The 57671-nt window shown below is 53.3% G+C and carries 48 protein-coding genes (1 of these 48 running past the window's edge); 26 read left to right on the plus strand and 22 right to left on the minus strand.

Features of this window, described 5'->3' with window-relative positions; translation table 11 throughout:
* Positions 1 to 50: 50 nt before the first annotated feature.
* From CFLAV_RS25265 to CFLAV_RS25275, 3 genes are all read right to left on the minus strand, one after another.
* Entirely contained in the window at positions 51 to 491 is a 441-nt protein-coding gene (locus tag CFLAV_RS25265) for a MarR family winged helix-turn-helix transcriptional regulator (protein WP_202796955.1), read from the minus strand.
* A gap of 507 nt (positions 492 to 998) precedes the next feature.
* Positions 999 to 1919: a hypothetical protein gene (locus CFLAV_RS25270; protein ID WP_007417715.1), complete on the minus strand. Its 921-nt coding sequence runs from the start codon at positions 1917 to 1919 to the stop codon at positions 999 to 1001.
* Between the two features lie 48 nt (positions 1920 to 1967).
* Positions 1968 to 3020, minus strand: a complete 1053-nt coding sequence (locus tag CFLAV_RS25275; protein ID WP_007417716.1) for a hypothetical protein — start codon at positions 3018 to 3020, stop codon at positions 1968 to 1970.
* 513 nt (positions 3021 to 3533) lie between these two features.
* On the opposite strand from CFLAV_RS25275, the gene CFLAV_RS25280 reads away from it, so the two are divergent.
* The 7 genes from CFLAV_RS25280 (at position 3534) to CFLAV_RS25305 (ending at position 9752) form a co-directional block, all read left to right on the plus strand.
* Positions 3534 to 4799 carry a LamG-like jellyroll fold domain-containing protein gene (locus tag CFLAV_RS25280; protein WP_083809142.1) on the plus strand — a complete coding sequence of 422 codons (1266 nt, stop codon included), beginning with the start codon at positions 3534 to 3536 and terminating at the stop codon, positions 4797 to 4799.
* A 523-nt stretch (positions 4800 to 5322) separates the two neighbouring features.
* The gene (locus CFLAV_RS25285) at positions 5323 to 5796 is read left to right on the plus strand and encodes a metallophosphoesterase (protein WP_007417720.1); all 474 of its coding nucleotides are present in this window, start codon (positions 5323 to 5325) and stop codon (positions 5794 to 5796) included.
* Positions 5796 to 6152, plus strand: coding sequence for a metallophosphoesterase family protein (locus tag CFLAV_RS25290; RefSeq protein ID WP_007417721.1), 357 nt, complete (start codon positions 5796 to 5798; stop codon positions 6150 to 6152). Before CFLAV_RS25285 ends, CFLAV_RS25290 begins: the two co-directional genes overlap by 1 nt.
* Positions 6153 to 6210: 58 nt before the next feature.
* Complete coding sequence (locus tag CFLAV_RS25295; protein WP_007417722.1) at positions 6211 to 6831, plus strand: thioredoxin domain-containing protein; 621 nt, start codon at positions 6211 to 6213, stop codon at positions 6829 to 6831.
* A gap of 8 nt (positions 6832 to 6839) precedes the next feature.
* The gene (locus tag CFLAV_RS33140) at positions 6840 to 8837 is read left to right on the plus strand and encodes a two-component system sensor histidine kinase NtrB (RefSeq protein ID WP_007417723.1); all 1998 of its coding nucleotides are present in this window, start codon (positions 6840 to 6842) and stop codon (positions 8835 to 8837) included.
* Positions 8767 to 9147, plus strand: coding sequence for a response regulator (locus tag CFLAV_RS36225; RefSeq protein ID WP_202796956.1), 381 nt, complete (start codon positions 8767 to 8769; stop codon positions 9145 to 9147). The genes CFLAV_RS33140 and CFLAV_RS36225 overlap by 71 nt, the downstream gene beginning before the upstream one ends.
* Before the next feature lie 95 nt (positions 9148 to 9242).
* Positions 9243 to 9752, plus strand: coding sequence for a hypothetical protein (locus CFLAV_RS25305; RefSeq protein ID WP_007417724.1), 510 nt, complete (start codon positions 9243 to 9245; stop codon positions 9750 to 9752).
* Between the two features lie 55 nt (positions 9753 to 9807).
* Here CFLAV_RS25305 and CFLAV_RS25310 read toward each other — a convergent pair whose 3' ends face one another.
* Positions 9808 to 10029, minus strand: a complete 222-nt coding sequence (locus CFLAV_RS25310; RefSeq protein WP_007417725.1) for a hypothetical protein — start codon at positions 10027 to 10029, stop codon at positions 9808 to 9810.
* A gap of 186 nt (positions 10030 to 10215) precedes the next feature.
* Between CFLAV_RS25310 and CFLAV_RS25315 the strand changes: the two genes are divergently transcribed.
* From CFLAV_RS25315 to CFLAV_RS25330, 4 genes are all read left to right on the plus strand, one after another.
* On the plus strand, positions 10216 to 10626 hold the full coding sequence (locus CFLAV_RS25315) for a BlaI/MecI/CopY family transcriptional regulator (protein WP_007417726.1): 411 nt from the start codon (positions 10216 to 10218) through the stop codon (positions 10624 to 10626).
* A complete protein-coding gene (locus tag CFLAV_RS25320; protein ID WP_007417727.1) occupies positions 10623 to 11225 on the plus strand; it encodes a M56 family metallopeptidase in 603 nt (200 codons plus the stop codon). Before CFLAV_RS25315 ends, CFLAV_RS25320 begins: the two co-directional genes overlap by 4 nt.
* Entirely contained in the window at positions 11213 to 14020 is a 2808-nt protein-coding gene (locus tag CFLAV_RS25325; RefSeq protein WP_007417728.1) for a M56 family metallopeptidase, read from the plus strand. The genes CFLAV_RS25320 and CFLAV_RS25325 overlap by 13 nt, the downstream gene beginning before the upstream one ends.
* 176 nt (positions 14021 to 14196) lie before the next feature.
* Complete coding sequence (locus CFLAV_RS25330; protein ID WP_007417729.1) at positions 14197 to 14433, plus strand: hypothetical protein; 237 nt, start codon at positions 14197 to 14199, stop codon at positions 14431 to 14433.
* A 77-nt stretch (positions 14434 to 14510) separates the two neighbouring features.
* Here CFLAV_RS25330 and CFLAV_RS33150 read toward each other — a convergent pair whose 3' ends face one another.
* From CFLAV_RS33150 to CFLAV_RS35760, 4 genes are read right to left on the minus strand one after another with little or no spacing between them, the layout of a single operon-like run.
* The gene (locus tag CFLAV_RS33150; RefSeq protein ID WP_007417730.1) at positions 14511 to 15365 is read right to left on the minus strand and encodes an alpha/beta fold hydrolase; all 855 of its coding nucleotides are present in this window, start codon (positions 15363 to 15365) and stop codon (positions 14511 to 14513) included.
* 13 nt (positions 15366 to 15378) lie between these two features.
* Positions 15379 to 17037, minus strand: a complete 1659-nt coding sequence (locus tag CFLAV_RS25340) for a hypothetical protein (protein ID WP_007417731.1) — start codon at positions 17035 to 17037, stop codon at positions 15379 to 15381.
* Complete coding sequence (locus CFLAV_RS25345) at positions 17034 to 17954, minus strand: ABC transporter ATP-binding protein (RefSeq protein ID WP_007417732.1); 921 nt, start codon at positions 17952 to 17954, stop codon at positions 17034 to 17036. Before CFLAV_RS25345 ends, CFLAV_RS25340 begins: the two co-directional genes overlap by 4 nt.
* A 47-nt stretch (positions 17955 to 18001) precedes the next feature.
* Positions 18002 to 18157, minus strand: coding sequence for a hypothetical protein (locus CFLAV_RS35760; protein ID WP_007417733.1), 156 nt, complete (start codon positions 18155 to 18157; stop codon positions 18002 to 18004).
* A gap of 95 nt (positions 18158 to 18252) precedes the next feature.
* Between CFLAV_RS35760 and CFLAV_RS25350 the strand changes: the two genes are divergently transcribed.
* Positions 18253 to 19134, plus strand: coding sequence for a carbon-nitrogen hydrolase family protein (locus tag CFLAV_RS25350; RefSeq protein WP_007417734.1), 882 nt, complete (start codon positions 18253 to 18255; stop codon positions 19132 to 19134).
* A 1-nt stretch (position 19135) separates the two neighbouring features.
* Here the strand turns inward: CFLAV_RS25350 and CFLAV_RS25355 are convergent, their stop codons facing one another.
* Positions 19136 to 21331 (minus strand): hypothetical protein, encoded by a 2196-nt coding sequence (locus tag CFLAV_RS25355; protein ID WP_237712462.1) that lies wholly within the window; start codon positions 21329 to 21331, stop codon positions 19136 to 19138.
* Between the two features lie 172 nt (positions 21332 to 21503).
* Positions 21504 to 23705 carry a hypothetical protein gene (locus tag CFLAV_RS25360; RefSeq protein WP_237712463.1) on the minus strand — a complete coding sequence of 734 codons (2202 nt, stop codon included), beginning with the start codon at positions 23703 to 23705 and terminating at the stop codon, positions 21504 to 21506.
* 226 nt (positions 23706 to 23931) lie between these two features.
* Between CFLAV_RS25360 and CFLAV_RS33155 the strand changes: the two genes are divergently transcribed.
* Both CFLAV_RS33155 and CFLAV_RS33160 read left to right on the plus strand, forming a co-directional pair.
* Entirely contained in the window at positions 23932 to 25689 is a 1758-nt protein-coding gene (locus CFLAV_RS33155) for a PQQ-dependent sugar dehydrogenase (RefSeq protein ID WP_007417737.1), read from the plus strand.
* Between the two features lie 270 nt (positions 25690 to 25959).
* On the plus strand, positions 25960 to 29529 hold the full coding sequence (locus tag CFLAV_RS33160; RefSeq protein ID WP_007417738.1) for a DUF7133 domain-containing protein: 3570 nt from the start codon (positions 25960 to 25962) through the stop codon (positions 29527 to 29529).
* Positions 29530 to 29555: 26 nt separating this feature from the next.
* On the opposite strand, the gene CFLAV_RS25375 is transcribed toward CFLAV_RS33160, so the two are convergent.
* The 3 genes from CFLAV_RS25375 to CFLAV_RS25385 form a co-directional block, all read right to left on the minus strand.
* Positions 29556 to 30878, minus strand: a complete 1323-nt coding sequence (locus CFLAV_RS25375; protein ID WP_007417739.1) for a HEAT repeat domain-containing protein — start codon at positions 30876 to 30878, stop codon at positions 29556 to 29558.
* A complete protein-coding gene (locus tag CFLAV_RS25380) occupies positions 30875 to 32050 on the minus strand; it encodes a HEAT repeat domain-containing protein (protein WP_007417740.1) in 1176 nt (391 codons plus the stop codon). Before CFLAV_RS25380 ends, CFLAV_RS25375 begins: the two co-directional genes overlap by 4 nt.
* A 196-nt stretch (positions 32051 to 32246) precedes the next feature.
* Positions 32247 to 33389, minus strand: a complete 1143-nt coding sequence (locus CFLAV_RS25385) for a hypothetical protein (protein ID WP_007417741.1) — start codon at positions 33387 to 33389, stop codon at positions 32247 to 32249.
* Between the two features lie 301 nt (positions 33390 to 33690).
* Between CFLAV_RS25385 and CFLAV_RS25390 the strand changes: the two genes are divergently transcribed.
* Genes CFLAV_RS25390 through CFLAV_RS25395 form a run of 3 tightly spaced genes read left to right on the plus strand, consistent with a single transcriptional unit; the run spans position 33691 to position 36473 of the window.
* Positions 33691 to 34800, plus strand: coding sequence for a Gfo/Idh/MocA family protein (locus tag CFLAV_RS25390; RefSeq protein WP_007417742.1), 1110 nt, complete (start codon positions 33691 to 33693; stop codon positions 34798 to 34800).
* Between the two features lie 25 nt (positions 34801 to 34825).
* Positions 34826 to 35215, plus strand: a complete 390-nt coding sequence (locus tag CFLAV_RS36230; RefSeq protein ID WP_202796957.1) for a hypothetical protein — start codon at positions 34826 to 34828, stop codon at positions 35213 to 35215.
* Positions 35208 to 36473 carry an MFS transporter gene (locus CFLAV_RS25395; RefSeq protein WP_237712464.1) on the plus strand — a complete coding sequence of 422 codons (1266 nt, stop codon included), beginning with the start codon at positions 35208 to 35210 and terminating at the stop codon, positions 36471 to 36473. Before CFLAV_RS36230 ends, CFLAV_RS25395 begins: the two co-directional genes overlap by 8 nt.
* A 77-nt stretch (positions 36474 to 36550) precedes the next feature.
* On the opposite strand, the gene CFLAV_RS25400 is transcribed toward CFLAV_RS25395, so the two are convergent.
* The gene (locus tag CFLAV_RS25400; protein ID WP_007417745.1) at positions 36551 to 37027 is read right to left on the minus strand and encodes a hypothetical protein; all 477 of its coding nucleotides are present in this window, start codon (positions 37025 to 37027) and stop codon (positions 36551 to 36553) included.
* 94 nt (positions 37028 to 37121) lie between these two features.
* Here CFLAV_RS25400 and CFLAV_RS25405 point away from each other — a divergent pair, with 94 nt between their 5' ends.
* Positions 37122 to 38756: a glycosyltransferase family 39 protein gene (locus CFLAV_RS25405; protein ID WP_040550166.1), complete on the plus strand. Its 1635-nt coding sequence runs from the start codon at positions 37122 to 37124 to the stop codon at positions 38754 to 38756.
* A gap of 44 nt (positions 38757 to 38800) precedes the next feature.
* On the opposite strand, the gene CFLAV_RS25410 is transcribed toward CFLAV_RS25405, so the two are convergent.
* The 4 genes from CFLAV_RS25410 to CFLAV_RS25425 form a co-directional block, all read right to left on the minus strand.
* On the minus strand, positions 38801 to 42475 hold the full coding sequence (locus CFLAV_RS25410; protein ID WP_007417747.1) for a DNA polymerase III subunit alpha: 3675 nt from the start codon (positions 42473 to 42475) through the stop codon (positions 38801 to 38803).
* A 146-nt stretch (positions 42476 to 42621) separates the two neighbouring features.
* Positions 42622 to 43188 carry a GrpB family protein gene (locus tag CFLAV_RS25415; RefSeq protein WP_007417748.1) on the minus strand — a complete coding sequence of 189 codons (567 nt, stop codon included), beginning with the start codon at positions 43186 to 43188 and terminating at the stop codon, positions 42622 to 42624.
* A gap of 22 nt (positions 43189 to 43210) precedes the next feature.
* On the minus strand, positions 43211 to 44152 hold the full coding sequence (locus CFLAV_RS25420; protein ID WP_007417749.1) for an SDR family oxidoreductase: 942 nt from the start codon (positions 44150 to 44152) through the stop codon (positions 43211 to 43213).
* Positions 44149 to 45258, minus strand: a complete 1110-nt coding sequence (locus CFLAV_RS25425; RefSeq protein ID WP_007417750.1) for a DegT/DnrJ/EryC1/StrS family aminotransferase — start codon at positions 45256 to 45258, stop codon at positions 44149 to 44151. The genes CFLAV_RS25420 and CFLAV_RS25425 overlap by 4 nt, the downstream gene beginning before the upstream one ends.
* Before the next feature lie 198 nt (positions 45259 to 45456).
* On the opposite strand from CFLAV_RS25425, the gene CFLAV_RS25430 reads away from it, so the two are divergent.
* The 4 genes from CFLAV_RS25430 to CFLAV_RS25445 all read left to right on the plus strand — a co-directional run bounded on the left by CFLAV_RS25430 (position 45457) and on the right by CFLAV_RS25445 (position 50736).
* Positions 45457 to 47328 carry an ABC transporter ATP-binding protein gene (locus tag CFLAV_RS25430; protein ID WP_007417751.1) on the plus strand — a complete coding sequence of 624 codons (1872 nt, stop codon included), beginning with the start codon at positions 45457 to 45459 and terminating at the stop codon, positions 47326 to 47328.
* A 2-nt stretch (positions 47329 to 47330) separates the two neighbouring features.
* Positions 47331 to 48146 (plus strand): glycosyltransferase family 2 protein, encoded by an 816-nt coding sequence (locus CFLAV_RS25435; protein ID WP_007417752.1) that lies wholly within the window; start codon positions 47331 to 47333, stop codon positions 48144 to 48146.
* Between the two features lie 10 nt (positions 48147 to 48156).
* Entirely contained in the window at positions 48157 to 49233 is a 1077-nt protein-coding gene (locus tag CFLAV_RS25440; RefSeq protein ID WP_007417753.1) for a glycosyltransferase family 9 protein, read from the plus strand.
* 339 nt (positions 49234 to 49572) lie between these two features.
* On the plus strand, positions 49573 to 50736 hold the full coding sequence (locus CFLAV_RS25445) for a glycosyltransferase family 2 protein (RefSeq protein ID WP_007417754.1): 1164 nt from the start codon (positions 49573 to 49575) through the stop codon (positions 50734 to 50736).
* A gap of 32 nt (positions 50737 to 50768) precedes the next feature.
* Here CFLAV_RS25445 and CFLAV_RS33165 read toward each other — a convergent pair whose 3' ends face one another.
* Positions 50769 to 51863 carry a sulfotransferase domain-containing protein gene (locus CFLAV_RS33165; RefSeq protein ID WP_007417755.1) on the minus strand — a complete coding sequence of 365 codons (1095 nt, stop codon included), beginning with the start codon at positions 51861 to 51863 and terminating at the stop codon, positions 50769 to 50771.
* A 213-nt stretch (positions 51864 to 52076) separates the two neighbouring features.
* Between CFLAV_RS33165 and CFLAV_RS25455 the strand changes: the two genes are divergently transcribed.
* The 4 genes from CFLAV_RS25455 (at position 52077) to CFLAV_RS25470 (ending at position 56059) form a co-directional block, all read left to right on the plus strand.
* The gene (locus CFLAV_RS25455; protein WP_007417756.1) at positions 52077 to 52844 is read left to right on the plus strand and encodes a glycosyltransferase family 2 protein; all 768 of its coding nucleotides are present in this window, start codon (positions 52077 to 52079) and stop codon (positions 52842 to 52844) included.
* Positions 52845 to 53027: 183 nt separating this feature from the next.
* Positions 53028 to 53342, plus strand: a complete 315-nt coding sequence (locus CFLAV_RS33170; protein WP_007417757.1) for an isoamylase early set domain-containing protein — start codon at positions 53028 to 53030, stop codon at positions 53340 to 53342.
* 84 nt (positions 53343 to 53426) lie between these two features.
* Complete coding sequence (locus CFLAV_RS25465) at positions 53427 to 54881, plus strand: MBOAT family O-acyltransferase (protein WP_007417758.1); 1455 nt, start codon at positions 53427 to 53429, stop codon at positions 54879 to 54881.
* Positions 54882 to 54886: 5 nt separating this feature from the next.
* On the plus strand, positions 54887 to 56059 hold the full coding sequence (locus tag CFLAV_RS25470) for an alginate O-acetyltransferase AlgX-related protein (RefSeq protein ID WP_007417759.1): 1173 nt from the start codon (positions 54887 to 54889) through the stop codon (positions 56057 to 56059).
* A gap of 17 nt (positions 56060 to 56076) precedes the next feature.
* On the opposite strand, the gene tadA is transcribed toward CFLAV_RS25470, so the two are convergent.
* The 3 genes from tadA to CFLAV_RS25485 all read right to left on the minus strand — a co-directional run.
* Positions 56077 to 56583, minus strand: a complete 507-nt coding sequence (gene tadA, locus CFLAV_RS25475; RefSeq protein WP_007417760.1) for a tRNA adenosine(34) deaminase TadA — start codon at positions 56581 to 56583, stop codon at positions 56077 to 56079.
* A 20-nt stretch (positions 56584 to 56603) separates the two neighbouring features.
* Entirely contained in the window at positions 56604 to 57110 is a 507-nt protein-coding gene (locus tag CFLAV_RS33175; RefSeq protein ID WP_007417761.1) for an NUDIX hydrolase, read from the minus strand.
* Between the two features lie 164 nt (positions 57111 to 57274).
* Positions 57275 to 57671: the 3' portion of a prepilin-type N-terminal cleavage/methylation domain-containing protein gene (locus tag CFLAV_RS25485; RefSeq protein WP_007417762.1), read on the minus strand. 383 nt of this gene lie beyond the right edge of the window; 397 of the gene's 780 nt are visible here — the last part of the coding sequence; its start codon lies beyond the right edge, outside the window; its stop codon occupies positions 57275 to 57277.

The following is a 57671-nucleotide window of genomic DNA, read 5'->3' on the forward strand; positions in this document are numbered from 1 at the left end:
TGTGGCAATGCTTTCCCTCCGTGCTTCGTCCGCCCCGGCGGCAAACCTCATCACACCAGCGCCCCAAACGCCGGAAACCCGTTCAACGACCCCGCCAGCAGCTCATTCAACTTCTGCGCCTTCCCCGGAGCCACCACTTCCTCGCTCAATACCTCTGCCGATTCCAGCGACTCCGCCAGCAACCGCTTCCCGCCCGCCGCCAGCGCCACATAACTCACCCGCGCGTCATGCACATTCGCCTCCCGCTTCACCAGCCCGATCTTCTCCATCGGCGCCAGCATCCGCGTCACCCCCGACGCCGTAATCCCCAGGCACTCCGCCAGGTCAATCCGGCGCATCCTCCCATTCGCACTCTGGCTCAGCGCGAGCAAAATCACAAAATCATTAAACCCCAACCCATGCCCCAGCCGCCCATCAAACCGCCGGGCCATGATCGCATTCACCCTCGCCAACCGCACAAACAACTGCAACGACGCACTCATTTCTTTCATAAGCTGCACTATACTTGATATATCAAGCATTAGTCAACAACCAATCCACAACAAACAACAGAGCTAGCACGCAAGCTCATCGTACAATTCCGTAGCAGCTCGACGTAAGTCGGCTCACTCTAAGCCCCCTGAGCATAACCCATCCCACCATCGCATTCGCGCCCGCGACCCACGATCCAACACCCCGCGCCAGCCTTCGTCTAATGGTGGAATGAGATTGCTTTTGCGCGAAGCGCACGTTTCTTGCTGGGCAACTAACTCGCAAGGCTTGGGAAGCCAGTCTGTCGAATTCTAGCAAGGCCCAAGATTCCGTTCCTCTCTACTGCCTTCACTCGCGTAAGCGACCACGACATAACCCGCCGTGCCAGCAATCAATTTCAGGTAGGGACCATTGCCCGTCTGGAAAGACCTGCGCCGCTTCCCCGACCTCCCTTGCGCTTTAAAGAAATTCATCGTGCTCGCCGCATAGGCGACCATCCACCCAATCCCACCATGATGCTCACTACATCATGCTCGCCCAAGCTCTTCGAGCGGCTCAATGGCGAACGTGATCAACCGCCGGCCAATGTCGTTCAGTTGAGCCGCCGTGGTGTTGCGCCGGGAGAGCAATCCGTTGGCGCACAGAAAGGTTGCTTCCTGCAAGTCTTCCCCGCTCGAGAGAAGTTTGCGCATTCCATCGCCGGAAGTAGCCGCAAGTTCACGCCACCGGTGCGGGAAGCACTGCGGCAAAGCTGCCCGCCACCGTTCCGACCATTCCTCTTCAATGGCGTCGTCGAGAGTCAACGCCGCGATAGCCAGAACCCGGCCAAGATCCTTGTTCCGACGCTTGTGCGGGCGGCCAAGATATTCCGTCCCTTCGATGGCATCACCATTGAAGGGACGATGTTCGAGGAGATTCGCCAACGCCATCATTTCCGGCCGGGCGCAACGAATGCCGAACTTGGAAGCCGGCGCGTCGAAGGTTGCAATGCGGGTGAATTGAAAACTGGGCAGGGCGTAAGTGTCGCCGGACTTGAGCGGCAGCGGAGTCCAGACGCGCGTAGTCTGATTTTCCGAAGCGGGTTCGGTGAGCAGTTCGATGAACCATTCGCCACCGCCGGGCGGATAAAGTCGGACAGCGGGAAGTTTGTCTTCGGTGTCAGTCGCTTCGCCAGGTTTCGTGATCTTGCCGGTGAAATAAGGTTGCCAGCCAGCCGCCAGAAGCTTCTCGGCGACCGCCCGGCCCTTCTCGACCGCCGAAAGATGCGGTGAAAGAACACAATCAATGTCCTTCGTGCGAACACCGAATGATTCATCACCTTGGAAGAGCCAGTAGCCTGCCGCCAGACTACCGATGATGATAATGTTTGCATGCACGTCGCCCGGGATTGCGGCCGCAACCTTTTGCAGCACTTTTCTTGGCGAGACTTCTTTGATTTCGGGTTTCATGATTATTGTGACGTCGCGTCAACCCTCATCAAGCAGCTTCCCTGCCAATTACCGCGCCTGCGCCTTGGCCTCGAGATGATTTAGAAACTGGACGGCCTGCGCTTCCAAACGGGCTTCATGCAGGTCCAAAAGACATTCCACCGGATCAGTCCAGGCCAGTCCGCCGCTACGCGGGGAAAACTGAGCATCAGCCTGGCGCACGGCATGAACCACGAGATTGGCTGGCGCTCGCGGGTCATCAATGCGCTTCAGAGCTGGATCGAGTTTCTCAATGAAATCAAGATTCATCCGCTTTCCCGGACTGTGCAGCGAGAGGTCAAGTCGCGGTGTGCCAACGAGGTCGAGTCCGGGATAATAATGTTTCGCACCGAGCACGCCGCCGATGGCGATCCCGGGCGGATTGAGTTTTTCCAACCGTCGGACATGCGATTCGGCTGAGCGCGGTTGGCCCGATTGATCTGCGAAACGCACAGTGGAACGGGCGCGGTCAGAGGTAGCCAACAGGCGGGCAAATTCTTCCTTCGGAAACCAGCGCAGAACCACGCGACGATCGGAGCGACGCTCCAACAAGCTCCCCAGAGGAGATAGCGCCCGGGCAACCGCCGGGTAAGAGCAACCTGCCGTGCGCGCCAGCCATTCCGATGTGACCGGTTCGCCCGAAGTGAGCCAGCGATGGAGCAGGAGCTTGAGAATGACAAAAGAATAGTCGGTACGGGCCGTGTTCGCTTTGCCCCGCTTGGTTTCGATAACCCCGGCAAGTATCGGTTGCATTTTTCCGTCTGGATCGTGCGGAATGCCGCTGATACGTCCTCCCGTGTGCAGGCAGATGGTGAGACGGTGCAAAACATCTTTGCGCAAAACTGTGGCGGCCCGTTTCCATTCGTCCCACAGCCGCTCCCTGGTGATGGGTGAGTCCGCCAGAACGACGTAGCCGCGCGCAACCGGATCTTCGCCGACCGCATAAGCCACTTCCATCAGGCTCGTGCGAACCGTGCGCAAGGCATCCACACCAAACTTCACTTCGATAAGTGCGTTGCCAACCCGGGCATCCACCTCGCGGTGACGCTGCGGACCTTTGTTTTGATTCAGATTGCCTCTCATCTTCACGACTTAACTTGCAGGATACATATTACACCTGCAAGTAAATATTAAACCTGCAAGTTAGCATGATGAGCATAATTCCATTTCTGGTGGCATTTCAGCATGATTTTCAAGTTTTCCTAGACGATTTGTGAGCCTTTCAACCAGGTTTAGGAGCGCTGGCATTTTCCCACAATCAAATCCCATTCATTATGCCAATCGCGCACGCGGCCCAAGATCCACCACAAACAGGTCTGCGCGCGATTGGTTGAATAGCTTCAATGCTGCTTCATCATTCACGACAACAATCTGGCAAGCTGGTGGACTTAATGGACCGTGAGAATTACATGGTTTGAAAATGAAATCTGAAAATTTCATAACCTTTTTGCTTCAGCCAGTCGAACACGGAACGTGGATGATTTTGCCTCCGAGGTTAAGCCGTCTGATCCGAAATTGTTGACAGGTGTAATTCTGATGCCCATTGTAAGCCGTCTCCAAAAGGGAGGCGACCAGCAATCAAATTAATTTAGGAAAATGAGCAGAGCTTCTTCCATCAGAAAGATGATGCAGCGCATATTTGCGGTGGCATTTTTCACCATTGTTTTTACAATGACTGCAAAATCGACAAATGCTTCCCAACCGGCGAATCTGCCGGGCCTGATCAGCAGGTGGTCGGGTGAAAATAACGCACTTGATGATGTCGGTGGCCATGATGGTACTTTGCAGGGTGGCGTCAGCTATACTCAGGGCAAGGTGGGAGACGCTTTTCTAATCGATGGCGAAACTGGCAAGATTATTGTGCCTGACAGTCCGGCTTTCGAACTCACAGACTCGCTGACCATCTCCTGCTGGCTGTTCATTAACAGAAATAACGGTGGAGTTATTTTTTTCCGCGGGGACGCCCGTCCCGGTTTGGATCCTTATGCCTTGGGCACTGACGGAAACGGTTCCATTGCTTTTCATATCGGTTCGGCAACGGATAACGAAGACCTTTTCGCCCCGATTACTTCCGGTGAGTGGAATTTTGTCACAGCCGTTCTCGACGGCACAACCGGCTTGATGAAAATCTATATCAATGCCTCGCTGGTGGCACAAACTACCACCACAGTTCGCCCGCTCGGGCCTCTGGACCCCGCATTGACACCCGGCATCGGAATCGGAAATGTGGCGGATTTTAACCTCTTCACCTTCGACGGTGCAATCGATGAAATGAGCCTCTACAATCGGGCACTCACACAAGCTGAAATCAAGTTCTTATTTGGGGCAAATTCCAGACTGACAATCATCACACAACCTCAAAGCCAGGAGGCCAAGCCCGGTTCAGCGGTGGTTTTCTCAGTCGGTGCTGTGGGCATGGCTCCCCTCAAATACCAGTGGCGCTTTAACGGCATCAACATTCCCGGAGCGATAAAGAGTTCCCTGGTAATTCAACACGCGCAGAAATTCAATGCGGGCTCCTATTCGGTGGTGGTTTCAGATGCCACCGGCAAAATAACGAGCAATAATGCCACCCTCGCTGTGGTCCCCGCAGCACCCCCTGTCATCATCATTCCCCCCACCGATCATTTTCTGTTTCCGGGGGCTACAGCCGTCTTTTCAGTGGTCGCTCGCGGATCAACACCCATGACTTACCAATGGCTCTTTAATGGCAGAATTATTCCGGGAGCCAATTCTTCCACACTGGTTTTGCCCAGGCTGACCAGGGCCAACGCAGGCCTTTATTCAGTGGTGGTGATGAATAGTCAAGGTATGGCAATCAGCCGCCAGGCCCATCTGAACATTCTCGCGTCTCAAAGATAATTGAGCCGATACACCTTTAGCAGACAAGCCGTTGGGCACTCTCCCGTCAGCCAAGAGCATGCCTCGATGGCCGCCAACGTGATTCCACCGCTACAGGTTGGGAAGACCATAACCCCCATGACTGGCACATCGGCTCCATTATCCATGTGCTCCACGGCAGGTTTGCTTTGCCACTGAACCCCGCATCAAATGGCAGTTCGGCTCCTACAGAGAAGTGATGTTCTCCAACCACTCAACCGTCATTCGTACACCTAACGCATACTATTCCATCGAAGTGCCAGGCCCCGTTCCGCTCGCCCTCCTTTTCTCCCTCGGCTCAGCAGCCCTTTGGACTATCCTCCGCGCCCGCCATCGAGTGCCAAAATTTCTAGCCGGAAAGTTCCCACTCCTTTCTTTCGACTTACCATTCTTCAAATAGGTTCAGCATTTCAGTATACACTTTCTGAAATTGAAACAACTCCCCAAAACGCTATGCTCCAAAATGGCCCGACTTTAAGTTGGTTGAACCGACCACCCATCATTGATGACTCTGCCGCGCCAAATTCGTCTGCTTACCGTCACCGACCTGCATCGTTCTGCCTATCGATGCAACGCCCTGGTTCAAGCGATTCGACAACATGAACCCGATATCGTCGCTTTCGTCGACGATTTCCTGGGCAGCGACAAACATGGGCTGGACTTGCATACCATCAACGAAACAGCCCGAATCATCAGTGAACTTCCAGCCAGACATCTGCTGTTCACGCGCGGCAATCATGAGGATTCTCAAGGGCAGGAATTCGTCTTTGCCTGGCCCATGAAAAAACGCTCACTCATTGCATTGCATGGCACCGCGATCACCCTTGGCCCGCTGGTCATTGTCGGCTTCCATGTTCTCTCGGCTGGGACCTCCCCTAGTGCGAAACACTGCCAAAACAGGGAAACGAACTTACCTACGACCATGCTCTCTCAGGGCGCCAACCGTTGCCTGCCACCGATGTCTGGCTCCCGAGATTGATGTGCGACCTCGGTCCTCCCAGCCGCACCATCTGGCTGATGCATGAGCCACCACTATCGCACCCGCTCGCCACTTCCATCGCTCAAAACCGGGACTGGTATTTGGCGCTGCAACGCTTCTCTCCCCTGCTGACCCTCTCCGGCCATGACCATAACACCCCCATACAAAACAATATTTGGCATGTGCATACTGGACAGACCACCTGTGTGAACGTCGGTCAAGGAACCAGCGACCTCCACTACTGCCTGATCGACTTTCAATTTCAAAGCGACCAACCCTCTTTACCTGCTGCCATCACCCTTCACGCCTTTCCTCAAAACCAATCGCATCAAATTACCTTACGCCTTGGCACCTGACTTCCGGAACCAGCTTCAGCTTACTACCACTGGCATGAGCCTTGCTAATTAACCTCCGATGGGTGCAAGAGTTTTTCCCATAAGAATTGCCTTTGGCGTACTCTGGCTGCTCGCAGTCGGAGCCGGCTTCGTCGTGATGTTGAATTACCAGAACGCCAGCGGCCGCGTCGGCACCACGCCAAATCATTGGCCGGCGGGGACCCGGCTGACACTGGACCGCACCCACAATACTTTGATTATGTTCGCTCATCCCCAATGCCCATGCACCAGGGCGAGCCTCGAAGAACTGAACCGCCTCCTGGCCCGGTCCCGGGGCAGCGTCTCCGCGCAGGTGGTCTTCTTCAAGCCCGGCAAATTTACCGATGACTGGACACGAGCTGGTTTGTGGCGGAGCGCGGCGGCCATTCCCGGCGTGACGGTGCATGAGGATCTCGACGGCGCGCAAGCGCATCTGTTTGGGGCTGAAACGTCCGGTTATGTCCTCCTTTATGACACCCATGGGCAATTGCTGTTCCGTGGAGGGATCACCGGCGCCCGTGGCCATGCCGGCGATAACGCCGGTGAAAATGCCGTGGTTTCGTTATCGGCCGGACAAAATGTAACTTTGAAGCAAACACCAGTCTACGGATGCTCGTTGCTGGGTGGATGTGAAACTTTACCTCAAGGAACTGCCAGGTGAATCCGCCAATGTCCAACATAACCTCGCTCGCCGACACACTCCCCGCGCGCATTGCCGAGCTGTTCAAAGAACAACAGCAAAGCATCGTCAAGCACACGGACCTCATCTTTGCCCGATTGATGATGTGCCAATGGATTTTCGGCGTGGCACTGGCCCTTTGGATTTCGCCCCGCACCTGGACGGGCACCGTCAGTCAGACACATTTGCATGTATGGGCCGCCGTGCTTTTGGGCGGAGCGATCACCAGCGTGCCGGTCCTGCTTGGCCTGACACAACCGGGAAAAACCATGACCCGCCATGCCATCGGCGTCGGGCAAATGTTAATGTCAGCCTTGTTGATTCATTTGACAGGCGGACGGATCGAAACCCACTTTCACGTGTTCGGCTCACTCGCCATTCTTGCATTCTACCGCGATTGGAAGGTATTGATCTCAGCCTCGGCAGTTGTCTATCTGGATCACGTTCTGCGAGGAATCTTCTGGCCCCAATCCGTCTACGGCGTGCTCTCGGCTCCGATATGGCGCTCGCTGGAACACGCAGGTTGGGTGGTATTTGAAGTGACATTTTTGATCATTTCCATCCGCAAGAGTTTAAGCGAAATGCTCCTCGTCGCGGAGCGGCAGGCCAGATTGGAGTCTCTGAAGGAAGGCATTGAGCAGACTGTGGCTGAGCGCACTGCGGATCTGACGCGTGAAAATACCGAGCGCCGCCAGGCCGAGGATCAACTCCGGAGAAGCCAGGCCCAACTGGCGCAGGCACAGCAGATCGCACACATGGGAAGCTGGGAATGGGACCTTGTGGAAAACAAAGTGACCTTCTCCGAGGAAACACAACGATTATACGGACGGAAACCGGAGGAATCCGGTTCTTCCATGGAAAGCTGTATGAAACAGGTGCATCCCGATGACCTGCCCCGGGTCAACAAGATCATGGCGGAAGCGTTGCGGAACCGCCAATCGTTTGTTTGTGATCACCGGGTGGTTCTGCCCGGCGGCACGGAACGGATCATGCAAGGACGTGGAGAACTCCTCCTGAACAGTCAGGGCGAACCCATCCGGATGTTCGGCATCGTGCAGGACATCACAGAAGCAAAACGCGCGGCGGAAGCGCTTCACCGCAGCGAGGAACAACTGCGTCAATCACAAAAAATGGAAGCCGTCGGCCGGTTGGCTGGTGGGGTGGCGCACGATTTTAATAATTTGCTCACGGTGATCGGCGGCTACTGCGCACTGTCTCTGCGACAAATAGACGAAGCGCATCCCCTGCAAAAAAGCATCGCTGAAATTCAAAAAGCCTCCGAACGCGCCGCTTCCCTGACCAGCCAGTTATTGGCCTTTAGTCGAAAGCAGGTGCTCCAGCCGCGCGTCCTGCAACTCAATGAAGTGGTTCGCGGCATGGAAAAAATGTTGCGGCGTCTGATTGGCGAGGACATTGAACTCTCCACCGCCTTTGATTTATTGTTGGGACACGTGAAAGCCGATCCCGGCCAGATCGAGCAGGTCATCATGAATCTCGCTGTCAATGCGCGTGATGCCATGCCTCGCGGCGGCAAGCTCACCATCAGCACCGCAAATATCACCATCGATCAAAAGACCCACTTTCGGAATCGCACCTTGGATGTCGGCGACTATGTCCAGATCGCCCTCAGTGACAACGGCGTAGGCATGACCGAGGAAGTCAAGTCGCACCTGTTTGAACCGTTCTTTACCACCAAAGGGTTGGGCAAAGGCACGGGTCTCGGTCTGGCGACCTGCTACGGCATCATTTGCCAGAGCAATGGCGACATCCGCGTGTACAGCGAGCCGAATTCCGGCACCACGTTCAAGATTTATCTGCCGCGCACCGACGCGAAATTGGAGCCCACGGCAAACCCGGAATCAGGGCGTCTGCCGAGCGGGTACGGAATCCATACTCGTGGTGGAGGACGATGCGGCAGTGCGCAAACTCGCGGTCATCATACTGCGCGAGCGCGGTTACCAGGTGCAGGAATCCAACAACGCCTTTGAAGCCCTCGAGTTGATCAGAAGGAATTTGCGCTTCGACCTGGTGATCACCGACGTCATCATGCCCCAAATGAGCGGCAAAGACCTCCACGATCAAATCAAAAATCAACTTCCTCAAACCAGGGTACTGCTTATGTCAGGTTACACCGATGACGCGCTTGCCCACCACGGTGTCCTGGATGAGGGAATATGCTTCCTGGAAAAACCATTTTCACCATCGCGACTCGCGCGAAAAGTCCGCGAGGTTCTTGACGCTCCAGTGCAGCACCCATTCCACCCAAATGGTGACAAGCCTGAACCATTGAACGTTTGAGACACATTGCCTCAGCTATTGCCAGCTTCCGCCTAACGCCCATTCAGCTTCACACCACTTTTCGACACCCTGAATCCGCAACGAACAAACAACCAATGAACGAGGCGCGCCCAAAACAGTATCTCTGGAAACAATCCCTCGGCGCAATTCTCTGGGGACTCTGCTTCGTCCTCGCTCCATTTGAAATTCCTGTTTACGGAGCCATCCTCTGGCTGCCCGCTCTTATCTGGCTCGAACGCCTGCGCACAAAACGCTACGGCTTCTGGCCCGGTGCCCTTTGCCGTTTTGCCGTGGTGCTCAGCATCGTTGTCATCGCCGCAAAAGCACCGCTCAAAAGGGAAGACCACCACGTTGGCCCGCTGCCCAACAAGCAGGTCACATTTGCCGAACTCGTCGCGGCTCAAATCATCTACCCGCCATTCGGCTCCAACCACTACTCTCTAAAGATCACCCTCCCTTCCACCAATCCCACAGTTCGCGAAGTCATGCACGCCATCACGCAACAAACCGGCATGCGCGCTTCCATCTTTCATTGCGCCAGCGGTGCCACCATTCTCCACGGCAGTGGCGGCGGCTCCATCCGCGTCTCGGAGCCTCTGAAATAGGCAGGCGCTTCGCACCACACCTCGAAATCAACCAGCCGCCAGCCCATTTCGACAGTTATTCCGGCCTTACCGGGATAAACTTTCCGGTCGTTTCATCCTCAATTTCAAAACGGTATTCGTACGATGCGGTCAAAGCCCGGCAGAATCGTTGGTGCTCATCCGTTTGAATATCAGTGACTTTGAAAGGAACCTTGCTGCGCGCAAAGTCCACACAATCGCCTTTCCACAACGGCGTCAGGGTGGAGGTGGTTTCCATATAATTCTCTTTAGTCTGCATGCTTCAGAATTCCATATATTACAGCGCCACTTACTCTTCCGCCATGGGGAATGATGGAAGCCATTTATTATCGTAATCCCTCTGCTCCACCTCCAACCCGCGACTTCTGAATTGCACAACCAAAACATTTTATTTGACTCTACTATACTCATAGTAGTATCTACTATATCAATAGTAGGTGTTCCTATGATCAAACGCGAACCGTCCAAACTCGAAATGCAGGTCCTCTCTGTCCTCTGGCAGTGCGGCCCCTCCACCGTGCGCGATGTCCTCGATGCCATGTCCGATGGCAAGACCCGCGCTTACACCACCATTCTCACCGTCATGCAGGTGATGGAGAAAAAAGGTCTCGTCTCCCATACCGCCCAGGGCAACACCCACATCTACGCCGCCGCCATCTCCCGCGAACAGGTTGCCGGTCCGCTCCTGAAGGAACTCGTGCGGCATCTCTTCGGCGGCAGCCGCGTCTCCGCCCTGCAACATCTCCTGCAGGAAAACGAAGTCAGCCCGGGCGAAATGGACGAAATCAAGCAACTCATCGCCACCCACGAAAAAGAGCAGTCCTCCAACCAGCCCAAAAGGAAGAAGCGTTCATGAATTCACTGCTGCAGATTCTTGCCTCACCCGCCTGGATTTATCTGGTCAAGGCACTCCTGCACACTTTATGGATCGGCGCACTATTAGCTCTACCGTTGGCACTATTGTTGCGCCGCAGTTCCAATCCTTTTCTGCGCTACCGGCTCTGCCTGATCGCACTGCTCGGAATTTTATTTGGTGGCCTTATTTCCTGGTCCGTGCTCAATCCAAAGACTTCCACGGTCATGACCTCCGCCGCCCTCACTCCCGCACTCAAATCTCAAACTCAACCCGCCGCCCCCAGTCTGATCCCCGCGCCTGCAGCAACCGCCTCCGCTCCCTCACTGTCGGCCACCAGCCCATATCACCCACCCATCAACTGGATTCCCTGGCTCGCCCTGCTCTGGCTCACCGGCGCCTCATTCATGCTCCTTCGCGCCGCGGTCCAGGTCGCCTGCGCTGAATCCTTCCGCCGCCGCACTCAACCACTGGCTGATCCTGCGATCCTTGCGCTGGTCGAACAGGCTCGCAAGCAACTCAACATCCTTCGCCGCATTGGCATCGTTGCCTCGGAACAACTCACTTCCCCGGCAGTTAGGGCATCCTCGTGCCCACTTTGATTTTCCCTCTCTCGCTTCTGACGACGCTCCCACAAACCAACTCCAGCTCATCATCCTCACGAACTGGCCACGTTCGCCGCGACGATTATCTCGCCAATCTCTGCCAGTTGCTCATCGAAGCCATTCTTTTTTTCAATCCCGCCGTCTGGTGGATCAGCCGTCAAATGCGAATCGAACGAGAAGCGTGCTGCGACGCCCTGGCCATCAATCTCGTGCCCGACCGCGCCGCCTATGCCCATGCCTTGGCTCACGTCGCGGAACAGCGCCTCCTTACGCCTAAAACGGCTCTGGCCTTTGCCGCTGACCAAAACCCTTCGAGCCTCAAGGACCGCATTCAACGCCTCCTCATTCCCGGCTACCGTCCTTCAATGCGTTTAACTTGGACTGCGCTATTTGGTTCCCTCCTACTCGGCAGCGCCCTGTTGATTCTTTCCGCCCTTGGCACTCAATGGACCGTTCACGCCGCTGCCAAATTGCTTTCTCCCCAGGAACGCATCGCGCGCATCGAAAAAAGCATGCAGGACCTCGGCCAGACGTTCCAGGATTCCATCCGTGACGAGTTAAAAATTCCATTTCAGGCCACTGTTAAAACCGCCGATGGATCACCTCTCCCCGCTGAACGCTCCGCGAATTTTACACTTATTAACCGGTCACAGAAGTCCAGTTCCATTATTTATATTGCCCCGAATGGCCTCTGCACCAATTCCCTCCCACGCGGCACTCTCTTCTTCTCCGCCTGCGCTGAAGGGTATGCACCCGGGCGTATAGGACCGATCAACACCCGCTCCAGCAATCGCGTGGAAGGATTGGAACTGGTCCTCGACCGAGGTTTTCCAATAACGATCCATCTGACCGATGCCGACTCTCGCAACCCGATCCCTGACGCCGACATCGCCGCCGCTTTCTATCTCCCTTCCAGAGCCGACGGGAATATCAGCAATCCCATTCACATCAAAACAGACTCTCGAGGCAACGCCGTGCTCGAACATTGCGGCACGCTGCTTCTGGTGGCTCGTGTGCAAAAGGAAGGTTATGAAACAGTCGAAAAAGAAGTCGACACCTTGACCCCCAATCAGGTTTTGGAAATCTCCACGCGCCCCGCACTCGCGATTGCGGGCACCGTCCTTGAAAAATCCACGAGCAAACCTCTCGCTGGTGCCTCCATTTATGTGCTGCACAGCGACAATGCTCTTTCCGTCCACAGCGTCACCCCCTGGGAACCGAGTTCCCCGTTGGCCACCACGGATGCTGAAGGCAAATTCCAACTCGCTCAACTCCCGCGTCAGGGCCGCTACGAACTTCTGATCCAGGCCGACGGTTACCGCCAGGCCGTTATTTCCAAAGTGACCGCCGGCCAAACCAATCTCCAGGTCTCGCTGACTCCCCCCACGGTGCTGCACGGCAAAGTCACCGGCGATTTGTCCGCTCTTTCCAAATCCCGCAGCAAACCTGACTTGCACTATAGCGTCGTTTATACCATCAATGGCCTGAACCTAGGCTCCTATGGAGATTCCGTCCCCCTCGATATCAAAGACGGCGTCGGTTATTTCGAACTCACCAATTACTCCGCTGGCGATTTGGACTTCAGTAGCAGTTTCGGGGGCTACAACGAGAACGCCCGCGCTGAATTTTATCCTCGCGACAGCTCAAACACCGATGTCTCCATCGTTTTGGAAACCCCTGCCACCCCGCCCAAAACGCGCAAGGTGATCGTTCGATTCCAAAGCCAGCAAAACATTTCCCCCAAGGGCACTGTCTTCTTGGACCTTCCGTTGCGCACACCGAACAGCTCCGCACGAAAAGAAATCGAAATCCAAAACGGTGAAGTCCAATTTGACAGCCCGGTGGGACATGAGTTCTACCTCCAGCCCGGTCACATGGTTGGATATTGGTTCGATCGTTTTTGGAACATTCATGTTGATGACCTCCCCGGTCCGCTTGTCACCAATGTCAACGTTATCCCTGCTGGAGCCATGTACGCCCAAACACGCAACCCGGACAACTCGCTTGCCAGCGATGTGATGTTTTCGGTCAAGGAAGTGAAGCCCTCCCCGCTCAGGTCTTCAGGGTTACCTGCCATTCCTCTACCGGACGGTTTCTCAAGTGGCCCTCGCAAATTCGTGGCCACACCACTTCCTCTGGGAGGCACCTATCAAATCCTGACCTGGCGCAAAAATAATTTTGCCGTCAGCGAACACATCCTTCTCACCGAGGAAAACCCGGATTACCACATAGACCTCCAATTGAAAAATGGCGTACCCCTCCCTGGCCAAATATTATCCAATTCTGGCGAACCAGTTGCCGGCGCGTCCGTTGTGACCTACTTTCACTGCGAAGGCTCCGGCTTCGGTGGAGGACCCATCTTCACCGACGAAAATGGCCGCTTCACTGCTGAAGACTGCAGTCCCACCCAGGGCGAATATTCCCTCGAGGTACACAGCCCCGGATTTATGGCAGAACAAGTGAAGGTCGATTTCAACAAACTCCCAATCATTATCACGCTTCAGCCTGGCCTGAAACTCTCCGGCCGCGTCATCGAGATCGGCTCAAAACGTCCTCTCATCCATGCCCGGGTCCACGCCTTTGCTAAGGAGGCAAAATACCCTCAGCTAACCACCCTCACCGACGAGCAAGGCAACTTCACCTTCGACGAAATGAGTTCCGTCTCTTACAACATTTGGGTTGAGGGCGGCAGCTCTTATAATTGGGTTGAGGGCGGCAGCTCTCGGTCCGGCTTCCCCTTCCTCAAACCCGGCCAGGCTGCACCCGCAACCATCGAGGTTAATGTTCGGTAAGGCAGCAGCGTCCAACTCGGTTCAGCAACTCCATAACCGATCAAACGTCTCGAGAATTGCAGAGGAACCAAGGCCTTCACCAAACGCAACACGCTGCACGTAACAACCTTTGCCACAAAGCCACCCTTGCATCCCTCTCACATCTGGCTTAGTACAGAAATAGGAGAGTAGATCTTATGGCAAAAAAATTTAGACTCGCATCGTCACGGGAGGCGGAACAACGCAAGATCACCCAGGCCATCAAAATGATGCTTAGGGGCGAAAGCTCAGCCCACGGACGCCGCACGAATCCAAAGGCTGTGCGGCACAACGAACTCGAAACCGATTTCATCCCCGTCGTGGAAAGCATCAAGCAACCCCACAAATTCCGTCGCGGCCGCCATCATCCTCCGCCATCATTCAAAAAGGCCTAAGCCCTTGTTTGCACAGTTTGCTGAGCGAGGGAATTTGGTTTCAGAACTTCTCTGCAACCAATTGCCTTTCCCAGCCACTATGGTTGTTGTCGTGTCACTGTCGGTTCACGACGACTCCTGCTTTGTTCAACGATCTGCCGAATGCTGTTGATGACCAGCTTTGGTTCTTCAAACGGGATGCCATGTTCGCTTTTCTTCGTTATAATGTGTTGCCCATGGGGCAACTTTCCAATCCACTCCGTATGGAACTTCAGCCATGCCTGATGGACTGTTGTGTATTCCTGCTTTTCTTTTTCGGTCATTAAACTGTAAAAAACCGGTATCCGCATTCCGGTGATCAGGACAACCGGAATACCTGCCGGCACCCGGCTCTCGTGCGCCTGAACCAGACTGGTCCGGAAATCTTTCCATGCTTCATCGTGCCCTTCGGCATGGTTGGGATCGCGGGCCTGCATCCAAGCCATGAACTCTTCCTGGGTTGGGTCTGCCAATACCATGCCCACGACCTCTTCGGGATACATGTCGGCAAAAACACGATTGAGCGGACCGCCGAAGGAATGTCCCACGAGAATGTAAGGCGGCGGCACATGTGCGTTCCGAAGCGCGGTATGGAGTTCGCGGGCGACTTGTCGGGCATCGCGCGGCTTGGGACCCGGTGCGGACCAGCCAATGCCCGCGCGGTCATAGGAAACCGTCGTCGTGAGCTTGCTCACCGCTGGTTGAACCCGTTCCCAGGCTTCGAGCGACCCACCGGCTGCGGTGCTTCCGCCGGCTTCAAATACCACTGCGGGACTGCCATGGCCCGAGATGAACATGCGCAGCTGATGTCCCCCAACGTCCACGTTTTTAAACGCGAAGCTCCCCGGATCCAGCGCCAGACAAATTGCGATGACGCTGAGAACCATCGCCGGAATCGTCAGGGTTTTATTCATAAGCGGGTGAAGGTTACAGATGCCGGTTTTTCGCGAGCGCCCCGGGCGCAAGCCCCAGGCGCGCCAGTGGAAAAACCAAAAATGCGGCGAGCAGGAAAAGATGTGCGAGACGATGAACATCAAATGATGGGCGTGCCAGAATCGCCAGGGTGAGGAAACAGAGCGTAGCGCCAAACCAGATGAACAGGTATTGCCGTGTGTGGCCGGGAGAAACTTTGTTCCAGGAAAAGACCGCGAACCAGAGCTTGCCAACCACCATGAAAACGAGGAGCCAATTGATCGCGCGAAGCACCACGGCTATCACCAGGTCGGGACGACTTTCAATTTCTCGATCTAGCGCATCCGACCAGATGGCAGAGGCCAGAAGCACCAGCGCCAGTACGATCACCTGCAACGCGGCGGAGCCGAAATAGTAAGCACGGTTTCCTAACAGCCCCACCCATAACCCTGACACCAGGCATCTCCAGGTGAGAACCATGATGCCGACGAAAGATAAAACCGCGATCATTTGCCAGGAATGCGGGTAGGACATACGGAACTTGGCCAGGCCTGGCGTCAGGCGCGTGGTGTCCGCCCAGTACGAAAGCCAGAACCAAAGAAACGCGAGGACAAGCAGCCAGGTAATCGCGACACTGAGAGCAGCCACTTTCATTTTGGCGGCGACAAATTCGCTGGCGGGTAGAGGCCGAATCGCCAAAAATTGCGGGAACGAAAAATTCGTGGACCAGAACTCACATTTGATGAAGCCTTTGCCAATAACGAATGCCAGAATGAAGGGCATGTTGAAAAGTTGGTGCAGTATGTCGTTCGTATCTCGAGGATCGTGGCGATTGAGCCAGGCGACGGGGGCGAAAATTGCGACGATTACAAAACCGGTGCAGACTGGCAGCAACCAACCGGCACGCCGCCATTCGAACCAAAACTGGGCCGCAGCCGGGGAAGCGAAATCCTTTCTGCGTCTCGGCAAGGTGTCCGCGATGCGATTCAAAAGTATTTTGATCCAACTCCGTCGGTGCCCGCCACCGCACCTTTGCCTGGCCACCGTGGCCCAGGCGATCATGAATGCGACGACTGCCATCCCAACCACGAGCGCGCTTAAACGTCTTTCCAAAAACCACGGGGAAGGATTGTCCCTGGCGAAAAAAGGCAGACAAGCAACCACGATGCTGCTCACGCCTCCGAAACTGAGAGCAACAATTCGCATGATCCGGAACCCCGCCAGGCTCCAAAGTGCCGTTTGATAAAAAACCACGTACGCACCGAGTATGACCGCAAGCCATTCTGGCATGAGAATTTGCTGGTGAGTCCAAACGAGTTTTATCCAGGCGAGGTAAACCACCTCCACCGATGCCACGCCGAGGAGCATGGGCAGCGCCACCAATTGCCAGGTTCGGACGGGCAGCGCAAATAGACGATAGGGAAATCCGTTCCAATCCTTTGTCGAATTGAATTCGGTATAATTGAAAATCCCCATCAGGAACAGAAAGGACATCACCATCAGCAATCCAAAGAAAGGAGAAAACTGCGCCCGGCTTGATTCGGTCAGACCCAGCCTATCCAGAATCAGCAGATTGATGAGCGCGCACGCGGAAACGCATCCAATGGCGACCCATGCGGAGCGACGACTCCGTTGCCAAATTTCCCACACCAGGGCTGCAATGGGTGAATTCATGGTTGGGTCGGGTTCACTGCCCCGGCATGGGCCACGAATATTTCGTTGAGCGATGCTGCCTGTTCGTCAACGATCCGCGCGCCAAGTTTTGCGGCGAGAGCCGGCAATGCCTGGCGCGCGCCGTTGCACATCACACTCCATTCCTTCCCCTTGCCACTCACGTTCAACGCGCCGGCGATGACTGGCGCGGTCTCCTGGGCGTTTTCAAAATGAAGGGTGAACCGGCGATGCTGCGCTTTGATTTCGTCGAGCGAACCGAACAGCACCAGCTTTCCCTGATGCAGCATGGCGATGTGGTCGGACACGCGCTCGATTTCCTCAAGCAAATGGGACGAAAAGAACACCGTCCGCCCTTCATCGGCAACCGTGCGGATAACCGCCTCTAAAATATCGCGGCGCACCAGGGGATCCAGGCCGGAACTTGGCTCGTCCAGGAGCAACAGGTCCGGGCGATGCGCCTGGGCCGCAAGCAAACCGGCCTTGGCCATCTGACCTTTGGAAAGCGTGCTCAACCGCTGCGCCGGGTTCAAGCCGAACTGGCGCAGCAGGTTTTGGGCATAAGCCTCGTCCCACTGGGGATAGAATGCCTTCGTATAACGCAACAACTCCTCGACGCGCATCCAGCCGGGAAGATCCGGTTGCTCAGAAAGGTAGCCAATGTGGCCAAGAACGCCGACCGGGTCAGTCACCGGGTCGCGATCAAAAACCCGCACCGTGCCGGCCTCCGCCCGCAGCAAGCCGAGAATATGTTTGATGAGCGTGGTTTTGCCGGCACCGTTTTCACCTACGAGTCCAAAGACGCCGCCCTTCGGAACATAGAGTGACACATTGTCCAGGGCGGTTTTGGCGCCAAAATGACGGGACAAGTCGGTGATGGCCACCACGGACTCAGCGGACGATGGCGAGGGGAATTTCATTTTTGTGATTGGAATTGCATGGTTTCGTAGCGCGCGCGACAGCAAAATCACCTTGTGGAGAGCCCCATGAAGTGCGAGGCTTCAGCAAAGAGGGAATCCTCGCCCCCTGCCAGCCACCCCGGGGCGATCAGATGCTTTACAAGATTGCTAATCTGAATATAGATGAGCACGCCGTCATTGGATGTGATGTGAATTTGCGCCATGTTCTTTGTCGGTAAATTGCAACGTGTGTATTAGTGTATTAATACACTTTTAAACCAATGTCAATTCTGTTTTTGAAGCAACATCATGGCATCACATGCACCTCAATATTGCCGTCGTCCAATTTGAAATTGAGCAGTTCGCTCCTGAAAAGAACCTGGCGAAAGCGGAACGCTTCATCCAGGAGGCCTGCACACAGGGCGCTCAGGTCATCGTCTTCCCCGAAGACTTTCTTACAGGTCCGTTGCCGGGCCGCATCGACTTGGCCGACTTCGATCAACGTTACGTCAAACGCTTTCAAGAACTGGCCGTAAAATTTGGCATCGATATCGTCCCCGGCTCCATCATCGAGGTGGATGATAATGGTCTCTATAACACAACTTATTACATCGATCGTTCAGGCAAAATCCTGGGCCAATACCGGAAGATCAACCTCTGGCTCACCGAGCGTCGCTACTTGCAACCGGGACGTCAGGCGATTGTTTGCTCCACCCGTTTCGGCAAAATTGGCCTCGCCATCTGCTGGGATCTGGCCTTTCCCGAATTATTCCGCGCCATGATCATGCAAGGTGCGCAGATTGTATTTTGTCCCAGCTACTGGTCCTACGAGGATGCCGGCGTCGGCCAGCGGCACAATCCTGATTCCGAAGCCCTGTTCGTCGATGCGCTCTGCACTACGCGCGCCTTTGAGCAAAATATTATTCTGGCATTCGCGAACACTGCCGCATCCCTCGGCGCCAGCGCAGTTCAAACCACGCCCCTTGGCCATTCCCAAATTACCGTCCCATTCAAAGGCCCGCTGCAACGCTGCGATCACAACCGCGAAATGCTTTTTGTTCAAACCGTGGATACCGCCATCCTCACCGACGCCGAAACCGCCTACGAAATCCGTTGCGATCTGAAAAAGGGACTTCCGCTCACACCAGCTTCGATGGAAACCTTTTCGCCCTCAATCACTCACCCACAATCTCCAGCCTGATTTACAATCCAAGCTTCTCTCGATAAGGCCAAACCCAATCGTCGGCTTCCAAATCCACTGCACCGTCCTTCTTCGACCCGGCAACACCGCCATCATCCTTCTCATTCCAACCAATAGAGTAGAGCTTGAATTGGCCTTTCTCCGCTCGATATTTCAATGGCTGTCCGCCAACGATATCATGGGGCAACTTTTCCATGAATTTCGGCACGAGCGATTCCAGGTTTTCTGGGTATTGCCCATGAACAAAATGGTAACGTTCCAACGCACATACGACCAGCGCCTCATTTACGAGCGTTTGATTTCGGGCGAGCACTTGAATGCCTATTTTAAAATTTGGGATTACCTGGGCCGCCAAAATTGTTTCCGGCCAACGCTTGCCCATGGAACTTTCAATTTTTCTGAATGAGCTTTCAGCCGCTCGGGGCAGCACGAGGTGATTGGTTAAATCCAGCCCATCCAGCATCGATAGGTTCATCCTCCCCATGTTGACCATGTTCTGATATACCCAACCACGCGGCGCGAAACTCAGAAACACGAACATGGGATCTTTGAGTTTGTCCCTAAAGGTGGTAGAGCTGCTGGGGAAAGGCCTGTACACCTTGTCATACTGTTCGGGTGAGGTGTGTTCCAAAGTATAACAAGAAGCCACCCGCGCAGTCTCGAATCCAGCCGCCAAATAGGGCAGCAAATCGATTTCCCCAAGCTGTTGCTGCAAGACGGCCAGTTGCGGTTCTTGCCACGCCTGCAAACGCAACCCGTCCGCAACCACCCCCACGTAGATTCCCCGCACGGCCACATTGATCATCGCCGCCGCCAGTGTCATCGCCTTGTTCATGGGCCGGCCTTCCAGCATACGACAGAGATCATTCATCATCGTCAGTTCCTCCAACGCCTTCTCTGGTTGTCCCAATAACAAGTAACACTGCGCCCTTTGTGCCAGTGTTTGCGGCACCACTCTTACCGCAACAAAATTTGGAATCGGCATGGCATTTGGAATCTCATAAGAGCCCACCATTTGAGCGTAAGGCCGCTTCAATCCTTCCCTCATCGTTGCAAATTCAGGCTCAAACTGATCGCTCCACGCCAGATAGTCGGCCGCGCCCACGTGCGTCGGAGGATTCAACGATACCCTGAACACGTTGCTCCCGATCAATTTCGCCTGCGGTCTGCTAAGAAATCTTGAACCGTACATGCGCTGGTTGCCGGGAAAGAATCCTGCGATTTCATCACTCCTTGGGACCTCCTCCGCCTTCACCACGATCCGCACCGGCTTGGGACCCTGCACTGCCCGTGAATAAATCGTGTATCCTTGAGGTGCCACCAAACTCGGACCGGATGGAGCGTTGGTATCAGCCTCAACCCAATCCTGGAAAACTTTTTTTAACCTTTCACGGACCTCCGGCTCGGCAGAAGGGGCCAAATCCTTTTTCGTGATGCGTGCCACGCCCGTTTTGGAGTCCTCAACCAATCGAAGATTGTAATTTTTCAGCAACTCCTGCAACGCCTGATGCCCGGTGACGTTCGTCCATCTTAAGGAAACGGGCGCATCGAGGAACAAGCTCCCATCAGCATTCCGTTCGTAAACTACTTTGGAGTCCAGCAGGTATTTTACTCCGGCTGCATGTGCAATATTTGTGATCGCGTCCGATAATCGAACCTCGTTCATGACAATGAGTGGAATAATGGAATTCGACGATCCAGCCACACTTGCCACGTTGGTCTCCGCCATCGCCAGCACTGGCGGATTATAACTCAACACCAAGTCAGCCTCTCCAGCAGCAACCACGGCATTCGGCGGCACAATGGTGATTTCGGCCATCGCATTGCTCCCTCCACCCTGATATAAGCCGGAGAGACCTGCTGTCATGCCCATCGGCACGCCAATGGTTCCACCACTTTTCACAAACCAGGGACTCATGTTTGGCGCGCCAAAAACGTTTTCGTCCACCGGAACCGGCGAAGGAATAAAAGTGGCCCAATCGAGTGCCTTGCCCTGCGCTCTCATTTCACTTTTATAATTGTCCCAAGCTTGCTTTCCCCGCCAATCTTCTTCGCAATAAAAAAGGGCGACCAACACAATTAATCCAGCCAGCACGGCCATACCCCACTGCGCCAGCGACCAATGCCACATCCACCGCATCAGCCGTCTTATTCGAGACGGTTCATTCGTCTGCACTGGAGATTCAGATTTGCTCATAATTGGGACACCGCCTGGGTCAAAAACTCACTCTGCCTGCGTTTCTACAGCTTACTCCAGGATCAGGAGCAGCAACTATGCCCTTACATTTTCGACTCTTGAGGTTGGAATGCCTCAAGACTAAGCCCCCGTGAACCAGAAATAAAATCTGTCCGTTCTGACTTGGAAGCGTCTAATAAGCCAATTTCCCACGGTAAGCCCAGACCCAATCCCCATTTTCCAAATCCGTATTGCCTTCTTTGTTCAACGCAACAGCACCCCCATCATCCTTTTCATTCCAACCAATGGAATAGAGCGCGAACCGGCCTTTCTCCATGCGATACTTGAGCGGCGCTCCACCGACAATATCATGCGGAATCACCTGAAGAAATTGCGGCACCAGCGCCTCCAGTGTCTCTGGATAACATCCATGCAGGAGATAGTAACGCTCCAACGCGCAAACAATCTGCGCTTCGTTCACCAGCGTTTGATTTCGAGCAGCCACGTGAAAGGCTCTGCCATAGCTCGGAACTATCTGAGCCGCCATCAATGTTTGAGGTGATGGCCGGCTCCTGGCCAGCTCCCATTCATTGAATAAGGCATCTGTCTGTCCCGCCAGAACCAGACGGTTTGTCAGATCTATTTTTTCGATGGCTTTGCCGTCCATTTTCCCAATGTTGATCATGTTCTGATATCTCCAGCCACGCGGTATAAAGGTTAGAAATAAAAAGACAGGATCCTTGAACCTATCCTGCCAGCTAGTGGCGCTTGCGGGTGAAGGAAATTTATACATCCTGTCAAATTCTTCAGGTGTGAGGTTTTCCAGCGTCTGACAATCAACCACCCGCCAGGTCTCAAGCCCTCCCTTCAGGCAGGACAACAAATCAACGTCATTAAGTTGTTCTTGAAGCACGACTAGTTGCGGCTCACGCCACGATTGCAGCCGCAATCCGTCGGCGACGACGCTCACGTAAATTCCCCTCACGGCCACATTGATCATCGCCGCCACCAGTGTCACCGCCGTGTTCTTTGGCCGGCCTTCCAACATGCGGCAAAGATCGTGCATCATCGTCAGTTCATGCAATGCCTTGTCTGGCTCCCCCTGCAACAAATAGCACTGCGCCCGTTGCGACAAGGTGTGGGCCAACACTCGCACCGTCACAAAGTTCAGCATCGGCATCGCATTCGGGTCTTCATAGGAACCAGACATCCTGGCATAAGGCCGCTTGAACCCTTCTCGAATGATCTCGAACTCAGGCTCAAACTGATCGCTCCATGCCAGGTAATCAGCCGCGGTCACATGATTCCCCGGACTCATCCATACCTTGAATGTGTTACTCCCCGTCGACTTCACCCGCGGATTGCTCTGGAAGTTCGCGCCTGAAGCACGCAGATTACCTGGAAAGAACGCCACTATCTCGTCGGTGGGGGGAACTTTTTCGGCTTTAATAATAATGCGCACTGGCTTGCCATGTCTCACCGGGTTCTTATGCAACGTGAACATGAGGGCTGCGGTCAAACTCGGCCCGGTAGCAGCATTGGTATCTGTTTCAATTGCCGCCAAGGCGATTTTCTTCAACCGTTCACGCACATCCAGCCCCACGGCAGGTTTCATGTCTTTGCTGAAGATTCGAGCTCTAAGCGTTTTGGGGTCTTCGACCAATTGAAGATTGTAATTCGCCAAAACAGCCTCCAGCGCCACGCTCCCGGTGAGGTTCGTCCATCTCAATGAAACTTTCGAGTCCAACAGCCAACTCCCATCTGCGTTGCGTTCAGCCTCCGCTTTGGGATCAAGCGTGTAGTTTATTTTCGCCTCTTTGGCGAGATTCTTTATCGCATCAGATAATGGAACCTCATCCATGACGATCAATGGAATGATTTGGTTCGTGGTCTGCGCCACATTCGGAGCATTCGTTCCAGACAAGGCAAAAGCCAAAAGCGGTGGGTGATAGGCCAGCACCAAATCCGCCTCCCCGCTCGCAATTTCCGAATCGGGTGCCAAGACCGTTATCTCCGCCATCGTGTTGCCATACTCATCCTGGTTGAAATTGGACATTCCGCTCAGACTCAACGGCATGCTCGCGCTCCCATTCCTCTTGACGAACCACTCGCTCATGTTCGGGGCCGCGAAAACATTTTCATCCACTGGCACTGGTGGTGGAACATGAGCCGCCCAATCGAGCACCTTCCCCTGCACTGCCATCTCACGCTTGTACCGTTCCCACGCCCATTTTCCCCGCCCATTTTCCTCACAGTAAAGAAGAGCCACCAACGCGATGAAACCGACCAAAAGCACCACGCCCCATTGCAAGGTCGACCGCGTGCCCATCCAGCGAAGCAACCGCTTCATCCGTGATGGCCCATCCGACTTCATTGGAGTTTCAGTTTTGTTCATAATTGGGACACCACCCGAGTAAAAAGCGCACTCTGCCTGCGTTTCTACAGCTTACTCCAGGATCGAGAGCAGCAACTATGCCCTTACATCCCCGCTCAATTCATAAAGTTGCTGACTTTCACCCACTGTGGCCACTTCAGGCTTCCCCAGCAATGTTGACAGCCCATGAATACCATTCCTAAGCTTCACGTCACATAGCCATTGATCAATCTTTACGCACCGCAATATGAGTTCCGATTTTCCGCATCCCAGTTCTCAACTCAGCCACAAAGGAATTTTTTTTCCAAACTGGAGAAGTCTTTCCACTCACGTTTTCGCTCTTCTTTTTCTCGGCCAGGTGACCGGCCATGCTGACCCCAACGCTGCTCCAGCGAAGGATAAGGAGGAATATCGCCGCTTTGCCCTCGATCATCACGGGAATCCCCAACTCGGCAGGAAACTTTTTGCAGATACTCGGGTCGCTTGCACCAAATGTCACACCATTGATGGATCGAGCAGCAATGTCGGGCCGGACCTGGCTTCGGTGGGCAACAAATTCTCCCGCACTGAATTGATGCAAGCCGTGCTGGAACCGTCCTCCACCATCGCCGTGGGATACACGACCACCATCGTCGAAACCAAATCCGGCGAAGAATTTCAAGGGGTCGTCAGGGAAGACGGAAGTGCCTGGATGGATCTCATGGGACCGGAGAAAAAAGTTTCGCGCATCGACAAGCGGGACATCCAGGGCCAACGCACCAGCAACGTCTCTCTCATGCCTGAAGGCCTGCAATCTTCAATGTCATTGGAGGAATTTACCGATTTAATCGACTATCTTTCCTCATTGAAACTGGTTTCCCAAGATATGGCTGCCAGCGGAGCCCCAAGTTCCATTCCTGCCATCAAACAACCCATCGGCATCATCCCTTTTCAATCGGAACAGCACAAGTTTGATCACCCCTGCTGGTTCGGACAAGTTCCGGGACTGAAAAATGGATTCTTAATCCTTGAGCACAAAAAAGGTCGCATCTGGCTGCTTGAGAAGAATGGCACCACCGAAACCAAAACTCTCTTCGCCGATCTGCATGAGGAAATCCGCCCGGGCGAAGCCACGGGCTTGCTCGGCCTCGCCTTTCATCCGGGTTTCCGCCACAACCGTAAATACTATCTCCAACACCAAATCCAGGAAAACGGCCGCATCTCATCCGTCGTCATCGAGCGACAGGCCGATGCCAGTTTTAAAAAGGATTCCGGTCAGGCGTCTCGCCGTCTCATAAAAATTCCCTGCTCAACCGATGTCCATTCCGGCGGCGGCATTGAATTCGGTCCTGATGGTTTCCTCTATATCGGCATGGGCGATACCGGTCCGCAAGGCGACCCGCAAGGTCATGCCCAGGACCTCGGTCAACTCCTCGGAAAAATGTTGCGCCTCGATGTGGATCATTGCACCGGCGACAAGCTCTACGCCATTCCACGCGATAATCCGTTTCTTAAGCAGGAAGGCGCACAGCCGGAAATTTGGGCCTATGGCTTCCGTGAACCGTGGCGGTTCACCTTCGATTCCAAGACTGGCGATTTGTGGCTTGGCGACGTGGGCCAGGATCGCGTGGAGGAAGTAGACCTCGTCCATTGCGGCGGAAATTACGGCTGGAATGTTTACGAAGGCACTCAGAAATTCTCCACCCACTATGGCAAGGAGGGAGCCAGCTACCAGCAACCGGTATTTTGTTACCAACGCAACTATGGCGCCTCCGTCACGGGCGGCTATGTGTATCGCGGGAACAGGCGTTCCTCATTTTACGGTGTTTACATTTTTGGCGACTTCAACTCCCACCGCATTTGGGGATTGACCCAGGAAAAAGGCGAGCTGAAGGAAATCCGCCAGCTTGGCATGTCACCTCAAGGCATTGCCTCCTTCGGTCGCGATGCCAAAGGAGAGCTCTTTATCGTCGGCTACGAGGGAAACATCTACAAACTGGATCTGGAGCAAGGCGATTTTCGTTAAAAATTGAGGTGAATATTTCTTAAATTGTTTATGCGCAGTAACTTGAGCGCTTTTATCTCTCCGCGTCGCTTATTAATATTTGCTTAATTAGTTATTTTTTATTAAACGATAACCGCTTATCCCTTAATAAGATTTCTGTAATTAAACTTAGTTTAATTACCAAGGATACTCACCATTCAGGAAGCGCAACCTGTTCTGTCAATCATCCTTGCATTGAAGAACTTTTCCTTTCTCCCGTCTGAGTATTCAGTCATAAATTGTCATCTAAGCATGAACTTAAAATCGCTAACGGCGTTACGCCTGGCTTGTGTTGTTTCGCTGGGTCTTCTTCCCTCCACCACTCTCCTGGCCCAGGGCAACGGCGCTTTGGATGACATCATCCGCAAGACCGATCCGCTGACGCCTGAGCTGGAACAGAAGTCGTTTCATCTGCCGCCCGGCTTTGAAATCCAGCTCGTCGCCTCCGAACCGGCCATTGGCAAGCCCATGAACATGGCCTTCGATGCCCAGGGCCGCCTCTGGATTACTCAATCGCGCGAATATCCTTTCCCCGCCCCAACCAATGCTTTCGGCCGCGACGCCATCAAAGTCATTTCCGGCTTCCAACCAAACGGCTGGGCGACAAATGTCAGCACTTTCGCCACTAACCTGAACATACCCATCGGCCTCTATCCCTATAAGGATGGCGTAATCGCGTTCAGCATTCCTTACGTTTATTCCCTGCAGGACACCAATCACGACGGCCATGCTGATACGCGCGACATCATCATGGGCACCTATGGCTTTGATCGAGACACCCACGGCCTGACCAGCGCTTTCCGGCGCGGCTACGATGGCTGGATTTACGCCGACCACGGCTACCACAACACCACCACCCTTACGGCCAAGGATGGCAGCACCATCACGATGAATTCCGGCAATTGTTATCGCTTCAAGCCGGATGGCTCTCACGTGGAGCAACATAGCTGGGGCCAGGTGAACCCTTTTGGCCTGATGTTCGATCCTCTCGGCGATCTTTGGTCCGCCGATTGTCATAGCAAACCAGTGTATATACTCCTGCGCGGCGCTTATTATCCCAGCTTCGGCAAGCCGAACGATGGTCTCGGTTTCGGTCCCGAAGTTGTTCCATACTTCCACGGCTCGACCGCCATCGCCGGCATGGTCTATTATGCCACCACCAATTTTCCCGCCGAATATCAAGCCACCACTTTCATCGGCAACGTCATGACCTCCCGGATCAATCGCGATTCCTATACTGCGCATGGCTCGAGCCGCCCGGGCAAGCCAGAGCCCGATTTCATGACTTGCGATGACCCCTGGTTCCGTCCGGTTGACCTTCAACTCGGGCCTGACGGTGCGATTTACGTCGCCGATTTTTACAACCGCATTATCGGTCATTATGAAGTGCCACTCGACCACCCGGGTCGTGACCGCGAACGCGGCCGAATTTGGCGCATTGTGTATACCGGCAAGGGTGTTTCATCAAACGAGTCCGCCAACATCAAACCCACCTCACCTGAGCAGTTAAATCTCGTCAAAGCCTCCACGAAGGAACTCATCGCCGCCATTGGCCACCCCAACATCACTACGCGCATGCTGGCGATGAATCAACTCGTCGATCGTATCGGCCAGCCAGCCGTCAAGCCGGTCGCCAGAATGATGCGCGACAAAAAGGCCAATTCCTTCCAAAAAATCCATGGCCTTTGGGTTTTGCAACGTCTCGGTGGACTGGATGAAAAAATCCTCACTGCTGCCGCCAAAGATTCAGATCGCGGTGTGCGCACTCACACCATGCACGTTTTGTCCGAAGTGACTTCTCTTACCGCGGAACAGCGCCAATTGCTGCTCGCCGGGTTGCACGACACAGATGGTTTTGTTCAACGCGCCGCTGCCGATGCCTTCGGCCGCCATCCGCAATTTGAAAATATCCGGCCCTTGCTGGATGAACTTACCCGCATTCCTGCGGATGACGACCAGCTCCGCCATGCCACTCGCATGGCGCTCCGCAACCAGCTCCGCGACACCAAAAGCTACACTCAACTCTCCGCCGGCAGCCTGAGCGAAGCGGATGCACGTGCCATTGCCGACGTTTCAATCGCAGTGCAGTCACCGGATTCCGCAAAGTTCCTCATAGGCTTCATTGCGAAGTATTCCGAACCTCGCGAAACCCTGGTCGCGCACGTGAAACATATTGTTCTTTATCTGCCGCAGGACGAACTCCCTGCTCTCGCAAAGGTTGCCCAGGCCTCCTTTGGTGATGATTTGGATTTGCAGCTCACCATCTTCAAATCCATTCAGGAAGGCACGGCACAACGGGGCGGCACCTTGCCCGAAAACATTCGCGAATGGGCCTCGACCCTTGCTTCCAAACTTGCCGATTCCGTCGAGAAGGGCAGTTCCGGCTGGACCAGCACCCCTATCGAAGGCATGGGACCAACCCCTTCCCCCTGGTGCGTGCAATTACGCAAATCCAATGACGGCGACGAAAGCTCGCCCTTTCTGAGCAGTCTGCCACCCAATGGCGAACAATTGACCGGAATACTCCGTTCCAAACCATTTACCATCCCCGCCCAATTGACGTTCTTCATGGTTGGTCACGATGGCCGCACTGGCAAACCGGTACAAAAGAAAAATTTCATCCGCCTGCGCTCGGCTGAAACCGGAGAACTTTTGAAGGAAGCATCTCCTCCGCATAACGACACGGCGCGCAAATATAATTGGGATCTCAGCAGTTTCTCCGGCAAACAGGGCTACTTGGAATTGGTGGATGGGAACAACGGCGATAGTTTTGCCTGGCTCGCCGCCGGCCGTTTCACACCCGCCATTGTGCAAATGCCGGAGCTCGACCCGCGCCAGATTGCCGAACGCCAGCGCACCACGGCCCAAGTGGCACGCAATCTCAAGGTGACTGCACTCGCACCACAACTCACCCAATGGCTTGCCGCCAAAACCACCGATGTTGACGCGCGCGAACTCTGCGCCCGCGCCCTTCTCTCATTTGATCCAATCAGCTCCGTCACATTGATCAGCGGTGTCCTTAACGATGCCGGAGAACTCATGGCTCTACGCGAAAAAATGGCTGAAGTTCTCGCTCAACAAAATTCCCCGGCCGCCCGCACTGGCTTGATCACTGCCTTGCACACCGCTCCTGAGCGCCTGCAAATTCGCCTCGCCATGGCTCTGGCCAGTTCGCCGGAAGGGGCGGAAGCCCTGTTGCAACTGGTGTCCGATAAAAAAGTCTCCGCCCGCCTCGTGATGGAGCGCAAAGTAAAGGAACGCTTGGCCGCCACCAAGGTTCCTAATCTGAACGATCGCCTGGCCCAGCTCACCAAGGGCCTTGCGCCGATCAACGATCAAATTCAAAAAATTATCGATCAACGCCATGCCGCGTTTAATCCCGCCAAAGCCACCGCGGCAAAAGGCGCCGAGGTCTTTGCCAAAAACTGCATGGTCTGCCATTCCATCGATGGCAAGGGCGCCTTGGTCGGCCCGCAATTGGATGGTGTGGGCGGTCGCGGTCTGGAGCGTTTGATGGAAGATGTGCTTGACCCGAATCGCAACGTCGACCCTTCATTCCGCTACAGCACCATCAATTTAAAGGACGGCGAAGTCATCAGCGGTCTGCAACGTCGTGAAGAAGGCGAGGTAATCATCTTTGCCGACGCCACCGGCAAGGAAGTTTCGGTGGCCAAGAAGGATATTCAAAGCCGCACGGAATCCGAATCCTCCCTCATGCCCGACAGCTTTTCGGAAGTCATACCGGTGGAAGATTTCAACAACCTCATGGCCTTCCTGCTCGCGCACGGATCATCGAAGCAGGTCTCGAAAGCCGGTCATTAATAAGAATGCAGGTGCGGTGTCCGGGTCTATTTACCGGGCATCGCGCTGACCGAATTGGTCGGGACATCGATGCGTTTGAGCGCTTCCTTCGCCGGCTCGCGCAAATGCGCCTCGTGAGTGGCCAGCACTTCACGCAGTAAAGGCACCGCTTCCTTCGCCGCCGGACCAATCTCTCCCAGCCTCTGAATTGCGAAGTCTTCGAACATGGATCGCTTTTTTATCAACTCCATCATCGCCTGCAATCCCGCCCGATTACCCGGGTCGGCCCACAGCACCTGCGATGCCGCGTTCGCGACCAGGTTTTCGTTGGTGGTCTGCAATGCTTTTTCCAATCGAGGCACATAAAATTCCTTGGCCGCTCCCAAGGTTTTCAAACCAATTGCCGCACGCGTTGAGACGTCCGTCTGAGCATCACTGATAACCGAAACCAGCGCGGGCAACACGGCTGAAGAATTGGTTCCAATTTCAATTAAAGCCTGTACCGCAACCGACCGATGTTTGGAATTGGAATTGTTTGTGAGCGCGCTTAGCAAAAAGTTGAGCTCCTCGGTCTTGTCGGGATCGATTGTGCAGATTGCCTGGGCCAGGACGCATTTCGTTTCCCAGTTGGTTGTGGCGAGAAATGCAGGCTGCAGCAGTGGCAACGCGGCCGCTGCATTGGTGCGAATACTCCCTAACGCTGTCGCAAAACGTAAATACCCGCTGCTTCCGGAAGGCTGTTCGCCAAGGAGTTCTATTAGCGTTGGAACAGCCGCTTTTGACTTTGCTCCCTGGAAACGTAACGACTGCAAGGCGAGTGTCTGCCCCCACGTATCACCCTTCCTGAATTCTTCAATCAGATGAGGCACCCCTCGTTCAGCCCCTTCACCCAAACCGCCCAATAGAAAAATTGCCTGGCGATGTTTGTATGTATCCTTTTCACTCAGCCGCTTCTCTATTTCAGGCAACAGCGCTTCTGCAGGCGGCTTCATGTCGCAAATCGCCTGCGCAGCCTCTTCCGCAATGGTTTGGCTGTTGACGTAGAAAGGCAAATCCCATGATTGCGGCAAAACACCAAGAGCGCCGTAAAAAAACTTTCGCAGCTTGGTGTCTGGCTTTACCTCAAAAGACTGCTTTAAAAGATAAGGCAGCGCATTAGTTCCCAGTGCTTTTAACGCCTCCTTCGCTTCCTCATGATCCCCCTCATCCCACCGCGTCCGCGAACTGGATTGATAGTAGCGCCGAAACCATTGGCTCACCGTCCGCCCGGCATACTTCGCCTCGCGCGCACGCTCCCATCGTTGCCAGATAAAAAGGATAACCAGGAGTACAACGACTCCGATCAAAACTGTCCGCCATTGTCTGGTCATGGAATCTCAGTTGATTCGATTTTCTTCAATGCTCCCTCTGCCGCTTCCCGCACATTGCTATATTCATCCTTGAGCGCTTCCTTTAGAGCAGGAACAGCCTCCTTTGCCGCCGGACCAATTTGCCCCAATGCAATCGCCGCCTTTCCCCTGACCCGGTTATTTTTCTCTGCCTTCAAAATTTCCAGCAGCGCCGGGACTGCTGGTTTCGATTGATCTCCATAGGCTCCAAGGAATCCGGCTGCGCTCCATCTCACGCTCTCAACTGGATTTTTCAATTCCTCAATCCGAAATGGAACAATCGCATAGGCCTGATGGTCAATCTTCCATAAGGCATCCGCCGACATGTAGCGGACCTGCCGGTCGGCCTCGGTCCTTTCCTCAACCCGTTCTTTCAGCCGGGCGATCGCCGCGCCAGCCTTGCTGCCTGTAAGCCCCAACGACTCGGCGCTACACTTCCGCGCGAGACTGTTAGTGCCACCCAGCTCCTCTATCAAACGAGGAATCACCTTCTCATTCTGTTCGGCAAGTTTCACCAGTGCCTGGATGGCTACAGGGGCCATTTCGCTCTCCTGCAAAGCCGCGACCAAAATGTTCAAGACTTCGGGATTATTCCTGCCTGCCACTCCCAGCAGCCCCAATATTTTCACTCGGACTAATTCGTCTGAATAATAAATAAAGAAGCGCTGCCCACTGACTGCCGGGCCGCGGGGAATGGTGCCAGTTGTGGTCTTCCTTTCGCGCAATTTTGAATAAAAGGGAATCAGTTCTCCAACAACATTGGTTGCGCTTGGCCCTAACTGGGCCAGCAAAAGAGCGGCATCTCCGCGCCTCCCGTTCCAATCAGTCTCCGCCGGCACAATCCGCTTCACCCAACTGGGCCAGTTTAAACGGTGGGTGGCATACCATCTCTCCCATGAATCCGCCCGCTTCAACCGTCTTACGAGGAAAGGGGCCGCCGCAGATCCCATGCTTCGAAAAGCCTCCCGTGGATCACCAGGCGGAGTGCTCTTCTGAACAGGTAAATATCCCTGGGAGTGGACGTTGAACCAAAAGTCTACATCTTTTCCTCCGTAGCTCGGAATAGGTTGCGGCGACCAAAATATAAAAAGCAAAACCAACGCGCCGCTTAACAACGCGAGGCCAAACCACAACCTGTTTTTTTTGGTCTTCACACCTTGTGGAGAAGGCGGGACCAACAGTCACATGACTCAAGGGAACCCAGCCTTTTCTCTTAGGCCAAGGCTACTGCGCTCGATTTGGTTGAGTCAACCCGCAAAAACCTGAGTCAATCCCGCACCGGCTTCAAAATGGGCGTGGCATGGCAATTGCTTCACCCGCGTCACACACCAGCAGGTCCGGTTGCCCCACTCATTTCCCGAATGAAATCTCGATTTCGTAAGTATCACTCCCATTGGGATTATCCACGAAACGCACCCATAAAGCTTCTTTCTCAGCCCACATCGTGGCCAGGTCCCGGCCTTTTCGGTTCACAATTTTGGCTGTCGAAAAGTCCACAGATTTCGGTAAGAAAGTATTCGTCCCCTCATTTTTTATCACCTCATCCTGCTGGGGAAACCATGAAACATTGTTCAGCATGACCCTGCCCGGCAGCAGACGCCCTCCATGCTGCAAGGTTGCGCCGCCCGAATTGATAATAAAGCAATCACTGCCGTCGATTTCCGCCGTGATTTTTAAAGTCGCCGGAATCGATGCGATTGCTTTGGCGGGTTTTGGATTGGACACATGGAAATGCACTTTAAACTCATATTCATCCGCTCCGTTTTGGATATCATCGATATAAACAATCAAAGCATTCTCCGCCCGTTCCAATGCCACGACCCCGCGCCCGTGGATTTCCTCCAAATCCACCGAGTCCAGGGAGAATGTTTCGGGTAAAAATTTTGATGCCCCGGCTGAGGTCAGATAGTTTTTCTCCCGGGGATTCCATTGTGCTCCATTTACTTCGACCGCTCCCTGCGGCCAGTCCCAATGAACATGCTCCCAAAGCGCCCCGTCTCTCGTGATCGTAATCTTATCCGAGCCATCAATCGTTCCTTTAAAATGGAATACCGCTTCGGGAATTTCCGTTGTCGATGGTTTGCTGGTGTTTGTTAATTTCGCCGGACTGGTGCCCAAAGGTGGGATGGTAACATACCGCAATTCACTGGAGAGCACGCTGGCGGTCGCAGACTGAGGAGTGGACTTCAAGCGGAAGAATTGCATCCCGTCTGGCTTCGGCAATGTGAAAGCCACATCGCCCCCACCGGAAGGGACCTCCAAAATCGCCTTCTCCTCCCATTGCGTCTCAAGGCTGGGCCGCATTTCCAGTATCACCTGACCCAGTCCGGGTGGAACGGACGCCGCCAATATCACATTCGTGCCCTCGCTCCGGATGGAAGTGATGACCAATTGAGTATTCCGCGGCACCTCGGCAGCCATTGCCAGGAAGGCAACAACCCCAATGCTCAAGATCCCACCAAGAGGCCCCACACGTAACCTATTTAATCTCATAAGAATCTTCCTGCCACATTCATTCAAAGTGAGCTTGCTGCGGCCTCATTTGTTCAAGGAATGAGAATGGTTTTGGCTGCTGGCAATTCATACACCCTGGGGTTATTTTATGCAATACAAGCCTTCCTTTTCACCAACTGTCACCAGTTCATGCCACGTTCAAAACAGGCTTAAAATAAGGCTTTTTGCTTAATTTGGAATTGACATCAAGCCCTTAAAAAGCTGTCATCTACCCTATCGCCGTCGCCTTTACCACCCCTGAAGGGGAATCAGTGCCTCGGCATAACTTTTTTGAAAGCTAATGAGTGATAAAAAAATCAACGTGGCCATCGTCGGCCTCGGTTTCGGAGCGGAGTTCATTCCCATTTATCAACGCCACCCCAACGCCAACATGTACGCCATCTGCCAGCGTACGCAGGAAAAACTGGATCAGGTTGGCAATCAGTACGGGATCGAAAAGCGTTACACCAGTTTCGAAGATTTGCTCAAGGACCCGAATGTCGATATGGTCCACATCAATTCTCCGATCCACATGCATGCCCCTCAGAGCATCGCAGCTTTGAAGGCGGGCAAGCATGTCGCCTGCACCGTTCCGGCAGCCACCAGCATCGAGGAATGCAAGCAGATCGTCAAAGCCGCCCAAAAGGCGAAGAAGAATTACATGATGATGGAAACCGTCGTCTATTCGCGCGAATTCCTGTTCGTCCGCGAATTGCGCGACACCGGCAGGCTTGGCCGCATCCAGTTCATGCGCGGTTCCCATCTCCAAAACATGCAAGGCTGGCCCGGTTACTGGGAAGGTTTGCCCCCGATGCACTACGCCACACATTGCATCAGTCCGTGTCTCGCTATCGTTAAAGGAGAGGCAGATTACGTCTCTTGCATCGGTTCTGGCCGGATTTCTGAGAATTTAATCGCCAAATACGGATCCCCGTTCTCCTTTGAATCCGCTCATTTCAAGATCCGCAACCAGGATGTCGGCTTCGAAGTCACCCGCTACCTGTTTGATGCCGCCCGTCAGTACACCGAGAGCTTTGACGTCTATGGCTCGGACACCTCCTTTGAATGGCAATTGATCGAAGGCGAAGAACCTGTTCTCCATCTCGGCGGTGAAAAAGTGGAAAAGGTGAAGGTGCCTGATTACGCGCACCTCTTGCCGGAACCGATCCGCCGCTTTACGACCAAAGGAGTTTATGACGATGAACACGCTCACCTTTCCTTCATCCAAGGTGGCGGCCACGGAGGCTCGCATCCGCACTTGGCCAATGAATTTCTCATGAGCATCGTTGAAGGCAGGGCATCTTTCCCCGATGTCTATCAGTCCGTGAACTGGACCTGTGCAGGAATTTGCGCGCATGAATCGGCCATGCGCGGGGGTGAAATCGTAAAGTTGCCGGACTTCCGCAGTTAAAAGAACACAAACAGAACTAACGTATATGGATAAAGCAAACGGCATCGCGCCCAACGCAAAACGTCTTCTCTTTGCCGGGTTTATGGCCATTTTGGCTGCTGGCATTGGGTTTGGCATTCGCGGGGGCATCTTCGGCGATTGGGTGAAGGCATTTAATTTCACCGGATTGCAAATCGGCCTGATCGGAGGAGCAGGCTTCACCGGATTCTGCTTCGGCATCATTATCGGAGGCATCATCGTCGATAAAATCGGTTATGGAAAACTCGTGGCTGCAGCCTTCGCGTTCCATGTCGTCTCCGCGCTCGTGACCCTTCGGTGCCAGCAACGGCATGGCCCCCCAAACGGCGTTCGTCTATCTCTGGACAGGCACGTTTTTATTCGCGATCGCGAACGGCACATTGGAAGCCGTGGCTAATCCACTTGTTGCCACCTTGTTTCCAAATAATCGAACCCATTATCTCAACATTCTGCATGCCTCCTGGCCGGCGGGCATGGTGCTTGGCGGCTTCGTCCACACTGCGCTTGGCAGTCAAAGCTGGAAGTTGCAGTTAGGCTGCTTCCTGATTCCTGCAGCCATCTATGGAGTTCTTTTCCTCGGTCAGAAGTTTCCAAAATCGGAAGCCTCGGCCAAGGGTCTTAAATTGGGCGAAATGCTCCGTGATGTCGGCATTTTGGGTGCCGCCGTGGTCGGTTTGTTTATTTTCCTCTTCTTCAAAGATGGTCTTGGACCGCTTCTGGCTGGTTTCACCGGCAACGAAACTTTCTTCGGCGGCCAAACCTGGTTCTATATTTCAGCTGCGGTTGGCGGCGCAATCCTCCTAATGTTCGGTGGAGCGAGTCGCTGGACATTGGGTGCTCCATTATTGTTTGTGCTCTTCATCACACATGTTCTGGTTGGCGCGGTCGAGTTGGGAACAGATGGCTGGATTCAAAATATTGAAGACGCGATTCTCGCTCCGGGCGATGGCACCAAACTGTTCATCTTCACCTCAGCGCTCATGTTCGGCCTCCGATTCTGTGGACATTTTATCGAGCACAAGCTCGGTCTAAAACCAGTTGGTATTTTGGTTGTTTGCGCCATCCTTGCCTGCATTGGCTTGAACATGGTCAGCAATGTCACCAGCTTCGCTGGAGCCCTGCTGGCTCTCACAGTCTATGCTCTCGGCAAGACTTTCTTCTGGCCTACGATGCTCGCAGTCACTTCAGATCGATTCCCGCGTTGCGGCGCAGTCGCGATTTCGATCATGGGTGGCTTGGGCATGATGTCAGCAGGTTTGGTGGGTTCTCCAGGGCTCGGTTATGCCAAGGACCGTTTCTCCGGTGAAACGCTGCAACATGCAAATCCTGCCATTTATGCCGAATACAAGGCTCCCACCCCCAGCAAGTGGCTTATCTTTAGTGAAGTTCACGGCATTGATGGCCAAAAGTTGGAAGCAGTTAATGCTATACCGGCTGACAAACGTACCCCCGATCAACAGACGGTGGTGAGCGCCTACATCTCGGGTAACCGGGAAACCTTGAAGGTGGACTCTATTATACCCGCGACCATGGCAGGCATTTATCTGCTGCTGCTGATCTATTTCAAAACCCAAGGCGGTTATAAGGTCGTTCACATTGCCAGTGAAGGGGACTCCGCGAAAGATGCTCCACGTAAGGAACCTCAAACTGCATAAGCAGCCGGATCACTGATTCTGATGGGCGGCCAGCAATGGCCGCCCTTTTTTATTTCCCTGAAATATCAGTGCTCAACTCAGGATTGATAAAACCGTTGCGATTCCGTCTGGAATATCTTGTTGCCACTGAGTGCCGCTGCTATCGAGACACCCTGGTTTAGGCAAATTTGAATCGCACGATCATCGTAGAATCGGATCAATCTGAAATCCTTCTGATTCGTAACCTCCATGTGCCCCAAACCATGCTTCACCGCCCAGGCTTGGATGATTGGAATATTGGCAGCTTCACACGCACGCGCTGAAAATATCTTCACCGTCACGCCTGCTGCCTTCAGGCTATGGATCATCTCAATCATGGCCATCACCGGTTCGCCAATAGGATAAGGCGGCTCGAAATGTCCCGGATTATCGGTGCGTGACAACGTGCCATCCAGGTCCACGCCCACCCAGTCTTCGTTCGGCACAAAGGTTGGCTGGTCATTAACATCAAATTCCACCCAGACTCCCTGGCGGCCGTTGGGTCCTGGTCCGCTCTTAATTTTTAAAGGTCCCATAATTGTTTGCGCAAGAAATTCATTCCACTGGTTTGGCGTGCAAAGGGATTTCGTTATTGACGCATCTCTGGAGAGAACTGAATCATAATCCGCGTTGATTGACACTGTAAAAACGAAATCCGTGAAGGTGCCTGCCTCGCGTTCTTTATCACCCTTGTGGATCTATGGACTGTTGATTCTGATATTGCTGGTTACAGCAGCCATTCGTTTCCGCTTGCGCGAACTGCCCTTGGAACGGGATGAAGGGGAATACGCCTACGCCGGGCAACTCATGCTCCAGGGCATTCCACCCTATCAACTCGCCTACAACATGAAGTTTCCGGGAACCTACGCTGCCTATGCTCTGCTTATGGCCCTGTTCGGGCAGACCCCAACCGGGATCCATCTCGGACTTTTGATTGTTAATGCTGGAGCCATTTTGCTGGTTTATTTTTTAACCGCACGGCTATCGGATAAAAGAGCGGGACTCATTGCAGCAGCCCTTTATGCCTATCTTTCACTCAGCGCGGAAGTCCTGGGTCCAGTGGCTCACGCGACTCATTTTGTCATTCTCCCTGCACTGGGAGGTTTGCTGCTGCTCCTGCATGGCATTAATCGCCGATCCAGTCTGAGCCTCTTTGCGAGCGGAGTGCTACTGGGGTTTTCCGTGCTCATGAAACAACACGGTGCATTTTTTATTTTGTTTGCGGGAAGTTACTTGATCTATCGCAACGCACGTCCACTCAAATTGAGGCAGCTTGGCGTGCAGGCAACAATGCTTGCTCTGGGAATAGCCACTCCACTGGCACTTACGGTGCTTCTGCTTTGGAAAGCGGGCGTTCTGGACAAATTCTGGTTTTGGACGATCAAATATGCGCGCGAGTATGCGACTGAATACCCCGGGAATTTGGAGGTGTTTAAGAACCTGGCGGGCAGCACTCCTCACGTGCTATACCCACTGGCATGGGCTGCAGTGCTGGGTCTGGTGATTCTTTGGCGCAAAGCGGATCGCACGGTGGCGATATTCTCCACCGGATTTTTTGTTTGTTCTGTCCTCACGATTTTTCCAAATTTCAATTTCCGCCCCCATTACTATGTTCTTTTATTACCGGCAGTCGCCATGCTGACCGGGGTATTGGTCATCTCCGCCCGGGAATATCTCCTGCGCGCGCAGAGCAGAATTCCCGCTGCCCTGCCAGTCGCTCTGCTTTTAATTTTCCTCGCCGGACGCCTTTTCCATGAACGCGCGCTCTTCTTTCAATCCTCACCTGCTCAAGCCTGCCGATTGCTTTATCCACGCAGCGCCTTTCCGGAATCCGTACAGATCGCCCAGTATTTGAAAGCCCATTCCCCCGACAATGCGCGCATTGCAGTCCTGGGTTCGGAACCGCAAATTTATTTCTATTCACAGCGACACTCCGCCACGGGATACATCTATACCTACGCCCTGATGGAACTACAGCCCTATGCTTTGCAAATGCAGCGGGAACTGATCAGTGAAATCGAAACCACCCAACCGGATTATATAGTGTCCGTGGAGGACGGAGATTCCTGGATCGTGCGCCAGACCTCCGAGCCGCTCATCTTCAACTGGTCAGCAAAGTATTTGCAAACCCATTACAATAAAGTCGGCCTCCTTGAGATTCTTCCGGATGGCCAATCCAGTTTGCGTTGGGGTGATGACATCAAAACCAGCCGGAAGGTCATGGATGTTTACCTGAACATATTTAAGCGAAAAGATTCGAACTAACCGCGCCCTCGTGTCCGACACAAAACATCAGCCAAGCTAAGAAATTATTCGTCGCCGTTATCCGAACCGCCCTTCTTCTCCCAGCGACGCTGAGTGCGTTCAGGCAGGGAAGTATCCACTTTTACAAAATAGGTTTGATCGCCGAATTGCTCAGCAGCCGCTTTTTCGAGTTTCAACGAAGGCGTCACAGAATACTTCTCATGCGTCTCGATATAAACGTATTCGCCGGTTGCCTGACGGAAACGCAAAAATAACGGGCATCGTCCCGGATGCGCCGTGGCCAGTTCGAAGAGTGATTGAATCTTATTCTCATCCAGATGGGCGGCATCGAGGCGGAAAAATACCTGCTTGGTGTATTTCCTTGGCGCATCTTCCAGCAACATGATTTCCTGTGGAAAAATTTTCGGCTTATCTTCTCCCGCACTCACTTCGCCGATCACGAGCAGCGCATTGTTCACCACAAACAGGTGTCGATACTTGTCGTAATTCTCGTTCATGCAAAGGAGTTGAACCGTGCCGTCCAAATCCTCCAGCGTCACCATGGCATAAGGCTTGTTGCTCTTTTTGGAAACCCCTTGCTGCACCACCGACACCAAACCACCGATGCGGGTCAGTGCCCGATTCTCCAACTTGGGCAGTTCGGCGATCTTCGTCAGCGCATACTTTTCGAGTAGTGGAACATAGGGATTGATCGGATGACCGGTGACATAGAATCCAAGCAGTTCCTTCTCCGCCTGCAACAACTCGTGCTCGGGCCATTCAGGCAGCTTGGCGACCACTTCCGGCTTGTCCTCCCGGTTTTCTTCCAGCATGTCGAACATGGAACTCTGCCCACGTTGACGATCTTGAATGATGCCTGCGGCACGGGTCAACGCCTTGTCGATATGCGCGTACATGGTCGACCGGGTTTCCTTAAATGCATCGCACGCACCGGACTTGATTAGCGCTTCCAGCACCTTGCGATTGACGGTGCGAATATCCACGCGCTGGCACATATCTCCCAGCGAAGTAAATTCCCCACCCGCTTTGCGCGCATCCAGAATGCTTTGCACCGCAATTTCACCAACGCCTTTGATCGCCGCCAAACCGAACCGAATCACCTCGCCATTCCGCGCCGGCGCGAACGCCACCTGGCTTTCGTTGACATCGGGCGGCAGCACTTCAATACCCATCGAACGCGCTTCCGCGATGAACTCAGTCAACTTGCTCGTGTCCGCCATGTCGTTCGTCATCATGGCGCTGAGGAATTCCACCGGGTAATTCGCCTTCAGATAAGCGGTCTGATAGGCCACGATGGCATAAGCAGCGGCGTGCGATTTGTTGAAACCGTAACCGGCAAATTTTTCAAGCAAATCGAAGATCTGGTTTGCCTTGGCCGCCGGAATTTTATTAATGCTGGCGGCACCTTTCACGAAGGTCTCGCGCTGCTTCTGCATTTCCTCGACCTTTTTCTTGCCCATCGCGCGACGCAGCAAATCGGCGCCGCCGAGCGTGTAACCGGCGAGATACTGAGCCGCCTGCATCACCTGCTCCTGGTAAACCATGATCCCGTACGTCTCACTGCAAATTTTTTCGAGCAGCGGATGCTCATATTCAATCTTCACCTCGCCATGACGGCGCTTGATGAATTCCGGAATCAGGTCCATCGGACCGGGGCGATAAAGCGCCACCAACGCCGTGATGTGCTCGACCGAACCAATCTGGAACTTGCGACACAAATCGCGCATGCCACCAGATTCCAACTGGAACACACCCAACGTCCGCGCGTTGTTCAGCAGGTCGTAAGTCTTCTTGTCATCGAGCGGCAGGTTGTCGATGGGAACATCAACGCCCTTGGTCGCTTTGATCATCTCGCAGGTATTGCGAATGACCGTCAGCGTCTTCAACCCGAGAAAGTCCATCTTCAGCAGGCCGAGTTCGCCCACTGGATTCATCGCGTACTGCGTGACCAATGTACCCTCTTCGTCCTGCTTCAGCGGCAGCAGGTTCACCAATGGCTGGTCGCCGATGACCACGCCGGCCGCATGCACGGAAGAATTGCGCGTGATGTCTTCCAGGGCAAAAGCCGTATCAATCAATTCGCGCGTCACCTCTTCAGTATCGTAAGCGGCCTTGAGATCCGGCGATTGCTTCAACGCCTTGTGCAAGTCCATCTTCAGTTCGTTGGGAATCATCTTGGCGAGACGATCGCAATCGCCATAGCCAAGTCCCATCACACGACCCACGTCACGCAGCACCGACTTCGCGCCCATCGTGCCGAACGTCACGATTTGCGCCACGGACGAATTACCATACTTCTTACGCACGTACTCGATCACGTCCGCACGGCGGTCATCAGCAAAATCGATGTCGATGTCAGGCGGATTAACACGTTCAGGATTGAGGAATCGTTCGAAGAGCAGTGCATAGCGGATCGGATCGACGTTCGCGATTTCCAACAAATAGGTGACGAGCGAACCGGCAGCGGAACCACGAGCCACGCAGGAAATACCTTGTTCACGTCCGTACCGCACGAAATCACCGACAATCAAAAAGTAACTGATGAACCCGGTCTTCTCGATGACCTTCAATTCCATCTGCAAACGATCAATCACTGCCTTCACCGCTTCCTTGACCGCAGGATCTTCCAGATTGGTTATGGGTTCGTCCACATGATGGCCGTTTCCATTACCTTGAACTTTAGCGTCAGGACTTTGGACTTTATAGGTCGGCAGGCGACGCGCATCGTCAATGCCTTCCACGATGAATTCCTGGCCTTCCGCCCGCACATGCATTGTGTAACGGCGATGCAAACCTTCAGCCAGCAGCTTGCGTAAATATCCCTCGCGAGTATAAGCCTCGGGTGGATCGAACACGGGATAATGCAACTTGCCAAATTCAACTTCCAGGTTGCACTTCTCAGCCACTTCGAGCGTGTTTTGCACTGCCTCGGGGATCTCGGCAAAACGCGCCTTCATTTCCTCGGCGGAGCGCAGATAGAACTGCTCCTCCACATATTTCATGCGCTTGGTGTCAGCCAACTGGGTTTGCGTGCCGATACAAATCAAACAGTCGTGCGCATGCGAATGCCCTTTTTCGATGTAATGAACATCGTTGGAAGCGACGAGCTTCAGCCCAAATTCCTTGGCCCATGGAATCAGATGTTTATTGACCTTCGCCTGTTCGGGGATGCCGTGGTTTTGCAGTTCGAGATAAAAGTTTTCCGCCCCAAGTGTTTGCTTGAACCAATCAATGCCATCACGCGCCTTCTGAAGATTGTCCTTCATGATGGCTTCCGGAATTTCACTCGCCAAACAACCGGACAACGCAATCAAGCCTTCCTTGTTCGCGGCGAGGATTTCCTTATCAATACGCGGCTTGTAGTAATAACCTTCGAGATGCGCGGCGGTGACCAACTTGATCAGGTTCTTGTAACCGATCTCATCCTTCGCCAGCAGAACCAGGTGGTTATAAACATCGCGACCACCGTTGGCGCTTTTCTTTTCAGTGCGACTATGGGGAGCGACATAAACTTCGCAACCGATGATCGGCTTGATGCCCTTGTCACGCGCGGCTTTGTAGAAATCGATGGCACCAAAGAGAACCCCGTGATCGGTGATGGCCAGGGAAGGAAATTTCAACTCATGCGCCTTGTCCATCAACCGGTCAAGCCGGCAGGCACCATCGAGCAGCGAATACTCGGTGTGCAGATGTAAATGGACAAAGTCAGCGTGCGACATGTGCTTAGTTTAATGTCCGTGGTCAGTGTCGCGCAAGACTTGGCGGGGAAAAGATATTCGCATTTTAAACGGCTGATTGTGAGTAACTAATCGAGTGATTTAAGAAGAGTGATAAAGTCACTGCAAAGTTGGCCGCAGCAGGATACTTATTTCCTGGCAGGAGCCTTATTAACAGCCCGGATTACATCAAGTTCTTCGGTTTGAAAGCCATCATCTGGAAGCAAACTTAAAATGAAAGATGTTTTGCCTTCCACGTAGTCGTCTATCGAATCGGCAAACTTAAGGGCGAGACTCTTTTTGGGTTCTCCGTATTGAGAACGGGCCTTTGCATCCTGTCGCAAACGATCACGCAGCAGGAGATGGTTCTTGAGGGCGGTACAACCTTGCAAACACACATATAAATTATGTTTGATGGCGCCCTCGGGAGCACGGAAGGCGTCCCGTCCCTCAATTCCCAGGGAGCCACGATGCTCATAGCCTAGCTTCCGAAGTCGCTCGATAACTGGAGCCAGTTGTTGATGGGATGAAATGACGATGTCGATATCAATGATAGGCTTCGCAGGTAACCCCACCACCGACGTGCTCCCGACATGCTCAATGGACAACGCGACATCAGAGACCGCACCCCAAATTCTCCTCTTTAATTCCTCAAAATGATTGGCCCATTCCGGATTGTAGTCCTCAACAATAATTTTCTGGGATGCATTGGACATAAATCAGAGTCAGCAGTGAAAATCATTGCTGGCGATAAAACTCCAGCGTCCGTTTCAGCCCTGCCTGCCAGTTCACTTTTGGCTCGTATCCAAGCGCCTGCTTTGCCGCTGAAATATCGGCTTGCGAGTGCTTCACATCGCCTAAACGGGCGGGCTCAAATCGCGGTTTCAAGGACTGGCCAGTGAGTTGGTTCAGTTCGCGAAATAGTTGCAAAAGGGAGATGCTCTGACCAGCCGCGATATTGAAAACCTTGCCGATAACCTTGTCGGACGGAGCCTCGGCGGCAGCGAGATTGGCCTGAATCACGTTTTCGATATAGGTGAAATCGCGGGATTGCAATCCGTCACCATAGATGGTTGGTGGCTGGCCTTGCAGCATGGAGGTACAAAACTTCGCTATCACGCCGGAATACGGGGAATCGAATGCTTGTCGCGGCCCAAATACGTTAAAGTAGCGGAGACTCACCGTCGGCAGGTCATACAACTGGTGGAAAAGCTGGCAGTATTTTTCGGCAGCAAATTTCTGCAGGGCGTAAGGCGAGAGCGGGGCTGGCGGCATGGATTCATGCTTCGACGTCAGCGGGCTATCTCCGTAAATCGAGGAGGAAGAGGCAAACAGGAAACGTTTTACTCCTGCAGCCCGCGCCAAAATAAGCAGCCGCAACGTGCCATCGACATTGTGTTGGTGGGTTTCCAGCGGCTTGGCTACGGAAATTGGAACCGAAGTCATCGCCGCTTCATGAAAAACCCATTCGCAGCCCTGAATAAGATCTTTTACGAGCAGTTCGTCAGCGACATCGCCTTGGATACATTCCAGATCATCGCTGCTGCGCTTCCAATCCAGATTCGAAGTTTTGCCCGAGGATAGATTATCGAGCACCACCACCCTGGCACCGCGACGGCAGAGGGCTTCGGCTAAATGCGAGCCGATGAACCCTGCCCCGCCGGTAACCAAAACTTTCATTGGTTGAAGAATTGTTTGATGGTGGAAGCGACGCGTTGGATTTGCTCGTCGGTCAGCTCCGGATAAATCGGCAACACCAGGCACTCGCGCGCGGCTTGCTCGGCAATCGGGAAATCACCCGGTTTGTAGCCAAGCGAAGCGTAGCATTTCTGCAAATGAAGCGGGAGCGGATAATGCAGGGCGGACCCAATCTTATGCGCTTCCAAGTGCTTCTTGAGATCGTCGCGGCTCGGGTGGCGCACTGTGTAGAGATGATAAATGCTTTCGGCGTAAGGCCCTTCGGCAGGCAGACGCAACGGAGTGTCGGCCAACAGTTCATGATAACGCATGGCCACGTGGCGGCGCTCACGATTCCACTTTTCCAGATACTTGAGCTTCACGCCGAGGACGGCACCTTGAATGCCTTCCATGCGGTAATTATAGCCCACCTCATCGTGGTAATAGCGCACAGTCGATCCATGCTCGCGCAATGATTTTGCACGAGTCGCAAACGCATCGTTATTGGTGACCAACGCACCGCCTTCACCGCAGGCACCCACGTTCTTGGTGGGATAAAAGCTGAAACAGGAAATTTCGCCAAACGTGCCAATCTTTTTTCCCTTGTACTTGGCCCCATGAGCTTGGGCGGCATCTTCGACCAGCGCCAGGTTGTGTTTGCGGCAAATTTCGAGCAAGGGGTCGAGGTCGCATGGTTGACCGTAGAGATGAACCGGCAGGATGGCTTTGGTGCGGGGAGTGATCGCTTTTTCAACCAGTTTGGGATCAAGGTTGAAGGTTGTCTCATCAATATCCACATAAACCGGCGTGGCACCACAGTAAGAGATGGCCCAACTGGTTGCGACAAAAGTGTAAGGGGTGGTGATGACCTCGTCGCCCGGCTTCAAATTCAGGAGCAACATGGCCACATGGAGAGCGGAGGTGCCGCTATTGAAGCCCAAGGCATGTTTGGCATCACAATAGGCCGCGAAATCTTTTTCGAATTGGACGACATCGGGTCCAAGGCAAAAAGTGCAATTATCCAGAGCTTTAGCGATAACTGCGTCAATTTCCTTGCGTAACGGCCGCATTTGGGCCGCCAAATCCAGATATGGAATGGGTTGATCCATTATAAACTATATTACTTTCTGAAACACCCGCAGACTCACCAGCGAGAACCGCAAGGACGTTTCTTGCTTATGCAATTCCCCTTGGTAACATGGAACCTGCCTTTAAAGCAATCACGGCGGCGAAAAACGTCGTCCAAAGTGGCTGCAAAATAGTTGACACATGGCCCGAAGCCTCAACTATGTAAAAGGCAATATTTGATGAATAATCTGAAGAGCATTTTTAAGTTTGGTTGGCCTTATCTGCGCCGTTATAAGGGGCGCTTGATGGCAGGCATCCTGTTGGGGTTCCTGTTCGGCGCTTCCAATGCCAGCTTTATCTGGGCGACCAAGACTTTGTTTACGCGCCTGACGCCGCCGGCTGAGTCGACTGCGATGCCCGACAGTAAAAAAACCCCGGGAATTTTTTCTGAACAGGCAAAGCAAATCCAACAGACAGTTGAAACAGTCGTCGATCCCTGGCTGCCTAGGATTAATACCGAGCTGAAGTGGCGGCAAATTCTGGGCGGCTTGCTATTGCTGCCGATCCTGGTTTTCTTTCGCGGCAGCGTAGGTTATCTGAACAGTTATTGCATGGCCTGGGTCAGTGAACGGGTCATCAAAGATCTGCGCCTGGACTTGCTCCACAAGCTGAACTCACTTTCGATGGATTTCTTCAACAAATCCACCCTCGGCGATTTAATGGGAAGGGTAAATGGCGATACCCAGGCGCTTTATCGCTGCATGAGTTTGGGCTTTTCCGATCTGATCAAGGAACCGATAACAGTTGTCGGGGTGGCAGCCGGGCTTTTTTGGATGGACCCCAAACTGACGCTGCTTTCACTGATGTTTGTACCCACCATTGTTATTCCGATTCGCATTCTTAGTAAAAAGGCCAAGAAGGCATTCAAATCGAGCGTGCAGGAAGGCATCGGGCAGGACAGCCTGGTTGTGGAAGTCTACAGTAGTATTCGTGTCGTTAAAGCATTCTGCCTCGAACCCTTTCAGATGCAGCGTTTCAAAGGAATCTATGAACGTTTGGTTCGTATCGGAATGAAGAGTGTGCAGGCCAAGGAACTGATCAACCCGATCATCGAAACCCTTTCCGTAATGGGCTTGGGCGTCGTTATCATCTTCATTTGCAAAACCCATCGCGACATTCCTCATATGGCTGCCTTTTTGGTTGGTATCATTAGCATGTATACCCCCATTAAAAAGCTGGGCGGCATCCCTGTGTATTTTCAGCAGGCAAACGTGGGGGCAGAGCGGTTGATTCAGCTTTTTGCGCTCCAGCCTACCGTTAAGGAAAAAGTAGACGCCATTCCGTTAAAGAGCTTTCAGAAAGCGATAACCTTTGAAAATGTGACCTTCGCTTACGAAGGAAAAGGACCCGCTCTCAAAAACTTCAGCCTGACGATACCGCGAGGTATGAAATTAGGTATCGCTGGCGAAAGCGGCTCAGGCAAGAGCACTTTGGTAAGTTTGACTCTTCGTTTCTACGACCCTGTTTCCGGCGTCATCAAGATCGATGGTCATGACGTGCGGGAACTTTCAGTCACCGACATGCGCTCACAAATGGCGCTGGTAAGCCAGGATATCGTGCTATTCGATCAGACCATTGCTGAGAACATCGCCAATGGGAAACCGGGTGCCAGCCGCGAGGAAATCGAGGCAGCTGCAAAAGCTGCTTACGCCCATGACTTCATCATGGCGCTGCCAAAAGGTTACGATACTCGCCCGGGCGAAATGGGAAAAAACCTTTCTGGCGGCCAGAAACAGCGCCTTTGCATTGCGCGGGCATTTGTGCGCAATGCCCCGATACTCATCCTGGATGAAGCAACCGCCAGTCTGGATGCCAAGGCTGAAGGCGAAGTGCAGGCAGCCATCGATCGATTGGCAGAACACCGGACCGTTATTTGTATCGCCCATCGCCTTTCCACTTTGACCAACACGGATAAGATCATTGTCATGGACAATGGCCGCATCGTCGAAGAAGGACATTTTGATGAGTTGCTCCATGCGAATGGAACCTTTGCCAATCTGGCGCGCAAACAAGGCATCCACGCAAAATCCAAATTAGTGGCCCAGCGGTAGGCATGAGCGTCGGCATTGTCATCCCGGTTTTTAACCAGTTGAATTACACGCAAGGTTGCCTGGAAAGCCTGCGGAAAACCATTAGTCCTGACGTTGTCATTGTAATCGTCAATAATGGTTCGTCTGATGGCACGACAGCATTTCTTTCCACCTGCACCTCGGCAACGATCATCAGCAATCCGGAAAATAAAGGCTGTGCTGCCGCCTGGAATCAAGGGGTGAAAGCAACCACTGCAGATTGGGTTGTCATTCTGAACAATGATGTTCTTCTGAGCTCAGGCTGGCTGGAAGGATTGGTGGCGTTCGCAGAGCAAAATGGCCTCGACATCGTGAGTCCCGGCATTCGCGAAGGCGAATTGAACTACGATTTGGAAACCTACGCGCAACAGTTCGTCAATAACACAGGCAAAGCCGTGCGCTTCGGCGTGGCCAATGGCATCTGCTTCATGGTACATCGGCGGGTGTTCGAGAAAGTCGGCCTTTTCGACGAAAACTTCCGCATCGGCCAGTTTGAAGACTCGGATTTTTTCAAGCGGGCACAGGCCGCAGGATTCAAACTGGGCACCACAGGTCGATCATTCATTCATCATTTTGGTTCCATCACGCAAAACTCCATTCGCGAAAGCAAAACCGTGAGGCCGTACGAAGCGGAAAACCGGGCGTATTTTCGCAAGAAATGGAAACTGAACTGGCTCGCTCGCCGCCTGCAAAAGCTGAGACAAAAAGCGCAGGCCGCCTCCTGGCGAGCCAGGGAATTACGAGAGTGCGGCCATTCCTTGATGGAAAAGTGGCGCGCCGGCAAATTGGAACACCATTGAGGCTCCTGGGATGAAACCTGCCAATTTCCCAAAAAATCCTTCGTTCCTGATCGTCTCCTTGAGATTTATTGGCGATGTTCTCCTTTCAACGCCGCTGGCTGTTTCGATCAAAACGCATCTGCCCGATGCCACGGTGGATTACGTGGTGTTCAAGGGCACCGAAGGCGTGCTGGCCAAAAATCCCTACGTCCGCCAGGTTCACACCATCGAGCCCGGAACGTCAGGTTGGCGGACGGCGCTCCGGATTTTGCGGCGTTATGACTATTCCATCGCCGGAAATCCGTCGGATCGCAGCACATCGTTCACCCTTTTCGGCGGACGCCACTCGGTGGGGTTTTACATTTACAAACGGCAGGATTGGTGGAAAAAACTGTTTCTGACTCAATGCAATCCGCTGGCTCTGGAACACACCGTTCCCTTGATGCTGTCACAGTTGGATTCACTGAAGATTCCCCGTATCTCGCGAGTGGTCATGGGACACGATGAGGCGGATGCCAATTTTGTCAGGGAACAACTGGGTGAAGAGGATTACATCCTGCTGCATCCATTCACACGCCAGGCTTACAAGTACTGGCCCGCCAGACATTGGGCTCAACTGGCGGATTTGATCCAGAGACAAACAAGCTTGCGCGCTATTTTCACGCGCTCTGGATTTGCTGCGGATGAGAAGCAATTTCAGGACATTGAAGCGGCTGCAGGCCGCAAATTGATGTCATTTCCAAAATCTTTCACGTTAACGCAACTAGCCGCAGCCATTCATGGTTGTCGCACTTATGTGGGCGTAGATACCGTGGCAACTCACATGGCGGCAGCTTTGGAAGTTCCCGTAGTGGCGCTTTATGGACCGACGATGCCGGATCGTTGGGGACCTTGGCCGAATGGATATGCCACTAACGCACCTTACGCTCCGTCCGGACGCATCCAAAAAAAGCAAAATATTACCGTGCTCCAGCAATCATGGCCTTGTGTGGCGTGCAATAAGGAGCAATGTCTGCTGAGCAAAAGCACTAGGATGGAATGCCTGGAAAGTCTTTCGCCCGAAACGGTGTTGGAATCAATCAGGATTGACACTCCGCTCGCCGTCTGACATTTATTGGCTTTGGATGTTGAGAGTAAGGTGTAACTGCTTTACTTGGGAAAGAGTCTTCTCTACAGGAGTGGAGCCCAAGGGATTGTAGGGTAGACACCCCATGGCCCGTGCCCGGTGGCTGGTTAGACTTTCTGAACGCACTCGAGGCGGCGAAAGCCAAGCCGGTTGAAAACGCGGGTCTGGATCTCAGAACACCGTAGAGTTCAATGGCTATAAAGCATAAAATGTACGATGAGGAGCGGGTTGTGCAACCGTTGAACTCCAGCATTGGAAGCGAGGAGGGATTCCTTGTTTTGGCAGCAACAAATTTATCCCAATGTCATTAAAAGATAACTTATGAACACTGGCGCTACCCCTTCCCTTAATTTGGAGGGCACATTGTTCACTGACACCAAGGCCCCGGCCCAGGCCGGACGCGTTGACCGTTATCAGGAAGCTCCCGCGGAGGCCGCCGCTCCCTCAGGCATCGCCACTGTCTCGGCCGGGGAACTGGCATCGCCGCTCCAAAGGCGGTTGTCCCCCGCAAGTCCACCCGCCACAATTCCCGTTCGCATGCCGAAAGTCAGCATCCTGGTTCCCACCTATAATTACGCTCGTTACCTGCGTGAAACGATCGAGTCGGTACTGAACCAGGATTTCGAGGATTTTGAATTGATCATTGTGGATGATTGCTCCTCAGATAACAGTCATGAAGTCATCGCGCATTATGCAGCGCAGGACGGGCGGATTCGCTATCAGATCAATGCCAAAAATCTGGGCATGGTGGCGAACTGGAATTATTGTCTCTCCCTGGCGAAGGGGGAGTATATCAAATTTTTGTTTGGTGACGATACGTTGGCCGACCGGCAGGCATTAACGAAGATGGTCCGCATGCTGGAGGAAAATCCTTCAGCAGTACTCGCGGTCTCGGCACGGAATATTCTTGATGAACATTCGCAGGTGATCGAAATCATGGATCACCTGGGCACGAATGGCGTGCAGTTGGGGCAGGACGTCATCGTGCGCTGCCTGGAAAGCAATGCCAATCTGATCGGTGAACCCTCCGTGGTGCTGATGCGCAAGTGCGACACCGCACGTGGCTTCAACCCCAGCTATCGCCAGCTCACGGATCTTGAAATGTGGTTTCACCTTCTGGAAAAAGGCAACGCGATTTACACTTCCGAACCACTTTGTTCCTTTCGCAAGCATCCACAGCAGCAGACAGAAGTTAACAAGGTCCAACAAATCGGCGAAAAAGAGCAACTGGTCCTGCTCACCGAGTTTTATAAACGCCCATGGGTGAAAACCCCGGAACGCCGCAAACTGCTCTTCTCCCAGCTTTATTGGTTGCGGAAGAATGCGAAAAAGGGCCAGGGATGCTCGGAACTGGAACACCGACTCGCAAGCTGTTTGGGAGATGGATGGTACGCCTGGCTTTACTTCCTCCATAAGTTGTGCCGGCCGGCACAGAACCTTCAAAGGTTTTATTACAAGCGCATACTGCGACGCCCCGTGAAATAACCACGGTGCCGGGCAGAGCCAATTGCCGGCTTCTAACAATCCGCAAATTCGGCCCAGGGAGCGCGCTGACCAATGAGTTGATTCAACTTCCGCACGTCTTCCCGATAAAATTGAGCGAGCCGTTTGTGTGCCTCCATGGGCATTTTCTTTTCCGAATCAGGTTTGGTATTCCAAATCATGTACCAGAAGAGAAAACGTCTCTCGAAAGGAAATTGCAGGCGCAGCGGAAGGAAGCTTAGAAATCTGCGAAACCAAGGGTGTCTCGCCAGGTCAGCTTCGGCCAATGGAATGCGCCTCCTGGTGCCGCCCACATGGTAATGTTTGCCAAGATTTGCCGGGGAAAAATCCTCATCCAGCTCCAAAAAGCGCATGACCTTTTTCAGCACCGTGGCGGGATCCTTTTTCAATTCATCGGTAAATAAAACCAACAACTGCTCCCTGGGAAACACTTTGTAATATTCCTCGAGTATGAGGCTGTATTCACCCATGGCGACATAGCCATTGTCCTCCGTCCCCGGGAGGAACAGACGCTCCCGGTCAACGGTTTCAGCCTTGAGCTTATCATCAACAACTTGAAGAAAGTCGCGCGATTCAATCTCACGCTTGACCATCATTTTGTAATGGGAATAAGCGCGCTCGATGGGATTGCGCAGCAAAGCGATCAACTTTACGTGAGGCATCTGGTCGAAAATGCGCCGGGGTACTTCCAGGCTGGTCATGTAGGCGGGAGTCGATTTACCCCACATCTTTTCCGGCGGAGCCTCGTTGAAAAACAAATCCGAATACCATTCCCAGCCCTTCGCGCAATATTCCGAGTTGGTGAAAAAAGGGATTTCCTTTTCCGGCAACATGTAGAGTTTTGGGTGCCGCTCCAGATATTTGTGCAGCGAAGTGGTGCCGGATTTCTGCGCCCCGATGATCATGAAATCCAGCTTTGTCGCACGTCCCCCGTTCGTCCGATGGTTTAAGGATGCCTGCATTACAGCTTCATTTTTACAAGGTTCAGCCTGCTTAGTAGAAATATCGACCAGGGACGACTTTCCCAGGGCAATAGTGGAATCACCATGGAAGGAGGAGTGCCCCAAACCTTCGGGCAGGCTTTCAGAAAAACTACTTTTATGCAACATCGTACTGTAATTTTTGCAGCCACGGCGGTTTGTCGAATATGGGGTAATGACCTACCCACAGTTAAATCGTTACCTGCTTTTTTATTATAAACATTAAACATCAGAAAGCGTCCGGCTTTGCACCCGCTGAAATTCTCGAGTCAGAACCCCGGGCATCTTTCCATGAAGAACAACCTTGCTTCCTTGCATCGAACCGAATAGTTCATATCCCTTATGACGCCCGTTTCGGTCGTGGTAAACACATTAAATGAAGAAGCCAACCTGCCCGGTTGTCTCGAAAGTTTGCGCTGGGCCGATGAGGTGGTGGTCGTGGACATGCACAGCATAGATCGCACAGCTGAAATTGCGACCGCCTTTGGCTGCCGGGTTTTCCAACATGAACGCACCGGTTACGTCGAACCAGCCCGCAACTTTGCGATCGCGCAGGCAAAAAATTCCTGGGTTCTGGTGGTGGATGCTGACGAACGTGTTTCACCTGGACTCGCGACTTGGATTAAGGACCATCTGGGCAGCATCTCCGCAGTGGCTTTTCGCATTCCCCGACGCAATTTTTATAGCGATCGCTGGATCACTTGTTGTGGGTGGTTTCCCGATGAGCAGCTGCGGCTGTTTCAGCGTGATTACGTGCGTTACTCCGATCGCATTCACCGCGCTCCAACGGTGGAGGGTTCGGTAATAACCCTGCCCCTGCACGGCGAAGCCTTTTTTGCTCATTATGGGTTCAACACCCTTGAAGCGCGCGTGGAAAAGGACAACAAATATTCGAGCATTACCGCTCAATCCATGTTTCAGGAAGGTCGCCGCATCGGGGCCTTTGGGCTTTTAACGCGCACGGTATGGGCTTTCGTCACCGCCTACTTGTTTCAGGGCGGCATTCGGTTTGGGACTTTGGGTGTCAGCCTGGCTTGGGAGCGGGCATTTGCCACGTTTTTAAAATATGCCAAGCTGTGGGAATTGCAGCAGAAGCACAAATCTTCTTGAATGCCAGAACGGGTCAACCCGTCTATTCATCCAGTGAACTGCATTGGAAGTACGTCAACGCACGTTTATAAATCTTTAGTCTCCCCCTTGCGCAGACGACTCTCTTCTGCTCCTTTAACTGCAAACATTGTCCGGACTGACAGGAGGTCAGGACGCAAAAAACACAGTAATTAAATTGAACCAATGAATTCGAATACTTCCGCCCCGGGATTTCAAGATCGCTATTCTTCCAAGAAAATGGCCAAGCCGGTTAATTTTATTTATTTTGCTCCACAGGCACAAAGTGTTTTCCTCATCGGCGACTTCAACGACTGGGATCCCAATGCTTTTCCAATGAAAAAGCAGCCCGACGGTGCCTGGCTCATTCAAATTCCCCTTCCCCATGGACATCATCATTACCAATATCTGGTGGATGGGAAGCCAGTCCTGGACCCGAAGGCGCAAGGCATCGCCCGGAACGAGAAGAACGAGAAGGTCTCGCTTCTGGCAGTCAGTTAGCGTGCTTTGCAGACCGTTCCAAAGTCACTTTTCGACACATTCTGATTGAATTAAAGGGGACAAAACCTTGTAGTATCAGGCTGCATGGTTTTCAGTTCGCCCATTTTTTTATTTCTGTTTTTGCCGATAGTGCTGACGATTTATTCCTGTCTGCCGGGGATTCGTCTGAAAAATGCCTGGCTTCTATTGGTCAGCCTGGTTTTTTATGCCTGGGGTGAGGCGGTCTTCGTTTTGTTGATGCTCTGTTCCACCCTGATGAACTACGGCCTGGGTTTATGGGTGGATAAGGTGGCGGAACCCAAACGCAGGAAATGGGCGGTGGGCCTGGCGGTCGCCATCAACATTGGACTGCTGGCCTTTTTCAAATATGCCAATTTCTTTGTTGATAACCTGAACCCCTTGTTAAGCTCACTGGGATTGGGGCTTATCAACTTTCCTAAAATACGTCTGCCCATTGGTATTTCCTTTTTCACCTTTCATGCGCTTTCGTATGTCATCGACATTTATCGCCGCAAGAGCCGGGCGGCGCGCAATCCGTCTGACACGGCCCTCTACATTTTCTTTTTCCCGCAACTCATCGCCGGCCCGATCCTGCGCTGGAGCGCCATCGCGCCGCAAATTGCCCAGCGCCTGGTTACCCGTGCCAGTTTTACTGAAGGGATACGGCGGTTTGTGGGTGGCATGGCCAAAAAAATGATCGTGGCCAATGCAGTGGCCATTCCCGCCGATCAGATTTTCGCGCTTCCGGCTGCGGAACTTTCCCCCGTGGTGGCCTGGTTTGGTGCCATCTGTTATACACTCCAAATCTATTTTGACTTTTCCGCCTATTCGGACATGGCCATTGGCATGGGAAAAATGTTTGGTTTTGAGTTCATTGAAAACTTCAACTATCCCTATATTTCCCAATCCATCAAAGATTTCTGGCGACGCTGGCATATTTCACTTTCCTCCTGGTTCCGCGACTATCTTTACCTTCCCATGGGCGGAAACCGCTGTTCCACCGGCCGGAATTATTTCAACCTGGTCACAGTCTTCTTTCTTTGCGGGCTTTGGCATGGAGCGAGTTGGACGTTCGTTGTCTGGGGCCTTTATCATGGATTGTTCCTGGTCCTCGAACGGACGCGCTTTGGCACTCTCATGGATTCGCTGCCACGGCCAGCGCAGCATATTTACACCCTGGTTGTGGTCATGGTGGGCTGGGTTCTATTTCGTGCCGATGCCTTTCCGCAGGCGATGGCTTTTCTAAAGTCGATGTTCGGTTTGAGCGGCGCAACCATAGCCAGCCAGCCTTTGGCCCGATATTTGAGCCGCCAGGTTGCCTGGTCAGTTTTGATTGGTGCGATCTTTTCGATGCCATTTTGGCCTTGGTTCAAGCAACGCTGCGCAAACCTGGTTAAATCCCTGCCGCATCCGGTGCAACCAGCGGCACAAGTCTTTGGCCTGGTTATTGAACCCGTGATGTTGACTGCCCTGATGCTTATCTCCGCGGCGTGGTTGGCGGGAGGAACATACAACCCGTTCATTTATTATAGATTTTAAGTGGCATGACAAAATCCACCCTGGAAAAAATTAGCAAAACCACTCAGTGGGTGATCATTGCCCTTTTTATCGGTTTACTTTGGTTGCCGGCACTGGATTCTTATTTTCATTTGGATCGTGCCCCCATTCCAAACGAAAAGCGCGCCCCGGCATCCTTCCCCAGCTTCAACGCCAGTTTGGACGGCATCCGAAATTTTATCAGCGGTTTGGATGCCTATTATAACGACCATTTCGGTTTCCGAAAACAGCTGGTCAAGTGGGATCGTCGCTGGCGGCGTGATTGGTTCAAGGAATCGTCCCTGGCCGACGTGGTTATCGGTCGTGACGGCTGGTTGTATTACTCAGGCGAACGGATGATTGAAAATTTCCGCGGCATGAGTCAGTTCGAACCCAAGGAGCTTAAAGACTGGCAGACTTTGTTGGAGAGCCGCCGCGATTGGCTCGCGAAGCGGGGAATTCGTTATATTTTTGTAGTGACCCCGAACAAAGAGTCCGTTTACCCCGAAGCATTGCCGGGATGGATGACCAAGGTTCGGCCCGCAACGAAACTGGATCAGTTCCTGGCTTACATGAAGGCGAATTCGACAGTGGAGGTTGTGGATTTACGCCCCTGCCTGCTGGAAGCGAAAAAGAATTGTCCGGTCTATCAGTTTACCGATACGCACTGGAATTTTTATGGCGGCTTTGTGGCCCATCAGGAGCTGATACGCGCTCTTTCGCATCAGATGCCCCGGCTGGAACCCTTGTCCTATGATCAGTTCAAAAAACACACGGAAGATCAACCGGGGGGTGACCTGGCGGTAATGTTGGGGCAGGAAAAAACCATGTTGGAAAAGGATTTTCCCACCTTATTGCCAAACCCGGAGCTTCCGAGATTAAAAATCGACACGGACTTGCAGCTCATTCCCAATAAAAAATGGCCCAAGCTCACCGACCCGACGATCACAACCAATTCCAAAGGGACCGGAAAAGCCATTGTCTTTCGGGACTCATTTTCCGGAAGCTGGATTCCCTTCCTGGGCTATTACTTCAACCAGGTCTTCTACCTATGGGAATACCATTGGGAACCTGCCTTCATCGAACAGGAAAAGCCTGAGGTGGTCATCGATGAGATGCTGGAACGATTTCTTTATAAGGAAAACGCTACGAAGCTGAAAAATCTCGACGCGTTGCAGTAGTCTGCCAGACGGAAGACTTACTCGCCTCCCTGGGAGCGCAATTTTGCCTGGGCGCGTTGTTCCGAAAAGAATTGCTGCAGCAATGAACGGCATTCCTGCTCCCTAACACCATGGGTGATTTCGGCCCGATGATTGAGCGTGGGAAATTGTAACAAATTCATCGCACCACCCGCGCCGCCTCCCTTGGGATCGCTCAGGCCAAAGACCACCCGCGACAGCCGGACATGCACAATGGCCCCGGCGCACATGGGGCACGGTTCCTTGGTCACGTACAAGGTGCACTCATTCAACCGCCAATCGCCCACGGCGGCTTCGGCCTGGGTTATGGCCAGCATTTCGGCATGGGCAGTGGCATCTTTCAGGGTTTCAACCTGGTTGAAGGCCCGGGCAATGATTCTGCCCTCCCGCACGATCACCGCGCCGATGGGAACTTCTTCCCGATCATAGGCTTTCACCGCCTGACGCAGGGCTTCGCCCATGAAATAATTGTCGCTTTGCAGGTCAATGATCGGTTCTTCGGCCATAATAAATTGTGCGGTGAGGGTCAGGATTTGGAAGCGGGAATGGATTCTTCAATGGTCCAGTGGTTGCGCCCTTCGTCGTGACAATGACAATAAGCGGCGAAGAATCCACCACGGTGCCGCCAAAATAACGGCCAGATTTGTTCCACATCCGTTCCCGGCATTTTCAGGGAGGACAAGGCCTCACGTGGGAAAAACTGAAACGCACCTTCGCGGTGTGGTGGCGGCAAGGTCTTCAGCCTGGGTTTTACTTCGAACAGGAACATCAGCCAATGACTTTGCCCCAGGTATCCGTGTTCGGCAATGATCCCGGTCAAATGGAGGTCAGTCGGTTTCAACTCCAACCCAATCTCCTCGAATGCTTCGCGGCATCCACAGGCATAAGGGGATTCACCAATCTCGGTATGCAATTTACCGCCACAGGGGCTCCATAGCCCCAGGTTTGGTTCCTGCGCTCGTTCCAACAGCAGCACCTCATCGCGTTCATTGAAGCAATAAAGCAGCGTGGCAATTTTGTAAGGCAAAGCCATTAAAGAAGTGAAGCACGCACCCGTTTAGCGGGCAAGCGGAAGCCACCGTTTATACCAGCTCAAGTTTCACCGACAAAATCACGGGCTACGGCCAAAACCAATTGCTGAAACTTCTGAAATGACAAACAAAACACTCCTTGCGGCCTATTGAGCGGAGGTTTCATTCAGGGGCTCAACGGGTCACTCAACCGGTCACGATGCGGCAAATGGTCACGATTCCACCGAACCAAAGCCGCATCGCTGGTGTCTTCGAAAAGAAATTTCACCGTCGGCGATTCAACGTGGCCGTCACAGAATAGCACGTTCAGCTTGCCTTGGTGCCGTCCTGAAGCCCCACGCTGTTCCAGATACTTCAAATCTTGGCGCATGAAATCACGCCCACCACGAATACCGTCACCAACCGCCATCATATCACTTGGGCAAACCACATCTGATTCTTTGATTGGCGCAATTTGGAAAGGTTTCTGATGATAGTAACCGTATAGGCCAAGCGCGGCATGTTTCGGGTCCATCGCAGCAGGACCATTGTAGCCTACGGGAGCAACGCCAAAAGAGTTGTAA

The organism is Pedosphaera parvula Ellin514 (genome assembly GCF_000172555.1).
Classification (GTDB): domain Bacteria; phylum Verrucomicrobiota; class Verrucomicrobiia; order Limisphaerales; family Pedosphaeraceae; genus Pedosphaera.

What these genes read in the sequence shown, in the direction of transcription:
- CFLAV_RS25265 (WP_202796955.1), bottom strand. Translation starts at nt 491, where the DNA reads ATGAAAGAAATGAGTGCGTCGTTGCAGTTGTTTGTGCGGTTGGCGAGG.
- CFLAV_RS25270 (WP_007417715.1), bottom strand. Translation starts at nt 1,919, where the DNA reads ATGAAACCCGAAATCAAAGAAGTCTCGCCAAGAAAAGTGCTGCAAAAG.
- CFLAV_RS25275 (WP_007417716.1), bottom strand. Translation starts at nt 3,020, where the DNA reads ATGAGAGGCAATCTGAATCAAAACAAAGGTCCGCAGCGTCACCGCGAG.
- CFLAV_RS25280 (WP_083809142.1), top strand. Translation starts at nt 3,534, where the DNA reads ATGAGCAGAGCTTCTTCCATCAGAAAGATGATGCAGCGCATATTTGCG.
- CFLAV_RS25285 (WP_007417720.1), top strand. Translation starts at nt 5,323, where the DNA reads ATGACTCTGCCGCGCCAAATTCGTCTGCTTACCGTCACCGACCTGCAT.
- CFLAV_RS25290 (WP_007417721.1), top strand. Translation starts at nt 5,796, where the DNA reads ATGTGCGACCTCGGTCCTCCCAGCCGCACCATCTGGCTGATGCATGAG.
- CFLAV_RS25295 (WP_007417722.1), top strand. Translation starts at nt 6,211, where the DNA reads ATGGGTGCAAGAGTTTTTCCCATAAGAATTGCCTTTGGCGTACTCTGG.
- CFLAV_RS33140 (WP_007417723.1), top strand. Translation starts at nt 6,840, where the DNA reads ATGTCCAACATAACCTCGCTCGCCGACACACTCCCCGCGCGCATTGCC.
- CFLAV_RS25305 (WP_007417724.1), top strand. Translation starts at nt 9,243, where the DNA reads ATGAACGAGGCGCGCCCAAAACAGTATCTCTGGAAACAATCCCTCGGC.
- CFLAV_RS25310 (WP_007417725.1), bottom strand. Translation starts at nt 10,029, where the DNA reads ATGCAGACTAAAGAGAATTATATGGAAACCACCTCCACCCTGACGCCG.
- CFLAV_RS25315 (WP_007417726.1), top strand. Translation starts at nt 10,216, where the DNA reads ATGATCAAACGCGAACCGTCCAAACTCGAAATGCAGGTCCTCTCTGTC.
- CFLAV_RS25320 (WP_007417727.1), top strand. Translation starts at nt 10,623, where the DNA reads ATGAATTCACTGCTGCAGATTCTTGCCTCACCCGCCTGGATTTATCTG.
- CFLAV_RS25330 (WP_007417729.1), top strand. Translation starts at nt 14,197, where the DNA reads ATGGCAAAAAAATTTAGACTCGCATCGTCACGGGAGGCGGAACAACGC.
- CFLAV_RS33150 (WP_007417730.1), bottom strand. Translation starts at nt 15,365, where the DNA reads ATGAATAAAACCCTGACGATTCCGGCGATGGTTCTCAGCGTCATCGCA.
- CFLAV_RS25340 (WP_007417731.1), bottom strand. Translation starts at nt 17,037, where the DNA reads ATGAATTCACCCATTGCAGCCCTGGTGTGGGAAATTTGGCAACGGAGT.
- CFLAV_RS25345 (WP_007417732.1), bottom strand. Translation starts at nt 17,954, where the DNA reads ATGAAATTCCCCTCGCCATCGTCCGCTGAGTCCGTGGTGGCCATCACC.
- CFLAV_RS35760 (WP_007417733.1), bottom strand. Translation starts at nt 18,157, where the DNA reads ATGGCGCAAATTCACATCACATCCAATGACGGCGTGCTCATCTATATT.
- CFLAV_RS25350 (WP_007417734.1), top strand. Translation starts at nt 18,253, where the DNA reads ATGCACCTCAATATTGCCGTCGTCCAATTTGAAATTGAGCAGTTCGCT.
- CFLAV_RS25355 (WP_237712462.1), bottom strand. Translation starts at nt 21,331, where the DNA reads ATGAGCAAATCTGAATCTCCAGTGCAGACGAATGAACCGTCTCGAATA.
- CFLAV_RS25360 (WP_237712463.1), bottom strand. Translation starts at nt 23,705, where the DNA reads ATGAACAAAACTGAAACTCCAATGAAGTCGGATGGGCCATCACGGATG.
- CFLAV_RS33155 (WP_007417737.1), top strand. Translation starts at nt 23,932, where the DNA reads ATGAGTTCCGATTTTCCGCATCCCAGTTCTCAACTCAGCCACAAAGGA.
- CFLAV_RS33160 (WP_007417738.1), top strand. Translation starts at nt 25,960, where the DNA reads ATGAACTTAAAATCGCTAACGGCGTTACGCCTGGCTTGTGTTGTTTCG.
- CFLAV_RS25375 (WP_007417739.1), bottom strand. Translation starts at nt 30,878, where the DNA reads ATGACCAGACAATGGCGGACAGTTTTGATCGGAGTCGTTGTACTCCTG.
- CFLAV_RS25385 (WP_007417741.1), bottom strand. Translation starts at nt 33,389, where the DNA reads ATGAGATTAAATAGGTTACGTGTGGGGCCTCTTGGTGGGATCTTGAGC.
- CFLAV_RS25390 (WP_007417742.1), top strand. Translation starts at nt 33,691, where the DNA reads ATGAGTGATAAAAAAATCAACGTGGCCATCGTCGGCCTCGGTTTCGGA.
- CFLAV_RS36230 (WP_202796957.1), top strand. Translation starts at nt 34,826, where the DNA reads ATGGATAAAGCAAACGGCATCGCGCCCAACGCAAAACGTCTTCTCTTT.
- CFLAV_RS25400 (WP_007417745.1), bottom strand. Translation starts at nt 37,027, where the DNA reads ATGGGACCTTTAAAAATTAAGAGCGGACCAGGACCCAACGGCCGCCAG.
- CFLAV_RS25410 (WP_007417747.1), bottom strand. Translation starts at nt 42,475, where the DNA reads ATGTCGCACGCTGACTTTGTCCATTTACATCTGCACACCGAGTATTCG.
- CFLAV_RS25415 (WP_007417748.1), bottom strand. Translation starts at nt 43,188, where the DNA reads ATGTCCAATGCATCCCAGAAAATTATTGTTGAGGACTACAATCCGGAA.
- CFLAV_RS25420 (WP_007417749.1), bottom strand. Translation starts at nt 44,152, where the DNA reads ATGAAAGTTTTGGTTACCGGCGGGGCAGGGTTCATCGGCTCGCATTTA.
- CFLAV_RS25425 (WP_007417750.1), bottom strand. Translation starts at nt 45,258, where the DNA reads ATGGATCAACCCATTCCATATCTGGATTTGGCGGCCCAAATGCGGCCG.
- CFLAV_RS25430 (WP_007417751.1), top strand. Translation starts at nt 45,457, where the DNA reads ATGAATAATCTGAAGAGCATTTTTAAGTTTGGTTGGCCTTATCTGCGC.
- CFLAV_RS25435 (WP_007417752.1), top strand. Translation starts at nt 47,331, where the DNA reads ATGAGCGTCGGCATTGTCATCCCGGTTTTTAACCAGTTGAATTACACG.
- CFLAV_RS25440 (WP_007417753.1), top strand. Translation starts at nt 48,157, where the DNA reads ATGAAACCTGCCAATTTCCCAAAAAATCCTTCGTTCCTGATCGTCTCC.
- CFLAV_RS25445 (WP_007417754.1), top strand. Translation starts at nt 49,573, where the DNA reads ATGAACACTGGCGCTACCCCTTCCCTTAATTTGGAGGGCACATTGTTC.
- CFLAV_RS33165 (WP_007417755.1), bottom strand. Translation starts at nt 51,863, where the DNA reads ATGTTGCATAAAAGTAGTTTTTCTGAAAGCCTGCCCGAAGGTTTGGGG.
- CFLAV_RS25455 (WP_007417756.1), top strand. Translation starts at nt 52,077, where the DNA reads ATGACGCCCGTTTCGGTCGTGGTAAACACATTAAATGAAGAAGCCAAC.
- CFLAV_RS33170 (WP_007417757.1), top strand. Translation starts at nt 53,028, where the DNA reads ATGAATTCGAATACTTCCGCCCCGGGATTTCAAGATCGCTATTCTTCC.
- CFLAV_RS25465 (WP_007417758.1), top strand. Translation starts at nt 53,427, where the DNA reads ATGGTTTTCAGTTCGCCCATTTTTTTATTTCTGTTTTTGCCGATAGTG.
- CFLAV_RS25470 (WP_007417759.1), top strand. Translation starts at nt 54,887, where the DNA reads ATGACAAAATCCACCCTGGAAAAAATTAGCAAAACCACTCAGTGGGTG.
- tadA (WP_007417760.1), bottom strand. Translation starts at nt 56,583, where the DNA reads ATGGCCGAAGAACCGATCATTGACCTGCAAAGCGACAATTATTTCATG.
- CFLAV_RS33175 (WP_007417761.1), bottom strand. Translation starts at nt 57,110, where the DNA reads ATGGCTTTGCCTTACAAAATTGCCACGCTGCTTTATTGCTTCAATGAA.